Source organism: Pseudomonas sp. CIP-10 (assembly GCF_020911845.1).
In the GTDB taxonomy this organism is placed as follows: domain Bacteria; phylum Pseudomonadota; class Gammaproteobacteria; order Pseudomonadales; family Pseudomonadaceae; genus Aquipseudomonas; species Aquipseudomonas alloputida.
The window spans coordinates 2,383,853-2,441,523 of sequence record NZ_CP087160.1; the positions used below are offsets into that span (position 1 = coordinate 2,383,853).

Sequence of the window (57,671 nt, forward strand, 5' to 3'; positions counted from 1 at the left end):
CGGGGTGGATTGCTGGCGGGATTATCCTGCGCAGCAAATGGCGGCTCATGTCCCCATAACGTCCTGGGGCGTCCATTACGCGACTTGGCAAATACTTTTAGTTCTGGGGGCAGTGGCCCTTTCTGCCTCGGCTTCTGGTACCCTGATGGGCATAACCCGGGCCCGCACATACGAGCATCGTAGAAGCGCTGCTGCTTGTGGGCCTGGCCGCACCAGGAAACGGAGATTCGTCATAATGGCCACTGACCGTGTGAGCCTGATTCATTTCGATAAATTGAGCATGAGCCCTGCCGCTGCCGATCGGTTCCAGAAAGCCCTCGACGCGCTGGAAGCGCTCAAGCTGCAGGACCGTTACGTGTATCTCATCGCTCCCTATCTAGGTGATATCGCTGACGCCTCCGACGCCGAGCAACTGGCCACAGCCCTCGAGCAGGGCTTGCGCGTAGTCGAAGAGTTGCTGGCAGCCAGGTCGGTAACCAAGGTCAAGGCCGAGGAAGTGCGCCATGTGTTCCACAGCGCAGGCGAACGTGCGCGAGCAGAGCTGCCTGGCTGAGCAGTGGCATGGCCAAAGACGTCGACAACCCCTGCGTCTCGTTATGCCAGCTCAACAGCGAACTGTGCGTGAGCTGCGGCCGTACCCGTGAAGAAATCCGCAAGTGGCGGGGCATGAAGCGGCCCGAGAAAATGGCCACTGTGCAGCGGGCGGCGACGCGAATGAAGGCTATCGCCAAAAAGGCGGCCAAGCGGCAGAATGCCAGCTGAACCTGCGTGCAATTCACGCAGCCTTTCCTGATTGTCTGTCGAGCCTGAAATGGATTCTCACTCGCTGTTCGCGTTCACCCTGGTCGCCGCCATCGCGATCGCCAGCCCCGGCCCTGCCACCTTGATGGCTATCAACAACAGCCTTGCCCATGGCCAGCGCAGCGCGATCTGGTCGTCGCTGGGCAATGGCACGGGCCTGTTCTGTTTGTCGGCTGCGGCCATGCTGGGGCTAGGCGCACTGCTGGCCAGTTCTGAAGTACTGTTCAATGCCGTGAAGATACTGGGCGCGGGCTACCTGTTCTACCTGGGCGCGCGACAACTGCTGAAGAAGAGCCCGATGCTGGAGCAGGGGGCCGCAGAGCGTGCGGCCAAGGTGCGACCCACGCCGCTGAAACTGTTCAAATCGGCCTTCCTCACTGCAGTCACCAACCCCAAGGCGACCATGTTCTTTACTGCGCTGTTCCCGCAGTTCATCGACCAGGGCGCTGCGCTGTTGCCGCAGTTCCTGACCTTGACCGGGATTTTCGTGGCCTTGTCGCTCACTTCGCTGAGCGCGTATGCCGCCCTGGCTGCGCGGGCCAAAGGGGTGTTGACCCGGCCGTCGCTGTCGCGCTGGGTGAACCGGGTGGTGGGCACCACCTTCATCGGTTTCGGCGCGGCGATCCTGGCGATGCGACGGCAGGGTGCCTGAAAAACCCACGTTGTCGCCTGCCGTGCAGGCCCTTACTGTCTGTCCTTCGGCAGATTTTTCAACTGGACGATGAAAGGCTCGTCTGCGGGTTGCTGATGGTCCAGACTGTCCACAGCGCGCAGATGATAGCTGCAGGCGACCACAGTGGGTGGCAGCCTTTGGCTATCACGCCGGGTCGCCGGGTGTTTCATGTGCCGAGGGTCGTAGATGATCGAGCGTTGCTTTCGCCACGTCTTGCTCCTGGTGTGCCTGTCACTGCTGCCCCTGGCTGCGGTGGCGGATGATGCATGCTTACGGCTGACCGCCACAGGTAACCCGGAATACCCCCCCTACCTGTGGCGCGACCCGCTAAACCCTCAACGATTGATCGGTGCCAATGCCGACCTGCTCAAATACGTGGGCAAGCAGTTGGGGCTGGACATAGAGGTGGTTTACGCCGGGCCGTGGTCGCGAGCCCAGGAAGCCGTGCGCACTGGGCGGATCGACTTGATGGCCGGGTATTTCCTGACCGAGGCGCGCCGGCAGCATGTGGACTTCATCGCCCCGCCATTTTTGCGCACCCCCAGCGTCATCTGGGTGCGCCAGGACAATGCTTTTGCCTACCAGCAATGGGCCGACCTCAAAGGCCGCAAGGGTGGCACTCTGGTCAACAACAGCCACGGCCAGCAGTTCGATGAATACGCCCAGGCCAATCTCACCCTCGAAGCGGTGCCCAGTGCCAGGCAGGCGTTCGAGAAGCTGATGCACAAGCGCAGCGATTATGTGGTGTACGAGCAGTATCCTGGCATGGCGCTGGCACGCACATTGGGCATCGCAGCCACTGTGCAGGTGTTGCAGCCACCGGTGTCCAGCGAAGGGTTGTACCTGGCAATCTCACGTGAGTCGCCCTGCAACCGGCCACCGCTGCGTGAGGCGCTGGCGCGGGAGATGGCGAAGATCGTTGGCGGGGCCTTGCCCGAACAGTGGTTGAAACAGAATCTGGAGCGGTGGCAGTGACAGAGTGGCTCATGTGCTGCGCGGTCTTTGTTGGGGGCAGCCTCGCGTCGGTACATGTGCCACTCCAATTCAACGCATATGCAAGATGATAGGACTGCTGCTGGCCGGGTCGGTATGCCCACGCAGCTTGCCTACCGCCTGCGCATCCACCGCACCACCCTGGTTGCCCCAGGCCGTACGCACAAAGCTGAGCACGTCGGCAATCTCCTGATCACTCAGCTGTTCGCGCAAAGCCGGCATGCGATAGGCGTCCGGCACCCCTGCAGCCACCACCCGCTGCGAACCATTGAGCGTGATATTGATTGCCGAGGCGCTCTCCTTGGCCAGTGCCGAGGTTGCCCCTGCCAAGGGCGGCATCCATTCGGCCTGGCCCTTGCCGTCCAGACCGTGGCATGACGCACAGCGTGTCACGTAGGTGCGCGCTCCTGGGCTGTCCGGCCGTGTGGCTAGCGATTCGGCCTGGTATTGCCAGGGTGCTCCGTCACGTTGAGGGTCGCCGGGCAGCGACTTCAGGTAATGGGCGATGGCGGCCAGGTCGTCGTCACGCATGAATTGCGTGGAGTTGTTGAACGCCTCGGTCATCGAACCATATACCACTGCATGCCGGTTGCGCCCGGTCTTCAGGAACTGCGCGATCTCGGCCTCGCTCCAGCGCCCCAGCCCGGTGTTGTGGTCGGCACGCAGGCTGGGTGCATACCAGCCGTCGAGCAGTGCGCCGGACAGGAACGGCTTGCCGCTGTCATCCAGCGCCTTTTCATTGAAGGCCAGGCCGCGTGGCGTATGGCAACTGCCGCAGTGTCCGGGGCCCTGGACGATATAGGCGCCACGGTTCCACTGTGCATCCTGCCCGGCCTTGGCGGTGTATGGTGTGGTGGCGGCGAACAGGCCGTTCCATAAGGCGATGGGCCAGCGCAGGTTCAGCGGCCAGGGGATGTCGCTGGCCAGGTTGGCCTGCCGCGCCGGTTGCACGCCGTGCATGAAGAATGCATACAGCGCCTTGACATCATCATCGCTGAGCTTGGCGTAGGACGGGTAAGGCATAGCCGGGTACAGGCGTCGGCCACCCGGCGCGACACCCTGGCGCACGGCGCGGTCGAAGTCAGCCAGGGTATAGTTACCGATACCGCTGTCGCGGTCGGGGGTGATGTTGGTGGCGTGGATTGCCCCCAGCGGGGTGGCCATTTCCAGCCCGCCGGCGAACGGTTTGCCATCCGGCAGGCTATGGCAGGCCACGCAGTCACTGAGCCGGGCTACGTATTCGCCTCGGCTGACCAGCGCCGGGTCGGCAGCAGTGGCCTGTGCATCGGCAAACGGCGATGTGGGTTCACGGGTGACATACCAGGCCAGCAGGCCCACCGCGACCAGGCACGGCAGCGCCAGCCAGCCAGCGGTTCTTGCGAAACGATGGGTCATGAGGCGTCCCTTGTGCGATCAGCTGAAGGTGTGGCGGCTCAATGGCAAACTGCGCACGCGCTGGCCAGTGAGCTGCGCGACCGCATTGGCCACGGCCGGGGCCACGGCGGGCAGCGGTGGTTCGCCGATGCCGCCCATCTTCGCCCCGCTTTCGATGATGCGCACATGCACCCGGGCCATGCGCGAAGGCGGCAGGATCGGGTACAGGTCATAATTGCGTGCGCGCGGCTTGCCATCCACGTACACCGCTTCTTCCACCAGCGTCTGCGACAGGCCCAGGGCGACGGCGCCGTTGACCTGATGCTCGATGATCGCCGGGTTGACGATGCTGCCTGGGTCGATGGCTTGCCAGATGTCGTGCACCCTGACCTGGCCGTTGTCGATGGAAACCTCGGCAATGACCGCAGCCTCCGAGCCGAACGGTGAGGCCATGGCCACGCCGCGTGCGCGCTTGCTGCCGTCCTCGGCGGTGAACGGTCCGCGCTTCCAGCCGCCGGACAAGTCGGCCACTGCGTTCAGCAGGTTGGTCAGTCTCGGGTTGTCGCGCAGCAGGTGCAGGCGCAGTTCAAACGGGTCCTTGCCACCTCTGTCAGCCAGTTCGTCCAGGAATGATTCGTAGAAGAAGTCGTTCAGCGAGTTACCTACCGAGCGCCAGTAACCGAGCATGGCCGGGCCTTTGACATAGATCTGGGCAATGCGCTTGTTGGCGATGGCGTAGGACTTGCCTGACAGCCCCTCAAGCGCGGTCGGGTCGATCTTCTCCCCTTGTTTTCCAGCAAGGGCCTCGGTTGGGCCCTCGGTGGCGCTTACCGCTTCGAGCGCCACTGGCATACCGTCTGCGTCCAGCCCGGCGCGGAACTTCACCACTGCGACGGGGCGCAGTACATCGCGCAAAAACTCCTCCTCGCGGCTCCAGATAAGCTTCACCGGCCGGCCAACCGCTTTGGCCAGGGCAATGGCCTGCGGGTAGGGGTTGGCAGAGTCGTACAGGAAGTGGCGGCCAAAGAAGCCGCCCAGCAGCGGCGAGTGCAGGTTGATTTGTGCAGGCTCCAGGCCGGTGCGTCTGGCAATGTCGTCACGGAACATGTCCGGGGCCTGGTTGGGCAACCAGACGTCGAGGCTGCCGTCCGGGTTGAAGCGGGCGAGGGCGGACGGTGGCTCCAGCTGGGCATGGTTCAGGTACTGGTTGTGGTAGCTGGCCTCGACCTGGGTCTTGGCGTTGGCCAAGGCGCCGGCAATATCCCCTTCGTTCTCTTCATCACGGGACGGCCCTTGCACCGTCGCGAGGTGTTCGCGCCAGGCGTCGCTGGAAAAATCGGCCGGCATCGGGCGCACTTTGCTGTCGGCGGCCGGTTCTTTCCAGTCCACCTGCATCGCCTCCACTGCACGCTTGGCGTGCCACCAGCGCTCGGCGACCACGGCCACGGCGCCTGGCAGCTGATGCACAGAATGTACGCCTTTCATGGCCTTGACCTGGTCTTCGTTGCGCAGGCTGCCAACCGTCATGCCCAGGCGCGGCGCATGCTGCACGGCCGCGTGGAGCATGCCGTCGACTTTGATGTCGATGCAGTACTGGGCCTTTCCGGTGGACTTGTCGTAGGCATCCAGGCGGCGTACGGGCTTTCCAATCCAGCGAAACTGGCTGGGGTCGCGCAGCTTGACGCTGGCCGGGTCGGGCACCGGCAGGTCCATGGCGCGACCGGCCAGCTCACCGTAGGGTACGGAACGTCCGGTCGTGGTATGTACTACGTTACCCGGTGTGGTAGAAAGCTCATCGACCGGTACACCCAGGTGTTCGGCGCCCGCCTGCAGCAGCATGCCCCGGGCGAGCGCGCCCAGACGGCGCATGGTGGGGTAACTCATGCGCACCGACATGCTGCCACCGGTGATGCGCATGCCGTTCTCCATCACCACGTAGGCTTCGCCCGGTGGTGCGCTATCGACCACGAAATGGGCCGGGTCGACATCCAGCTCTTCACCCACAATCTGCGCCATGGCGGTGAAAGGGCCTTGCCCGCCCTCCATGAAGGGGCTCAGCAGGCGCACCGTGCCGTCCGGGCGAATCTCCAGAAATGCAGGCACCTGGGTGCCGCGTTCCGCAGTTGCCGCAGCGGCGGCTGCTGCCTGCACGCGGGCCGAGCCCATGGGCAGGCCGAAACCTAGCACCAGGGCACCGACTGCGGTGCCGGCAAGAAAGCGCCGACGTGACAGGTTGACCGTTTCGCCCCGCTGCAGCCTGAGCAGTTCGACGGGTGTATCGACTGGCGTGTTCATCAGGCTTGCTCCCCCTGGGCCAGGTCATGCACGGCGGCATGGATGGCGTTGTAGGTGCCGCAACGGCACAGGTTGACCATGGCTGCATCGATCTGCGCATCGCTGGGTTTGGGCGTGTGCTTGAGCAGCGCCGTGGCTGCCATGACCTGGCCAGACTGGCAATAGCCGCATTGAGCCACCTGGTGCTCGACCCAGGCGGCGACCACCCGTTTGCCGACGGGGTCGGCTTCGATCGCCTCGATGGTGGTGACCTCACGCCCCACCACACCGGCCACCGGGGTAACGCAGGCGCGCACCACATTGCCGTCCACCAGCACCGAACAGGCGCCGCACTGGGCCAAGCCGCAGCCATACTTGGTGCCGGTCAGCCCCAGGTCATCGCGGATTACCCACAGCAGGGGCGTGTCGGCGTCCGCCTCGACCTGATAGGTCTTCTGGTTGATGCGTAGTTCCATGGTTTCACCTGCCCGTCACGGTTGTTGTCGCTGTGTTTTATCTGCATGGGGAATACGTTGTCCCCCGGTGCAGAAACGCTAGCACAGCAGGATGACCGCTGGTCTGGTGGCGGGGTGGCTTCAGAGGATCAGGCAAGTAATCCGGCGGAATACGCAAGCCAGCTTCGAAAAATCAAGCCTGCAGTCGGCGTTGAACAGGACTTGCGCAACGAAAACCCGGATAATGCCGGCCAATTTCGTTTTGCACGCTTAAATCACGGTAATCCCGCATGGAAATCAAGGTCAATTTTCTCGACAATCTCCGTCTCGAAGCCAAATTCGATGACTTCACGGTGATCGCCGACCAACCTATCCGCTACAAAGGCGATGGTTCGGCCCCCGGCCCGTTCGACTATTTCCTGGCGTCTTCGGCCTTGTGCGCGGCTTACTTCGTCAAGCTGTACTGCCAGACCCGCGATATCCCCACCGAAAACATCCGCCTGTCGCAGAACAACATCGTCGACCCGGAAAACCGCTACAACCAGATCTTCAAGATCCAGGTCGAACTGCCCGAAGACATCTCCGACAAGGACCGTCAAGGCATCCTGCGCTCCATCGACCGCTGCACGGTAAAAAAGGTGGTGCAGACCGGCCCTGAGTTCGTGATCGAAGTGGTCGACAACCTCGATGCCGATGCCCAGGGGTTGCTGATGCCGGTGTCGGACACCAGCACCTATATCCCCGGCAAGGACCTGCCGCTGGAGCAGACCATTGCCAACATGTCGGGCATCCTCGCCGGGTTGGGGATGAAGATCGAGATCGCCTCGTGGCGCAACATTGTGCCCAACGTCTGGTCGCTGCACGTACGCGATGCGCAGTCACCCATGTGCTTTACCAACGGTAAAGGCGCCACCAAGGAGGCTGCGCTGGCCTCGGCGCTGGGCGAGTTCATCGAGCGCCTCAACTGCAACTTCTTCTACAACGACCAGTTCTGGGGCGAAGACCTGGCCAACGCCCCGTTCGTGCACTACCCGAACGAGCAGTGGTTCAAGCCGGGCCCGCGCGACGCGTTGCCGGCCGAGATCCTCGATGAGCACTGCCTGGCGATCTACAACCCTGACGGGGAGCTGCGTGGTTCGCACCTGTATGACACCAACTCGGGTAACACGGCGCGGGGCATCTGTTCGCTGCCGTTCGTGCGCCAGTCCGACCAGCAGGTGGTGTACTTCCCGTCCAACCTGATCGAAAACCTGTTCCTCAGCAATGGCATGAGCGCGGGCAACACCTTGGCCGAGGCGCAGGTGCAGTGCCTGTCGGAAATCTTCGAGCGCGCGGTGAAGCGCGAAATCCTCGAGGGCGAGTTGTGCCTGCCGGACGTGCCGCAAGAGGTGCTGGCCAAATACCCGGCGATCCTCGCTGGCATCCAGGGCCTGGAAGAGCAAGGCTTCCCGGTGCTGGTCAAGGATGCGTCGCTGGGGGGCGAGTTCCCGGTCATGTGCGTGACCTTGATGAACCCGCGCACGGGTGGCGTGTTTGCCTCGTTCGGTGCCCACCCGAGCCTGGAAGTGGCGCTGGAGCGCAGCCTCACCGAGCTGCTGCAGGGCCGCAGCTTCGAAGGCCTGAACGACCTGCCGCAACCCACCTTCGAAAGCCACGCGCTGACCGAGCCGAACAACTTCGTCGAGCATTTCATCGACTCCAGCGGCGTGGTGTCGTGGCGCTTCTTCAGCGCCAAGGCCGACTTCGAATTCGTCGAGTGGGACTTCTCCGGGCACGGCGAGGACTCCAACCAGCAGGAGGCCGCGACCCTGTTCGGCATCCTCGAAGACCTGGGCAAGGAAGTGTACATGGCGGTGTACGACAACCTTGGCGCCACCGCGTGCCGCATCCTGGTGCCGGGCTATTCGGAAATCTACCCGGTCGAGGACCTGATCTGGGACAACACCAACCGCGCCTTGTCGTTCCGTGCCGACATCCTCAACCTGCACAGCCTCGACAGCCGCTCGCTGAAGCTGCTGCTCAAGCGCCTGGACAATTGCGATGTGGATGACTACACCACCATCACCACGCTGATCGGCGTGGAGTTCGATGAAAACACAGTGTGGGGCCAACTGACCATTCTGGAGCTGAAGCTGCTGATTTGCCTGGCGGTACAGCGTTTTGAGGACGCCAAGGAACTGGTCGAGGCATTCTTGCAGTTCAACGACAACACCGTAGACCGCGGCCTGTTCTACCAGGCGCTGAACGTGGTGCTGGAAGTGCAGTTGGATGACGAACTGGAGATGGATGACTACGAAGCCAACTTCCGCCGTATGTTCGGCAATGCGCGCATGGACGCGGTATTGGGTTCGGTGGACGGCAGTGTGCGCTTCCATGGCCTGACCCCGACCAGCATGAAGCTCGAAGGCCTTGATCGCCACCTGCGCCTGATCGACAGCTACAAGAAACTGCACGCGGCCCGGGCCAAGTTCGCCTGACAGGCGCTGCGCCCAATCATCGCCGGCAAGCCAACGCCACAGGTATTGCACCGCTCTTGAGATTTGTGCCGAACCTGTGGACGCTGGGTTGCCTGCGATAAGTCAGGCGCCGTCCTACGGCCCTTTGATCTGGGCGCCATCCTCATTCTGTCTTGCCGCGTTGCCATCCAGGCGCTTAGCGTTCTCTACCTATCCACTTCAGGTCGTGACTATTCAGGCTTAGCAGCCCCCCCTTCGAAAGCCTCCGCCGGTGGTGGCGCTGCACGGACATTGAAAAGCTTGCAGACACAGTACCAACAGAGGGCGACGGTCAGGTTGTAGGGAAACAGCACGGCCCAGAACGGCAATTGCCAGTTCTTTTTGCCCTGCATTTCACCGGGCTCACCGGTTCGCCAAGGGGCGTAGTGGCGCCAGGCTTCTGCCGGGGTCAGGCAGATGGCGTGCAGTGGCTTGTGCCACCAGTTGGGTTCACCGGGCGGGGGGAGTTTGTCCGGGCCGTGATCCATGAAGTGGCGCAGGTATTCCCACACTTCGGCGACATGTTTGACGCCGGGTTCGGTGGGTTCGTTGCTGTCGACCCAGAGGCAGTCTTTTTGATGCAGGCTGCCGTCTTCGCGGCGGGGGGCGAAGGCGAGGGCATAGCTGGTGCTGAAGGATGAACCGCCGTATTCGGTGCGTTTGAAGATGCCACCTCCGGTGTTACTCCATTCAAACACAAATACCTTGCTCAAACGTTGGTAGTAGATTTTTTGGGTTGATCGGTTGAGGCAGATGGTTGATAAGCCCTTTATAAAGAAAATTCGATAAGCTAGGAAAGGAGTGAAAACGAAGGGGGTTATTAATAATAAAAGCATCAATAAAATGTCTTCGTTGTAAAGTTTCGAGATGTTAGGGGGTAGATAAGGGTAAGTGCCTATCAGCAGTGTGATCGTCATTGCGCAGTATAGTTTCCCCATAAACACGGAATCTGTTATCCATGGGTTTCTCAGGCACAAGGTATTCTTGGATACGTTTGCCAACTGCCCTCCAATTGCAGGGGCGTGTCCGGAGTATGACGTTGAATTGAATATCCAGATGGTTGCCATGATCAGTGCTCCAGACGAAAAAATGACAGGGTCTCAGCCATGGCCGGGAAGTCGCCGGTGCCTGGCACGTTGGTGTAGTGCACCGTCAGGATGGGGACGCGTGAACTGCAGACAGGGCCTGGAGGTAGCGCTGCTGACGGAGGTGTCGCTCATGTACGCTTCCCTTTTTTGGTTGAATGCGCTGGGGCCTCCTCAAATGCTTCGGGAGGCGGTGGCGCTGCTCGGACGTTGAACAGGCGGCAGATGCCATACCAGCAGAGGGCGACGGAGAGGTTGTAGGGAAACAGCACGGCCCAGAACGGCAATTGCCAGTTCTTTTTGCCCTGCATTTCACCGGGCTCGCCGGTTCGCCAGGGGGCATAGTGGCGCCAGGCTTCTGCCGGGGTCAGGCAGATGGCGTGCAGTGGCTTGTGCCACCAGTTGGGTTCACCGGGCGGGGGGAGTTTGTCCGGGCCGTGGTCCATGAAGTGGCGGAGGTATTCCCACACTTCGGCCACATGCTTGACGCCGGGTTCGGTGGGTTCGTTGCTGTCGACCCACAGGCAGTCTTTTTGGTGAAGGCTGCCGTCTTCCCGGCGGGGGGCGAAGGCGAGGGCATAGCTGGTGGTGAAGGAGGAACCACTGAATTCTGTGCGACTGAAAAGACCGCCTGCGACTTGGCTCCAGTCAAATATTATGAGTTTTTTGAATCGCTTATAGTAGATTTTCTTTGTGTGTCGATTTAAATATATGTTCGATAAGTTTTTTATGAGAAGTATTCTGTAGGCTAAGAATGGGGTAAAAATAAAGGGGAGTGAGATCAGGATGGCAATGAAAATGTCGCCGCCGTTGATTGAGTAATCTATATTTTCGTTAATGAGATTGTAGCATGAGAATATCCAGGTAAATAGAAACATGGCTGTGTAGATTTTTCCCATGAATACAGAGTCGGACACCCAAGGGTTTCGCAGGCATAAGTGTGAACTGGTTGTTTGAATAAGTTGTCCGGAAATTTTTGGCTTGAGTCCTGAATTGTGGGCTTGATTAAAAAACCAGATAGTCGCCATAGGTTTAGCGTTCCAGATGAATAGTGGTAGTAGAAGGGGTGTCGTCATCCAGTCCTTGGTTGGCATAGTAATTAATCGTTAGCGTGGCAGACCTGATTTGTCTAGCATCAGTTTTGTAATGAAGTAATAAGCCTGCTGGGGTGATATGGCAGTCAGGGGTTATTTGGAGTGGGGTTGTCTGCCTGTCGAGATTCTGGCTCACTAAGCTCCCTGACCATTCGCTTTGACCTAATACGAATTCTGGTAAAAGTATAGTTAGCTCGAGTGTTGCGTTTTGTTTAATGACCTGTGTATGGATAATTGTTGCCCAGTCAGGTGTTGGCCATTTGTTATTTATATCCAAATGTGTCGTTAGGGCGCCTAAGCCGAGCTGCTCAGAATACGGTGCCAACAATGCTTTCGGTGAGAGAAACTCAATCTGCCATGACTTGATTTCTTCGTGGATGTGGCGAAAGGGTGGCAATTTTTTATCAAAGTCTAACTCTATATTCTCCCGTATTTCTCCATCATTTTCCCTTGTCCCGAATATGCTTCTGCTGGCCCATAATTCTAAAGGGCTGTGAAGGCGGGAGTGTGCTTTTGAGTAGAGGAATAGTCCTCCACCGATCAAAGTTGCTCCGATCAAGGCGATTCCAGCTGCTGTCCAGCCTGCAAAAGGAATGAGGACTGTCGTGCCCGCGATGGCAAGGCTTCCTTCTAGAACAAGAATCGAACCTAAAGCAGTAGTCGCGCTGGCGGCCGCTGTATATAAGCCTGAAATAAGATTGCCGTTCTGCCATTGACGTACTGCCTTAAAAATATCTGAGGAAAACCCAATTATTATCGCCGGGTAGCCTGATGCCCGCGCGAAAAGATTACTCGTCAGAAAGTTGATGATGCCGTTACCAAAGGCCATGCCTGGCGCCGTTGAGATCCACTTCAACATCATGGCCTTTTGCGTCGCCCGCACGCTGACCAATGTCGCCGCCGCTGCACCGATCACCCCGAAAACAGATGAAGCGAACCCCATGGTGTATTCCGGTGCGTCGCTCTTTTGCAGGCTGTTGTAAGCCGTCTTGAGCGATAAGATGTTGAACCACAGCATCCCCGCGTTTAAACCGCCACCACCGCCGGAGGTGAGCAACCCCAGAAAGTAGGGTTTCACCCGCGCAGTGGTGGTCAGCTCGATGGACACCGTGCGGCTACCCGAAATGCGCAACGCTTTCATCTCTTCAACCTGCGCCATGCCGCTCTTCAAATACCGCTGCACCTCCTGGCTAAAGGGATTTTCCGTAATGGCCTGTTCGGTGATTCGATAGCGCGCCGCCAACAACCCCAGCGCTTTCTCGGCATTGGCCTCGCGCGCTGCCAGCAACACTTGCTGGCGCAGGCCATGGCTGGCATCCCAACGGGTCTGGCCACGCAGGCGCTTGAGCACCACGGTATTGACCGACTGGGCGGTGAGGTCGGTGATGTCCGCCATGGCCGGGAAGCGACCGGCCAGTCCTTCGATCACGTTGTCGCTGGCGCCGAACATGGCGCCGATCGAATCGGCTTTGTCCTTGAACGGGTTGAACGGCGCCAAGGCGGTGTAAAGCGGGCTGTCGTGCTGGTCCAGCCATTGCTCCAGGCGTTTGAAGCGTCGGTCATGATCTTCGGTGCCAGGTGTCGGCTGGCCCATCGGGTGGATCAGCAAGGCCAGTGAGATTTCCAGACCGCGGGCGGAGGTGCGTTCGTCGCGGTCGTAACAGGCCAGTGCCGCAGCCAGGCTGTAGGGGTTATCAATGTGTTGGGGTTCGGCCGTCGCCAGCCAGGCGTCATGATCGTTGCTGGCTTGCAAGGCCAGGGTGCGCAGGGCGGCAATCCGCCGTTCCAGCGCGTCGCGTTCGGCGAGGAAGCGCCGGTATTTGTCGACATCGAGGCGCTGTGCCAGGCGCGCGCCATTGGGGGAGTAATCTTCATGGGTGAGGGCCTGGAAATGGGACTCGGCCGGCGACAGGGCAGGCCCCCGGCGTGACGTGCCCAGCCTGAACGCGGCCAGTTCCGGTGAAGGTGCATCCGCCGGGTACAGGCTTTCCAGCGTCTTGTTCAGCAGCATGGCGACCAGGTTGCGATGGTGAAAGTCGCGGCTCTGTGGGCTGAGCTGTTCGGCATCCAGCCGGTAGCATGCCGGCACGCGCTCCTGCTCGGGAGGTTGGGCGGGTCTTGTGTGCTCCAGTTGCTCGGCCGGCATCAGGTCACGCAGTTGATGCTGGTAGGCCGAGACCGACAGGCTCAGGTCCAGGGCCATGCCTTCGGCGTCGGCGAGCGCCACCACCACTGGCACTTTCGGCTGGGTCCAGGGGTAGTGGCGGGCGATGGCATTGAGGTTGCCGATGGGCAAGGTTTCGGTGACCGGGTCGCTGCTCCAGGTCAGCGGCATGCGCCGCTCGGTTGGCTTGAAGTCTTCGACCCAGGTTTGCAGGGCACTGACCGGCAACACATGGGGCTGGGTGGACGGCGCCGGGTTGCCGCTGACCAGCTCGGCCATGTCCAGCTGGCGCATGTGCCGTTTGCGCAGGGCTGCCGAACCGGTGATACGGGCGGTGATGGCGTTGGTCCACAGGTGCGGGCTGTAGCCGATCCACACTTCCTTGGCCGTGTCCTGGCAGGTGTCGGCCCACACCCAGCCCGTGCTCTGGCCGGACAGGTAGCGCTCACGGCGGTGGTAGTCCTCCAGCCCTTGGTAGCGCATCTCCTTGTAGAGGCCCGCGCCGACGTGCTCATGAATGACCAGCTTTTCGCCCAGAGGGCCTTTCATGAACACGTAGACATAGCCTGGGCGCACAGCGCGGAGGGTGTAGGCCGAGTGCTGCAGCGGGGCAAAGCCTTGTTCCAGGTTGAAGCCTGCATCGGCATAGCGGCAGGCGGGGGCGTCGCCGGTGCGGGGTACGATGGCGTAGCGCACTGGCAGGATGGGCACGCGTGCGCTGCAGGCAGGGCCGGAGGTGGCGCGGCTGACGGAGGCGTTAGTCATGGGCAGGCGCCTTGCTTTCGACCAGTGCCTGGAGCTCGCGAAGGCGGGCCTGGGGCGACTCTTCGAGGTTGGTGTAGATTTTTCCCGCCTTGTCATTGCTCATCAGCCACATGTGCCCGGCTATCAGCCGAATGAATTGGCCCGCAACTTCCTCGCTCCGGAAATTGAGGGCTGTCAGTTGCGGCAGGAGTGTTTCTATCCATAGGCGTATGTCCGCCAAGGTATGGTTGGCATGGGGCGGCATGGCCAAGACCTCATGCGCCAATGAGAGGACGAAGTGCTCGTGCATGCCTGCTTGCAGCTGATCAAGTTCAAGCGGGTGGAGGGTCAAAGGCAGTTCTGATCTTGAGCGGGCAGCAATCGGCTTGTTTTCGTGTGTTTTCCACTCATGAGCCGGCCCCCAGTTGACTCGCCATGCCAACCGAGACACTGGGCCAAGCCAGACCTTGCGATGGTTGTCGTCCAGCGCATTCAGCCAGGCTGCAAGATGGTCCGGTGTGACATGGTGAGTGGCAACGCTCTGATCAGGGAGTACGACCTGCACCAGGCTGGTGAAGTGGTCTGCCAGCGCTGCCAGGCCAACCTCGGCATCCAGCGCGATAGCTCCACCGATAGGCATCCAGGTCGTGATTGCATGGGCAAGCAGCTCGTGAGCGTCTGCAACGTCCACCAGCAAAGGCCCAAACTCATGACGGTCATCCAGGGCGCTGTTCTTCCATAACCATGCCTTTTGAGTATTCCGGCTGACAGCGTTGATAAGCTCGAGTACCGATGGGGCATAAGCAGGAACCAGTTCACCTTCCTGCGGGATGGGCCGATAGGCCCAGTACTCGATTGCCCTGGTCATGAGCAGCAGAAAGCGGCAGTTGTGAGCAAAGTCTTCGCTGCGCGGAGCAGGTGATGGCGTTGTAGTCATTGGCCTGGCCCTCGGATACAGCGGCAATCGGGCAGGGGGCAGGTACCATCAGGGCGGCGCCCACACAAGCGCTCCAGAGGCTTGCCGGTGTTCGGTGCACTGCTGATGGAAAAGGGGCTTGTCGTCCCATTTGCCGACTTGAGCATCTGGCCGGTGATGCGAATCGTCGGGCTGTCCAGGGTGATGCCCGTTTCGTCGATTCGAATGGAGCCACCAGGGCCTTGGATGACCACGGCTTCCGAGGCTCGAAGTTCATAACGGCGTGTACGTCTGCGGATATCCCCACGGGCTTCCAGCTCGGCATGCCCTTCGACCCGTTGCTCGAAGTTGCCACCGATACGGGTGTGGTGATTGGCGGCGATCTGGTCGTGACGGTGATTGCCGATGTTTTCGACACGGTCCTTGGCGATCCTGATCGTGTGGTTTCTGCCGATGTCGAGCGCGGCGTCCTGCCCGATGGTGATGTGCTCGTCATTGCCAACCGTTTCCGTACGGTCGTGGCCGATCAGGATCGATTCGTCGTGATCGACCTGCTCTTTGCGGTCATTGCCGACCTGCGTAGTCTCATCGTGCTTGACCACATTGTTCTGGTCCCTCTGGGCATGAATGAACACTTCCTCCTGGCCCAGTTCGTCCTCGAAGCGCAGCTCGTTGAAGCCATCGCCCTTGTGGGTCTGGCTCTTGATGGTCATGCGGGTCTTGTGACGGGGAAGGTCGTACGGTGGCAGCTGGTTACCGCAGTAAGTACGGCCGGTGATCATCGGCTGGTCGGGGTCGCCGTTGACGTAGTGGATGATCACGTCCTGGCCAATCCGTGGGATGGCCATCGAGCCCCAGCTGCCGCCGGCCCAGCCTTGGGATACGCGTACCCAGCAGGAACTGAACGCGTTGTCCTGGCTTTCTCTGTCCCAGGGGAAGCTGACCTTGACCCGGCCCCATTCGTCGCAGTAGATCTCTTCACCGGGCGGCCCCACCACGGTGGCCATGTGCGGGCCGTCAACGCGTGGTTTGGGCAACGGGGCTGGGCGCCACTCGGCTCTGCCTGGCACCAGTACCGCCTTTTGCTCGTAACGTGTGCCCTGGTCGGCCCCGGCAGCTTCTTCCTGCAGGCTGGTGAACTGGCTGCCTTCGTGGCGAACCGTGCTGACCCGCCAATGCACATTCAGGTCTTCGCGCGGGTGGCCTGTCAGGGTGAAGCTCAGGCCTGGTTGCAAGCGCACATCGTCGCCTTGCACTTGGGCAATACGCACGTCATGGCGCAAGCCGGTGATGCGGTTTTCGGTGAACGGCTTGCCAACGGCATCGCGTTTGTAACGGCCGGGGTAGTCGAAGCACTCATAGTCCGTGGACTGGTGCTCAAGATACGGGCCCGAGGCCCTGTGTTCCTGACGATAGGCCGGGTGGGTGAAGGTGTAGTCGCGTTGAACCTGCCGTGCAGTACGCACCTGTTCGCTGTAGCGCAAGCGCCGTAGGCACGGTTGAGGCTGGTCGCCGCCGTGGTTGGAATGGTACAGCACGGTGTCTGGGGCTGACGGTTCACGCTCACGGTAGAAGCCTTCGGCGTCGTCCTCGTGTTTGATGACACCGTGACTTATCAGACCGAGTGACTGCAGTCTGTCGGTGATGATCAGCTTATGGCGTTTTTCATTGTGCTCGAAGCGGTAGACAAAGCCTTCTTCGGCCGCCAGGCGGGCGATGAAGTCGAGGTCGGTTTCGCCGGCCTGAACGCAGAATTCGCGCACCTGGTGGTCCAGGCTGGCGCGTAGTGCGTACTGGTCGATGCCCTGGCGCTTGAGCATCAGTTCAAGAATTTGCGGCACGGTCTTCTGCTGGAAGATGCGCCAGTTCGAACGCAGGCTGGCACGGGCCAGCTGTGGCTCGATCAGCGCGTCATAGTAGGTGCGGTAGAAGCCACTTTCCGCTTGGCTGAAACGACTGACCAGACCGTGCACGTAGCGTACTGGGCGTCCGCCTTCCCAGATGGTGAAGAGCACCGGTTTGTCGAGCAGGTGGCCGAAGTCGATATCGTTCTCGAAGCTGATCAATTTCAGCTCCAGTTCGAAGGGTGTGCTGATCCCTTCTCGTAGTTCGAACGACACCACTTCGAACTCAGCGTTGCCAACGAGTGCCTCAAAGCTGTAGCGCAAATCAGATTGGCTAGGCATAAAAGATCCTTGTCCGCCGTCTGAATCAACACAAAGCCCGGGCGGGCATGGCCTGCCCGGGGCATTTGCACAGGTCAGGCGGCGGGTGCGCGCCAGTCGTCAGAGCCTTCGGTATTGGCTACATCGTGAGCCCACGTGATCTTTCGATACGCCAGCGATACTTCAACCAGCTGGGTGTAGTTTTCATTGTCTTTGTCGAGTGCGTGGGGAAGCACGGTATTGATGCTGACGATGGTGGCGTCTTCGAGCGTGGTGGTGAAAAAATGCTCTTGTTTGCCTTCCGACGAGGTGCGATACCAGCTGACCTCGACCGTTGGCAGCATTTCGCCGGTGGCAAGTGCCTGATACATCAGGGGGGTAGCTTTGTTCAGTGAACTGGTGAATATGAAAGGCTTATGCACGCGCTGGCCACTCGGTTGACCGCTCTGGGGGTCAGTGGGCGTAGTCACCTCATGCTTGATTTCCTGAACCAGAATTTGATCTTCATGGCCTTGTTGGAACACGTTGCCGACGGAGTCAGCGGTGAAGGCGCCCGCGGTGATGTTGCCTTGGGTCTGGCCTACGATCTTGATGTAAGCGGGTGTTGGCATGGCAGTTACTCCTGCGTCCATGTGGGTAAAGCACGCGCACCACGGTGGCGTGGCCATCGGAAACGATGGGCTTGTCAGCGAGGCGAAAGCCTCGCGTATTCGTTGCATTCAGTGGTGCTGTGTCACGGTTGGCTATTGCTGCAAGATGCCGTTGAGCGACTCCAGTACCTCGGTGGTGATCAGGTGCAGGCGGTAGCTGTAGATCCCGTAGGCCACCGCCATGGCGATGGCGGAAATCACCAAGGGGCTCCACCAGGGCCATTGCCGGTTCATGCGGAAGTTGCGTGGGGCCACATTGGCGTAGGGGTCGCAGACTTCTTCGGGGGTGGGGCCGCGCAGTTCGCGGATGATCCCGTGCAGTTGGTGAATCAGTGCGTTGAGTGTTTCTTCGCCTTTCGGCGCGAGCGCGTACTTGCCCTTCAGCCCAAGGCACAGGGCGTAGTACATGAACTCCAGTACGTCCTGGTAACGCTTGGGCTCCTGCATCAGGCGGGTAATCACCGTGAAGATTTTTTCCCCACCCCAGGTCTCGTCGTGGAAGATGCTGAGCAGCGGCTCCTGGCTCCAGCAGCTGCTCTTGCCCCAGGGGCGCTCCATAACGGCTTCGTCTATGAACAGGCACAGACCGTAGGAGTACGCCAGCAACTGAGCCGGCTCGTAACCGTGCTGGCGCATTTCTTCCTGGATGTTGTCGATCTGGCTGCGCACTTGCTGGTGCACGTCCTGGATGTTTGGCAGCTCGTCCAGCGTACGCAGGCGTATGACCAAGCCGAACAATGGCGATGCGGCATCCAGCATCAGGTTGGCGAAGCCGCCCCGCAGCTGAAATTCCGGGTCAGCGGGGTAGCCTTCGGAAAAGGGCTCAGGCTCAGGTTTGTCCGTGGATACTTGCGCATTGGTTGCCGCAGCCCGGGGGGCGAGTACTGGCTTTTCAAGGGTTGAATCAAGCGCGTTGACTGCAGCGTTGTTTTCATCGGTGGGCGTATTGTTGTCTTTTCCCATGTCACTCACTCCTGATCGCCCAGAACTGCAGTTCAAGCCCTGGGAAGTCGCCCGCAATGTGGATGCCGAAGCCATTCGCCTTGCTCATGCACGCCCAGGCCGGGTCTCGTCGGTCCAGCTCGAAGTAGCTGAAGCCCGCATGGAAGGGCAGGTCGCGGGGCGCCACGGGTAATGGCAACAAAGGGATGCCCGGCAATTGCAGCGGCACCAGGTCATTCAGTGACTCAAGCGAGGTGATCTTGGCTTTCTGGATGAACATCTGGCGCAACGCCTGTGGTGGCATGCTGGCGCGCACGGCGAGGATGAAGTCGGCTTCGTCGATCAGCCGGCGGTCTTCCAGCGTGGTCGTCATCACGCCGAATTGTTCGCTCTCCAGCGGTAGTGAAACAGCGCGTGGCCGCAAGACGGTGCTCAGAGACCGACGCAAGGTGTCTTCCAGTGGTTTGAAAGAGGTGCGCAGCGCGGTGTGGTGATAGGCGGGGTACTCCTGCGGCAGCCTGTTCTGGTCGGTGAAGGTGACGAATTCGCCGCAGGCCTGGCTCATGCACAGGTACAGCTGCTCGGGGTGCGTTTGCGCTTGCCTGGCCAGATGCTGGAAGCATGGCCACCAACGGTTCATGGCCTGCAGCAGGTTGAAGTCGCGAATGTCGGCGATCCCGGACTGGCCCGAGGCACCAATCCGCGTGGCGAGGCCGCGCGCCCGCTCGCGCAAGGTATGGGTGATTTCTTCAAGAAACCGCTGCAGCGCTGGCACCGCCCGCACCGAAACGCTGGTGGGGTAGAACGCTTCGTCCAGTTGCAGGCTGCCGTCGGGGCGCCGTTCCAGAATACGTGCCAGGGCCAGGCGGGTGTAGGCGCTGCTGTCTTCGGTCTTGCGTTTGAGCTGCAGGTTGGGCACCGCAAGGTCTACCTGCACCAGGTCACCGTCAGCGGTGTGGGTATCCTTGATTTCCTGTGCCTGGGCGGTATAGCGGAAATTGGCTGCATTGTCGGGCCAGCTCACTTCGCGGCCGCCATCGGTACGCAGCGGCAGGCACAGATACACCTCACTGTCTTTGCACGCGTCGTCGCCGATTTCCAGCGGCGGCGGTGGCGGCAGGTCGGCGGGAATGTCGAACACCGTGCCGTCCGGCATCACACCGCGCGCCCGGGTGATGGCGACTTTGCCCAGGCTCAGGTATTCGTCGCTCAACTGAAGTTCGCTGAAGCCGTAGAAGGCTGCGTTGAGGCTGGCGAGGCGCTGGTGCAGGGCTGCTTCGCTGGCCCTGGTCGCCTGCTGGAAATGCTGTGGTTTGACGAACAGGCCTTCGGGCCAGAGAACGGGATTGCGTGAACTCATGGGCGCTCCGTGTCAGCGTGAGTAAGCAGGAAGGGCAAAGGGTGTTGAGGCGCCATCAGTCTTCTTCCTTGAGCACGATGTGCGTGTCGTTGACCAGCACCGACAGCATGATCTGGCGGCCACGCGGTGGAATGCGCAGAACTTGCCGCCAACTGGCGTTTTCATGCCCTCGGTAATCGGCAATCACCGCGACGAAGCGGGTTTCGGCGTGGATAGGCTCGAACGGGATGTACTTGAACTGGCCAGGGCGCAGCAGGTAATCGTCACTGCGGATGTAGGTACTGCGCAGCGCTTTGGCCGGGTCCTGCTCCAGTAGCTGGTACACGGTGTTGCGCAGCAGTGAGTCGTCGCGCAGTTGCAGGATCGTGATGGCAATGGGCGTAGCGACCAGCGCTGAGGCAACGCTTGTGGTGCGCGGCAAGGTCAACGCCACTTGAGGGTCGTCGTAGCTGCCGGGGCCGCTTTCTTCCAGGGGCGAGCGCGCCGGGTCGCTTTCGTCTCCTTCGTCCAGCTCGACGGGAGACATGGCCGGGAATTGCGCTTGCAGGTATTCGAACAGAACCCCGATTTTTTCGGTCAACGCATAGGGGTCGCCAGCACTCAGGGTTACAGCGTAGGGGCTGGGCTCCAGGGCGCTATCCTGTTCGGCTGCGACGTCAAGGCTGTTCGGATTGCCGTTGAGGGTAGGGCTGGCATTGATGCTGAATGCGACCTCGGTCGGGTGATCCTTGGGCGGCCCGATGGGCAACGAGTGGTCCATGGCCACCTGGCTCATTCTGCTCAAAGAGGTACAGCCGGTGGGCACGACCAGCGCAAGCAGCAGGCTGGCGAGCAGAAGTGGATGAGGCTTCATGGGTATGCTCCGGCAATCAGGCGCTGCAGCGGGCTTTCTCGGAGTGCCCCTTCACCGTCTGCTGCGTCCAGCGCTGCCAGAGGGTCATTCCCCATGGCTGCTTTGAAGACCGAGGAGATCTCGACGGCTGGTTGGGGGGCAGAAGGCTGTGCCGGCCAAGCGGGTGCAGGCGCTTCCGCTATCAGGCGGTCGAGCACCCTCGGGTCCGGGTTGAACAGGTCCTCCAGCGAGCGCGTGCAGGCCTGATCCTGGGTGTACTGAACCTGTAGCCGATAGGTACCAATGAGAAGCTGGTCACCCTCAACCAGGCGTCTGGGTGGAAGCGGCCCCAGGCTGTTGGCACTGCCATTGAGGTAGGTGCGGTGGCAGTGGTCGATCACGCAGAAGCTGCCTTCGATCCAGCGGATTTCGCAGTGGATGGGCGCAACGGTCTGATCGCGGTCATTGATCTGCCAGTTTGCTCGCCCGCTGCCGATGGTGCCGCCCTTGCAATCGAACAGGTGCCGAGCAGTAACGCCGTGCTGCAGTTGGTCGAGGTTGGTGATGCTCAAGGTGACTGTGTTCATGAGCGCCCCCGGATGCGTACAACCGGGCTGATCTGGCCATGCCGGTCGTCGACGAAGCTGGTCCAGCCCAGGTATGCGCCCTGGCTGCGGTGCAAGCAGAAGGGGGACAACGCGCTCTGCTTAAGGCGCAGTTCCAGGTCGTAGGCCAGCCCGTCACGCAGCAGAAAGTCGATCAGTGCACGCAAACGGCCGAAGTTGATGCCGCTGGGCAGCAAGTCCCGCAGCTGTGTCTGGTCGAGTTCGCTGATCACGATGGTGAACTTGCTGCTGCGAGTGCGCGTGCGGCTGCCGATCATGAACGTGCTGCCCAGCTGGCCGTTGGTCCGCCCCAGCCTTGCAAGCTGCCTGGACGGCGTGACGACTGATCGCGTCTCGAACTCGCGGATGTGCACCTGCTTGAGGTCGAAGCAGTGCGCAATGATGCCGGCCACAGTGCCCGGCGCACGGCTGCGGCTGGCGATCACGCCGGCAAAACTGAGCAGGCGGCTCCAGGGCAGCGCCGTGTCCCCTCGCAACTGCTTGTCGTTAAGCCCAAGCAGGGCAAACACGTACTGCGAGAACCCGTCACTGGCACCTGGCTGGAAGCGGATGTAATAGCGGTACTTGCGCCAGATACGGTGCAACAGGCTGAGCAGGTAATGGTTGAAAAAGTCGAAGAAGGCCGGCCGTACACCGATGCCATGCGCATGTTCATACGCCACCTGTTCCAGGTAATAGGTGGGCAATGGCGAATCGGTGCCGTGCAACCCCAGGAATGTGGCAATGATGCGGTAGCGCGCTTCCTCAGCGGGCATCCGCTGGGCTTTGTACACGTCCGAAGCAGGGAAGGTCAGCCGTGGGTCGCAGGCCAGGCGCACGCGCCGCCGGGTGGCCTTGTCCGGCCAACGGGGTTCCAGGTCATCGCCATGCAGCCCGTGCAACCGCTCCAGCAACTGGAAGAAGTTGTACTGGTGCGCTTCGCAAAGCAGCTTGTCGGCTAGATCAGCGGTTGCTTGCCGGTCTGTATTGGCCATGTGTAGTGCTCGTTATTGGTGGTGTTGATCACTTCCAGCTGGTGGAAGGAATTGATGCTGGCGTACAGGGCGAAGAAATGAGCGAGCACACAGCTGAACAGGTACAAGTCGCCTTCGCAGAGGAAGGCGGTCTGGTCCAGTTTCAGCCGGGTGTGCAGGCCGCGAATGGGTTGCCCCTTGATCAGCCAATCCATGGGCTGCGTATGAATGTCGCGCATACCTTCCAGGCGTTTACGGGTGGTGCGGGCCTGCTGGATGTCGTGCAGGGCCATGAAGTCGTAGGCGCGGATCACCGCTTTCAGCGGCTCTACCGAGAGCAAGGACAGGTAGTTGAGCGACATGTTGGAGATCAATGCCCACTGCAACTGGCCGTCCAGCACTGGGCGACAGGGGCGGGTGGGTGTACAGAGATTGGTGTAGGTGGCCAGAGGCGGCGTAAGTTCGGTCAGAACGTTGATGTCATCGATGCCCAGCGCCAGCGGGAGGTCCCGATTAGTGCAAGTGAGGTCGATGGACGCGGTTTCCAGCTCGCCTATGTAGCTGTTGGCGTCGGCGCGGACGAAGGCGATTCGATGCATGACGCCATTGCCGTGCAGGCACTCTTCCAGCTGGCAGCGGTAATACAGCGCCGTGCGCCCCTGGACGTGCTCGATTTCATGGGCGAATGACTCGAAGGGACGGAAGGTCCGAAGGTGCTCACCGGTGTTCCCGTCAGTCGTCGTTCGGGTGCTGATCACCTGGTCGACACTGAAGATTTCGTAGCCGTACGGCGCTGTGCCCTTGGGCTTCAGTGGAACCATGGCGTCCTTGCCGGACAGGTCGATGGGCTCGGCGCTGTGCTGGAACAGGTTGACCGCAGGTGCGCAGAACAGGTTGAAATCTGCTTTGTCGACACGCAGCGAGTCGGGTAGCTGGCGCGTGAAGTGAAATTCGAGGTTTACCTGCTGGCTGTCATGAGCTGGCCAGATCTTTTCAAGCCCAGTAACGCTGAAAAAGTGGAAGCGTTGGGGGAATGCGAAGTATTCCTGCAGGATCCGGTAGCCATCAAAGACGTTCTGTGGGTAAGGCAGCAAGGCGTCGTTGGGGCTGAACCCTGGGAATGCGATGCTGTTTGCCGGCAGCCGACGAACCACGTCATTGATGGTCACGCTGACATGCTTGAGGTATTGGGAAACCCACAGGTAAAGCGTGCGGGCGGTACGAGTATCGCCGCTGAGGTAAAAGTCGAGGCTGGTACAGCCCAGGCTGTTCAACGGCCGCTCGGCCAGTGATTGAAGGCCGATGCAGATCACAGAACTGTCGGATGTCTGGGTGGCTGCCACCGTGTCGATCTCGAACGGATGAATGTTGACCGCTGTGCAGGTGCGGAACTCGCAGGCCACGCCGTCTACCGGTTTCGAGAACAGCCGCGACCCCTTTGGGATGCGCTGTGACTGGCTGAGGGATTGCCTCACCGGGCTGAACTTGATGATCGTCGCGCTGGGCAGCGGCCGCAGGTAGTTCGGCCAGAGCAACTGCAGCATGGGATGGGTCAGCTCTGGCAAGTCGTCTTCCAGCTTCAGCCGTAGCTTGGCGGTCAGGAACGCAAAGGCTTCCATCAGGCGTTCGACATCGGGGTCGCTGGCACCTTTGCCAAGCAACCGCGCGAGTTGTGGGTTGTCCTTGGCAAAGTCGTTCCCCAGTTCGTGCAGGTAACGCAGTTCTTCGCTGAAACGGTCTCTCAGTGACATGGGTCACCTCACGCGCGTGTAGCGGTTGTGCCCATCGACCAGCAGCTCGAGTTGCAGCTGCTCTGCGTGGTTGTTGACCTGTACCAGGCAATCCAGCCTGAAATGCAGCTCCAGCGGGGCATGGGTATCGGGCACTGCGTTGAGCGTGCGTACCTGTATGCGCGGCTCGAAGCGCTGGAGTGTGCGGCGGATATCCGCGCTCACCTGCACAAGCAAGTCGCCGTTGCTCACGTCATGCCCGTTGAAGTCGCGCAGGCCCAACTCAGGGCTGCTCTGGGAGCACCCCTGGCGGGTATTCAGTAGCGTTTCGAGGTGGCGCTTGATGGCGGCGAACTTGTGGGAAGCGCTCTCGCGTCGGGAGGCCTCTCGGCGGGTGCTCTGGTCCACCATCAGGCGATCAAAAAGACCACTCATTGCGTATCGAGCCGCCCGACCAGGGAAATCTCGAAGTTCGCGCCCATGTACTTGAAGTGCGGACGTACGGCGAGCGAAACCTGGTACCAACCCGGGTCACCCGCAACATCCGAGACCTCAATACGGGCGGCACGCAGCGGCCGGCGGCTGCGAACGTCGGCAGACGGGTTCTCCTGGTCGGCGACGTACTGCTTGATCCATTTGTTCAGCTCGGACTCAAGGTCACGGCGCTCTTTCCAACTGCCGATCTGCTCGCGCTGCAGCACCTTGATGTAGTGGGCGAGCCGGTTGACGATGAACAGGTAGGGCAACTGGGTACCCAGCTTGTAGTTGGTCTGTGCCTGAAGCCCCTCAGGGGTTTTCGGGAAGTGCTTGGGCTTTTGTACCGAGTTGGCGGAGAAGAACGCGGCGTTGTCGCTGTCTTTGCGCATGGTCAGGGCGATGAAGCCCTCTTCGGCCAGTTCGAATTCCTTGCGGTCGGATATCAGCACCTCGGTAGGAATCTTGGCCTGCAACTGGCCCAGGGATTCGTACAGGTGGACCGGCAAGTCTTCGACAGCACCGCCGGATTGGGGGCCGATGATATTCGGGCACCAGCGGTAGCGGGCGAAGCTGTCGTTGATGCAACTGGCTAACAGAAAAGCAGAATTGCCCCACAGGTAGTTGTCGTGCTGCCCGGCGATGCCTTCGTTGTAGTTGAAGCTCTCGATCGGTTGTTCCTGCGGGTGGTAAGCGGAGCGAAGCATGAAGCGCGGCCCGGTCAGGGCGACGTGGCGGGCGTCTTCGCTTTCACGAAAAGCGCGCCACTTGGCATGCCGAGGGCCGGCGAAGAGGTCTTTTATTTCCTTGAGGTTAGGCAGCTCCTCGAAGCTGTTCAAATTGAAGAATTCGGGGGCAGGTGCAGCAAGAAAAGGGGCATGGGACATGGCGCCAACGGAGGCCATGTAACTTAGCAACTTGATGTCAGGGGAAGAGGGGCCGAAGTTGTAGTTGCCTACCATGGCCGCAACCGGCTCTCCCCCGAATTGGCCATAACCCGCGGTGTAAACATGCTTGTAGATACCGCTGCAGGTAATGTCAGCAGCATTTTCGAAGTCGTCGAGCAGGTCCTCTTTCGTGACATGCAAGACTTCAAGCTTGATGTTCTCCCTGAAGTCCGTGCGGTCGACCAGAAGTTTAAGGCTGCGCCATGATGATTCAAGCTGTTGGAACTCAGGCTGATGCAGAATGGCATCCATCTGATTGCCGAGCATTCGGTCGATCTCGGCAATCATCTGGTCGGCTCGGTGCTTGTTGATCAGTTGATCTGGGTCATTGCTTTTGAGTATTTCGGTGATGAAGGCAGGTACGCCCTGCCTGGCAATCTGGTAGCCCTCCTGGGCAGGTACCAGTTTGGTTTCTGCCATGATCTGGTCGAGCAGGGTGGCATTGCTCAATGTGTCGGCCGTTGCGTCTGTGGTGATGGCGGTGCTGCTTGGCTTGGGCATGGGGACGCTCCGTTGTCTCAATCTTGTTCTGGCGCCTCGAGCACCAGGTCCAGTTCTTGGGCGAGCTGCTTACGCGCCTGCTCGTTGTTAAGCAGGTGCTGCAATTGCTTGCGGAAGGCCGGGACGTTACCCAGCGGGCCTTTCAGGGCGACCAGTGCTTCGCGCAGCGCCAGCAGCTTGTTCAGCTCGGGCACCTGGCGCGCGATCCGGTCCGGCCCGAAATCGTTGATGGACCTGAACTGCAGGTGGACGGCCAGCTCGGTATCCGGGGCGGTGCCAAGCCTGGACGGTACCGTTACGTCCAGGCTCACGTTGGCGTCGTTCAACACGCTGTTGAATGTATGTTTATCGATGCGCATGACCTGACGGTCGTCAAGCCCACGGTTGTCATCCAGGCCGAAGTCGCCCAGCACCAGCATCTTGTGCGGCAGCTCCACCTCAGCCTGCTCATCGCTGGTAGCGGGGACATACTTGATATTGACGCGTTCTTTCGGCGCAACGGATCCCGTATTTTTAGACATCGGTACGCAACTCCCTGTTGGGCTGTAGGATGTTCAGGTGCTAGTTGTGTTTATTGTTGTCTCGGTCTTGTAGGAAGATTCCTACATATGATTAATGGGTTGGGTTGTTTGTCCGTTCCCTATGAAAACGATGCACGGAAGCGTGCTCTTTGGTCGAGCTTTAAGATGTAAAGAAATATTTGTTTGTGTGCATTCGGTACTGTGTAATAGGCTTCTGCTGGATTTGTTTTAATTGGTCGCGCGGGTGCATGGGCATTGCTATCTATTTGTAGGAAAGTTCTTTGCGTCATATAGGCCATTTGTACTATTCAGAGAGTAAATTCAGGATGATTAACCGCTGTGCATATGGCGCTGGTCTCTCGTTGCTGTTTTGTCTGCAGCCGGTGCTGGCAGGCTCCACGCGGGACTGTCCCCGGATCGTGTCCAACGTCGAGCGACTGGCCTGTTTCGATCAGGCTGCTGGCACCCCGGCGTACACGCCAAAACGGCAGTGGTCTGCACCGGAGCAGCAGGCCCCCACGGTGTTGCGTGTGATGGCAAATGAAGCTGAACGGGCACCGGATGACCTGACGTTTCGCATCGGGAGCCAGCCTCAGGACGGGGCAGGCGCACCAGCGCTTGTGATTTCGGCGCCCGCCATCGCATCGAGTGATGAACGTGCCTACATGGCAATCAGTTGCATACAGGCCATCTCCCGGCTGCAACTGATTGCCAGGCGTCCGATCGAAGCAAGCTGGGTCAAGGTACGCCTGAGCGGGGAGGGCTGGTCTACCCGTGAGACGCCCTGGCAAGTGATGGAGAACGGCCAAGTGCTCGATGCCGGGCGGGGCCTGCCCGCCATCGAGCAGATCAGGAAGCTGATCGGTGCTCAGCGTATCGAGGTTGAGAGTGATCACGGCGAGGTCGACGGGCTGACCTTCGATGCGCAAGGCCTGGACCCCTTGATCAGCCGGGCGCGAAGCACATGTCGGTGGTAGCGCAGGTATCCAGGGAAGAGGTCACTCGGTTGCTCGCGCCGATTGATCCGGCAGTTCCGGCTGGCCTGTTCGATGTCGAGGACGAAACCTATCAGGCCATAGATCAGGAGATGGTCAAGCTGGGTGGGCTGCAGGAAGCCTCGATCGACTGGGTCTACATCGAAGACGCGTCCCGTCAGTACCTGAGCCAGCAATGCAAGCACTTGCGAATCGTTGCGCACCTGAGTGCCGCATGGTTGCGTAGCGGCTGCTGGGAGCAGTGGGGATGCACCTTGGCGTTGCTGGCCGGCATGCTCGAGTGCTATTGGGAAGCCGCTCATCCCAAGCCGGGACCGAAAGGCTTCCTGGGCAAACGCAAGCTGGTTGCCCTGGTGATCGATCGCTTGGCCGAGGCGCTACCGCGTCTTGATCGTTTTACCTACACCCCGACCCACGCAGCGGCAGCGCAGGCTGCCTTGAAACGCCTGCAACAACAGGAAACGGTGCAGCTGGACACGGCAGCACTGGGCGAACTTGAGCGCCTGCTAGGCAAGTACTCGGAACTTGCCAACGGTGTTGGCGAGGCTGCTGTGCCCAAAGCGCCGGCTGCAACCGAGAAGCCTGCGCCGTTGGCCGATGTCATCGCCACACCCGTGTCACGCATGTCGATGGGCAATGAGCGTGAGACACGGCGGGCCGTGCTGTCCATGGCCGAGCTCATCAACCAGCAGGACCCTTACGACGCTACCGGCTATCAGTTACGGCGTTTCGGTTTGTGGGCGCACATTCAGATTGCTCCCCAGGTCAGGCAGGGCAACCGTACGGAATTGATGGCGGTGCCGCTGGACATCACGCGGGTCTATGAAGAGGCCATTGCCAGTAAGGCGGTTGACCCCGCCTTGCTGCAGCGTATTGAAAAGAGCCTGACGGCTTGCCCCTTCTGGATTCGTGGCAGCTTTCTGGCTGCGACCGTCGCCACACAGCTGGCGATGTGCGAGGTGGCCGAAGCCATCCGTTGTGCCACCGCCCGGTTTGTACAGCGCATGCCGTCGCTGCAGCAGTTGTGCTTCAGCGACGGGCTGGTATTTGTCGACGACCAGTGCCTGGCCTGGCTCAAGGGCACGCAAGGGCCGTCTGGCCAAGGTGCAACCCCCCAGGAGTTCAGCGGCCTGCGCGAGGAGTTGGTCAGCCAGCTGGAAACCGGTGGCGTAGAACCGCTGCTCCTTCGGCTGCAAGGGCTGCAAGCGGGCTTTCGTGCTCCCCGTGAGCGCTGCCACACCACCGTGATTGCAGCTGATCTGCTGGCCGCGCGGGGTGTGTCCTGGCTGGCCCAGGACCTGTGCGCCAACGTTGCCCGAACCATGCAGCAAACCACCGCCAGTGCGTGGGAGCCCGAGGTGTTTCAGCGGCTTCAGCAGTATGCGGCATCCCCAGTGCTGGCAGTTCAAGACAAGGATCAGGAGCCTCGATGAATCAAATATGGACGCAACTCAAACGTTGGGGCTGGCCGTGGGTAACGCGCATTGGCCTGGCGCTGCCGCTGCTGCTAGGGCTTGGCGCCTTGCTGATGCTGGTCGCTATCTGGTGGCTTGGCCCGCAATGGACGTGGCGGGAGCAGCAGCCGCTGGCAAGTGTGGCTCATCGCAGCGTGGCAAGCCTGGTGCTCGTGCTGGTGCCGCTTCTGTGCTGGCTTGGGGTGCTGCGCACGCGCTTTCGCCGCCTGCAAGCGGAGCGCCGGCAGGCACTGGCCGCCGAACAGGATGTCGCGCTACCGTTCGTGCAGGCGCAAGAGCGGGCCTTGAGCCAGGGGCTTGAGCGGTATCTCGACAATGCCGGTGGGCGACGCGCGTTGTACCGGCTGCCTTGGTACCTGGTGTTGGGCGACGAACAGTCCGGTAAAAGCAGCTTCATCGACCGCACCGATCAGCGCTTTACCCTGACGCGTATCGACCAGGCCCAGGCACGGGGCCGACAGGCTGAAGCACTGGCCTATCCGGTAGGCTGGTGGGTCAGCGACGATGCCGTGATCATCGACCCGCCCGGCGTTTTCATCAGTCAAAAACCACCGGTGGGCTCGGCGGCCAACGACCCCACCAATGCCTCCGCGCCGCCCGGCATCCAGGCCCGGTTATGGGAGCACCTGTTGGGCTGGCTGCAGCGTAAGCGAAGCCAGCGGGCGCTCAATGGTGTGTTGCTGGTGGTCGACCTGCCGGCGCTGCTGCATGGCAAGCCCGAGCAGCGGGTCGCGCTGGCCCATGGGTTGCGCACACGCCTGTACGAAGTGAGCAGTCAATTGGGCGCGCGCCTGCCGCTGTACGTGGTACTGACCAAATTCGATCTGCTGGACGGCTTCGACCAGTTCTACAGCCAGCTTCCGGCCGCCAAGCGTGAAAGCCTGTTGGGGTTCACCTTCAAGCTGGATGCGGTTGACGCGTTCGACGCTTGGCTGGATGAGTATGACGAGCACTACGGGCGGCTTCTCACCCAATTGCATGAGCAGGTCATCGATCGGCTGGATGTACTGGGCAAGACAGCACCGTGCGGACGCCTGTTCTCACTGCATGCACAGCTGATCGGGTTGCGCCCCATACTGCAGGCATTCTTGCGCGAAACCCTGGCGAGTGACCGGTTCACCACGCCACCCTTGGTGCGTGGTGTGTACTGGTCGTCAGTGGTACAGCAAGGCGACATGCGCAATGCCTTTGTCCGTGAAGCGGCTCAGCCCTACACGACGAAGCTACCCCTGCGTGAAGGTAAAGCACAGGGGAAGGCGTTGGTCTATTTCATCCAGCAAGCATTCAGGCGGGTTATTTACCAGGAAGCCGGGCTGGCGGGCGACAATGTTCGGGTAGCGCGCAGCAAGCGCCACTTGTTGTGGGTGGGCTCTGGTGTGGGCATCCTGGCGTTCAGTATCGCCATTGCCAGCTGGCAGCGTTACGCCGAGATCAATGGCGCCAAGGCTGCCAGTGTGCTCGCCAAAAGCCAGGAGTACGGCGGTCACGAAGTCGATATGCGTCTTGATCCGACCGGGCGCAACCTGCTGGCGCCACTGGACCAGATTCGCGATGCGGTGGCGGTGTTTGGCGACTATCGTGCGGCCTGGCCGGTGGTTGCTGATTTTGGCTTGTATCAAGGGCGCAACATTGGTCCCTTGGTTGATGAGGCGTACCTCAGCTTGTTGTCGAAACGTTTCTTGCCGGCCTTGGCCAGTGGTGTGATCGATGCCATGAACGCTGCACCCCCTGGCAGTGAGCAACAAATGGCCGCGCTCAGGGTTTACCGGATGATCGAGGACCGCAATAGCCGCCGGCCAGAATGGGTCGAGGACTGGATGGCCCGTCAGTGGCAACGGGCCTTTCCTGGCCAGGGTCAGTTGCAGCGTGACCTCATGCAGCATCTGAAGTACGCCTTGGCCTATGCCGATACCGATTTGCCGCAGTACCGCCAGCGGGTCAGCGAAGTGCAGCAGGCGTTGCGCAAATTGCCGTTGCCACAGCGGGTCTACGCTGGGCTGAAACAACAATCGTACGAGCAGGTGCACGCCGGGCTGGACCTGCGCCACCAGATAGGGCCTGCGTTCGATGTGGTGTACCAGCCGTCTTCCGGGTCAAGGCAAGGGGGGGAGGATGTAAGGCTGGCCGGCATGCTCACCGCCAAGGGCTTCAGGGATTACTTCGAGCCGCACAGCCAACGCTTCGCTGAAATGGCGATGGTTGATCAATGGGCATTGGGGGAGCGCAGTCAACTCGACTATTCGGACGTCGACCGCGATGCATTGACCGAGCGGCTGTATAACCTCTACAGCGCCGATTACATTGACAGCTGGCGGCGCGCCCTGAACGCGTTTACGGTGGCTGACTTCCGTGATCTGGACCATGGTGTCGCGATCCTGGAGCAGTTGACCGGCCCCGCAGCACCGTTGCAACGGCTGCTGGATACGGTCAGGGATAACACCTCGCTTGCGTCTCCAGCAGTTGTTGAATCACCGGGTGAGCTGAGTACGCTGCGGGTAGCAACCGGAAAACCCGAGCAACAGCAAGCGTTGGCTATCCAGCGGGCGTTTGCAGGCCTGGGCGCCATGCTGCAGGCGACAGGAGAAAAGCCGAGCTACTACGATGAAACCCTCGGCGCTGTTGCGGCCGTGCTGGACTACGCCAAGGCCGTACAGGACAGCCCGGACCGCGGCAAGGCCGCGTTGCAAGCCGTGCATCAGCGCTTTGCGATGACAGGGCAGGACCCGATCGGCACCCTGCAACGTGTTGCCACAGGTTTACCGGAGCCTATCAGCCACCAGGTCAGAAAGCTCGCCGACCAGACTGCCCAGGTGCTGAACGTCGAAGCACTGCGCGAACTGGAGCGACGTTGGGATGCTGACGTGTACAGTTTTTTCCAGCAACGCCTGGCAGGCCGCTACCCCTTTGTGGTGAAGGCACCCGATGCTTCTTTGGATGACTTCGAGGCGTTCTTCGGGCCGAAAGGGCGCCTGCAGCAGTTTAATGATCGGTATCTCAAGGTTTTCCTGAAGGACAACCTTGAGGCTTTGCAGTCCGCTCAGCACGGGCAATCCCTGATTCGTGCCGACGTGATCGAGCAGCTCGAGCTGGCGGAGCGCATCCGCGAAACCTTCTTCGATCAGCGTGGCCAGCTGAGTGTGCAGTTCAGCATCGAGCCCTTGGGGCTCAGTGCGAACCAGCGTACCAGCCTGCTGGACCTGGATGGCCAGTTGATTGCCTACACCCATGGCCCAAGCCATATCACGGGTATTGTCTGGCCCAATACCCTGGGGCAGCAGGTCCGTAGCAATCTCACCTTGCTAAGGCAAAATGGCAACAGCAGCAGCCTGGAGTACCGTGGCCCGTGGTCGATGTTCCGCTTGCTCAGCCGCGGCGCGCTCAATGGCCGGACGGCGACCAGCGTGGACCTGAGCTTCCGGACCGGAGATGGCGTGATGCGCTATCGGCTTAACGCTGAAAAAGCCTTCAATCCTATTACCCAGCAACCGTTCAAAGGCTTCCGCTTGCCCCGAGGCTTATTGCAACAGCCAGCCAATGGGGTGCAGGCGGCGCTATCGGATGAGCAGCGACTATGAACATCGTCAGGGGCGCAATGCATTGACTGGGCAGGCTTTCGAAGCCTGGGTATGCGCTGGCTGCCCCCGGCCTCTGATTACTCCACAGCCTCGGCCACGCCCCGATCCTCACCCAGGAACCCGCCACTCTGGTGCTGCCACAACCGCGCATAGGTACCCTGTTTTGCCAACAGTTCGGCATGGGTGCCTTGCTCGATGATGCGCCCTTCATCCATCACGATCAGCCGGTCCATGGCGGCGATCGTCGACAACCGGTGGGCGATGGCGATAACGGTCTTGCCCTGCATCATCTCATCCAGGCTCTCCTGAATGGCCACTTCCACCTCCGAGTCCAGCGCGCTGGTGGCTTCGTCAAGCAGCAGGATCGGTGCGTTCTTCAGCATCACCCGGGCAATTGCAATGCGCTGGCGTTGGCCGCCAGACAGCTTGATACCGCGTTCACCCACCAGGGTGTCATAACCGCTGTTGCCCTGGCGGTCGCTGAGCTGGCTGATGAAACCGTCGGCCTGGGCATTGGCCGCAGCAGCACGGATCTGTGCTTCGGTAGCATCGGGGCGGCCATAGGCAATGTTGTCGCGAATCGAACGGTGCAACAGCGAGGTGTCCTGAGTGACCATGCCGATGGCGCTGCGCAGGCTGTCTTGCGTGACCTTGGCGACGTTCTGCCCGTCGATGCGTATTTCCCCCTTATCCACGTCGTAGAAGCGCAGCAGCAGGTTGATCAAGGTGGATTTACCGGCGCCGGAGCGGCCGACCAAGCCGACTTTTTCGCCTGGACGAATGTGCAGCGTCAGCTCATTGAGCACCTGGCGCTCGCCGTTGTAGTTGAAGCTGACCTTGTCGAAACTCACCGCGCCACCCGTGGTTACCAGCTCTGCAGCACCCGGCACATCCTGCACCTTGGGGCCGCGGGTGAGGGTGGCCATACCGTCCTGCACGGTGCCGATGTTTTCGAACAGCGAGGTAATTTCCCACATGATCCAGTGCGACATACCGTTGACGCGCAAGGCCATGGCGGTAATCGCCGCCACGGCCCCGGTGCCAACCTGGCCTTGGTGCCAAAGCCACAGTGCGTAGCCACCGGCACCAAAGATCAAGCCCACCACCAACGCCTGGTTGACGATTTCGAACTGGCTCACCAGGCGCATCTGGCGAAAACCGGTCTGCTTGAAATCTTCCATGGCTGCGCGCGCAAAGTGCGCTTCGCGGTTGGAGTGCGAAAACAATTTTACCGTGGTGATGTTGGTGTAAGCGTCAGAAACCCGCCCGGTCATCGACGACCGGGCATTGGCCTGCTCTTGCCCGACCTTGCCCAGCCGGGGGACGAAATACAGCATGGCCAAGCCGAATAGCACGACCCAGGCAATGAAGGGCAGCATCAGTTTCAGGGCAAAGCCGCCGGCCAGGGCAATGATCGCGATGAAATACACGCCAATCCCGGGCAGGATTTCGATGAGGGTAAACAGCACATCGCGTACTGCCAGCGCCGTCTGCATCACCTTGGTAGTGACCCGGCCAGAAAACTCGTCAGAAAAGAACGACAAGCTCTGGCGCAACATCAGGCGGTGAAAATCCCAACGCAGCCGCAGCGGCAGGTTGATCGCCAGCACCTGGTGCTGAACCATGGTGCGCAGCGCCACCAGCCCGATGCTGACCACTAGGACGATGCCGATCCCCCACAGCACACGGCTTTCCTCGGGGCCAACAGTACCGCCTGCCTGCCAGGACGCGAGCAGGTCGACCACCTGGCCGAGGAACGCGAACAGCCAGGCTTCGTATATCGACACCCCGGCACTGAGCAGTGCCAGCGCCAGAATGTAGCCACGGGCGCCGCGGGTACAAGCCCACATGAAGCGCAACAGGCCAATGGGCGGCGGTGGTACCTCGTCGGGTGGGAAGGGGTCGAGCCGACGTTCAAAGATACGCAGCATGCTTGTCTCCGGAAAACGGTTTTTGCCTGGCCAATGCCCTGCCGGCTTGCCTTTGCCGACTCTTGTTTTTAACCCGGAAAAGGTCGGCCTTGGGGTGTTTGTTAACAAACCTTTGCAACTCATTACATTTCAGATTGATTTCATTCTGCCCTGATGCTGTATAATTGACGCGATTTTGTGCTTGGTATCCTTTTCGTCGTTTTTTTGACATTAGTCATAAGGCGTCAGCAGAGGATGTGACACATTCCGCCTTCAAACCGTTTCAATTTACCTTTTGTAGAGCCAGTGTTTTGACTAATGGAATGCAGTTGTTGGCGATTTCCGGCCTGAGCGTCGAGAGCAGCCAGCTTCATCAATAAGGACTGTACTGGTTAGCCTGTGACGCCGCCGAAGACGCCTCCTTGCTATGCCGCCAGGTGGTCGAAGGCATGCCCGATAATGCCAGGGCAGCCCTGATCGCCGATGCGCAAGCCATGGATGACGTGCTGGGTGCGCTCGACGCAACGCGCGGCCCGGTCGAGCTCGCGTTGTATGAGGCCAACTCGCAAGCCACCCGTTATCTGGTTGAAGACCTGCCTCGTCTTGATGCCCGTGGGCGTGTGCTGGTGCTGCTGGCACCGGCACACGCCTGGGCGGATACCGAAGTCGAGCACTGGTGCAATGCGCTGCGCCCGGCGTTGTTGGCTGAAGCGGCGTTGCTGCTGGTCGTCAGTGGGGGACAGAGCACCGCCTTGGTCGAGCGCCTGCGCGTTTTCAACCAGTGCCTCGACGGCCTGGGGCAGGTGTACCGCGGCAAAGGTGGGGTGCGCTACCTGCAGCATTTCTGGAGCAACCCGCTTGGCAAAGCAGCCACCCGGGACATGGAGCTGACTCGGCTGAGCGCGGGGTTTGCCGTTGCTGCCACGCCTCAGGCACCCAGCGACACCGGTGGCGACGAGTTGCTGTGCCTGGCCCAGCGCCCAGTACTGGAAGGCGCGCCAGCCTTCTCTGAACACTGGCAGGTCTGCGAAAGCTTTGAGGAACTGGGGGGCAAAGCCAGCCGGGCGGTGTCTGCCACGGTGATCTTTGCTATGGACGGTGGGCAGCGTCTGGATAGCCTGGCGCGCCAACTGCACCACCTGCGGCAGTCGCGTGGCAACGCCTTGAAGCTGGTGGTGCGCGAAATGGCGCCGACCCTGCGTTATCAAGACGAACAGTTGCTGCTGGCTTGTGGTGCCAGCCAGATCGTGCCGTTCGGTGCCAGCTTGTCACGCTTCCTGACCATGGTCGAGAGCATCCAGGGTTACGTCTGGCGTCGACACCTGCCAACCGACTTCGATGCCTTGCTGGCACGCCTGCGGCCGCTGGCCATCTGTGGGTTGGTAGCGCCACGGGCGTTCGCCGAGGCTGTGCAAAGCATGTGGCACGGGGTGCGCAACGGCGAAATCGTCCACCAGTTGCTGGTGTTGCGTCCGGCGCCCGGCCTGACCCCGCTGCAGGCTTGCTCGCGTACGGTATTCCGCCGTGATGGCGACATTGCCTGCGTGGTTGGCGAGGTGCTGTTCCTGTTCCTGTTCGCTTGCCGCTCGGAAGGGGTCGAGCAGGCGCTTGACCACATCTTCCAGCTGTCATGGAAAGAGCTGTTCATCAGCCAGGAGGTGCTTGCCGGTGTCGACAGCCTGGCCACTCCGGCTTTCCTCGACCGCAACCTACCGCAGCCACCCCGCAGCGACATGGCGGCGCAGTTGCCTGCACAGGCATGGTCGGCACTGGCACCGCGCAAGGTTGGCCTGGCCAAGCGGGGTGGCGCATGAACTTCGTGCAACTGCTGCAGGTGGTCGGCATTACCGCACTCGTCACGCTGGGCCTGGCCTTGTTGCTCGTGCGCCTGTGTTCGGCATTACGTGGCGTGTTGCGCCGTCGCCTTCCCCCCGTTACCTGAAACCGCTGGGCGTACGCCGCCGCGCTGCACGCCAGGAACCCCAGAATGACTAATACCACCATCACCCTCCCGGTACTGGCCCGCTGGCCTGGACTGGGAGGGTGGAACCTCTATTTTTTTGCAAAGTTTCTGCTGGTCGCACTTGGCATGCTCGACTTCCAGGCGCTGCCGAACCTGTTGTTCGCTGCGTTTCTGCTTGTCCCTTTGCCGGGCAAGTGGCTGCGTATTGCCCGGCAACTGCTGGCGGTGCCAATCGCTATCGCGCTTTTCTACCAGGACACCTGGCTGCCACCCTTCAGCCGCCTGCTGGCGCAGCCGGGGGTGCTGGACTTCTCGTGGGACTATCTGCTCGAGCTGCTGGGCCGCTTCATCAACTGGAACCTGCTGGGGGCGCTGGCAATGTTGCTGGTGGGTTACCTGTACCTACGCCATTGGCTGCGCCTGAGCACCCTGAGCCTGCTGGGGTTGGCATGGCTGTCGGTCGGCGGCTTGCCGTTGCTGGGTGCAAGCCAGGCGCCCGGCGTGGCGGCGCGCACCGCAGCCGAACCCGCGCCAGCCACTGCAGTAGCCGACAATGCCACGCTCGACAGCTGGCTTGAGCGCTTCTTCGCCAGTGAGCGCGAGCGGGTGACGGCGTTCCCTGCCGTGAATGCCGATGAGCAACCGTTCGACCTGCTGGTAATCAACATCTGCTCGCTGGCCTGGGAGGATCTGTCTGCCGTGGGGCTGCGGGACAACCCGCTGTTGTCGCGCATGGACGTGATCTTCGACCAGTTCAACTCGGCGACCTCCTACAGCGGCCCGGCCGCCATCCGTGTGCTGCGTGCCAGCTGCGGACAGTCGTCGCACACTGGCCTGTACCAACCGGCTCCGGAGCAGTGCCTGTTGTTCCAGAACCTGGCCCGGCTGGGTTTCCAGAGCAACACCTTGCTCAACCACAGCGGCCGGTTCGACAACTTCATCGGCGACATTACCCAACAGCACATGCCGCAACCCGGCATGCGCAATACCGACTTCCCACGGGCGCTGGTGGGCTTCGACGGCTCGCCGATTGCCAGTGACCTGGATGTCCTGCGCCGTTGGTGGGGGCAACGCAAAGGTACCCCGGACGAGCATGTGTCACTGTTCTACAACAGCATCAGCCTGCATGACGGCAACCGTATCGTCACTGCCGACGGCGGTACCCGCGTGGCCGACTATGCCACCCGCGCCAATCGCCTGTTTGGCGAGCTTGGCACCTTCCTTGACGAACTGGAGCGCAGTGGCCGCCGGGTAGTGGTGGCCATTGTCCCTGAGCATGGGGCCGCGTTGCATGGTGACCGCATGCAGTTGTCTGGCATGCGCGAAATTCCCACGCCGTCGATTACCCATGTGCCGGTCGGCCTGAAGTTCATCGGCATGGGCCAGCCTGCCCGCAACGAGCCGCTGCGGGTCACAGCTGCCACCAGCTACCTGGCGCTGTCCGAGCTGATCTCGCGTGTGTATGCGGGCCTCGGCCAGCAGCAGGTGCTGGATGTGCCCGGCCTGCTGACCGACCTGCCAACCACCGAGCAGGTTGCCGAAACCTCTGGCGCACAGGTGCTGAATTACCAGGGCCGTGCCTACATGCGCCTGCAAGGCCAGCCTGACTGGCAGCCCATTCCGAAGGAGCGCCCATGATCACTGGCAAGTCAGACCCGTCCGACCGCAGCGACGATATTGCCCAGTTGCGTCAGCACCTGGACATGCCAGAGCTGAACTACCAGGACATCTCGATGCTGGTGGGCGTTCAGCAGGCCCTGCAGCGCTGGCCATTGCTGGGTGAAAGCTGCAGGGCCAGCAGCGACGATGCGCTGTACGCGGCTGTCACCCAGCGCGAGAGGGTCGCGCCATGACCAGCCTGGCATTGCATGGGGTACGCGGAGGCCTGGGGCGCAGCGCCTTGCTGGCTGCATTGGGCTACGCGCTGCAGGGCGTGGGCGAGCGGGTGCTGCTGATTGACCTGTGCCCAAGCAACTTGCTCGGGCTGCACTTCAACCTGCCGCTGGATACGTCCGAGGGCTGGGCGCTGGCCGAGCGGGAAGGGCGACCGTTCAGTGATGCCGTGTACGAGGTGCTCGATGGCCTGTGCCTGCTGCCGTACGGCAACCTGCCTGGCGGTGCGCAGCACCGTGTGCCCGATGCACAGTCATGGCGCGCTCGCCAGGTCGAGCTGGCCGAGCATTTCGACTGGCTGTTGTACGACCTGCCGCAATTGCCGGGCGATACCGCCGGCAATGGCATCGAGACTGATGTACGGATACTGGTGGCAGAAGCCGAAATGGCTAGCCACCTGCTGCTCGGGCGACGCCCGCTCGAGCACTTCGACATGCTGCTGGTCAACCGCTACGACCCGGCCAGCCGCTTGCAGAGCGACCTGTTGATGGTGTGGCGTGACCTGTTTCGTGATCGCTTGCCGATCCAGGTGGTCCATCGCGACGAAGCCTTCCTCGAAGCGCTGGCGTACAAGGCTCCCCTGGGTCTTTACGCACCGCAGAGCCTGGCCTGCCGGGATGTGCAAAGCCTGGCGGTGCGCTGTCTGACGAGGCGCCAGCCGTGACCCTGACCCCTCTGTCGGCCTATACCTGGTTCACTGTCCGTGGCGCGCGTCTGCCGGTCGCGTGGCTGTTCACCCTCGGCGTGTGGTTGGCCTTCCTGTTTCTGCGCCTGGAGTCACCCGCCTGGCAGGCGCTGCTGGCCGAGCGCCAACGCCTGTACCCGCAGCTGGCGGGCAAGCGCCCAACCCTGGGTGACCCGCTGCGTCTGTTGATCCAGAGCCTGTGGTTGTTGCTGCGGCGCCAACCGCAGGCACGTACAGCAGGGCCTGGCCGCCGCGCGTTGGGCGCGGTGCGCATGCACCTGCGGGCGGCAGGCGGGGTGGCGCGCCACTACCGCGGCCTGCTGATCGATGCATTGCAACAGGTACCCGCGCGCTACCGCGCCAGTGCTTTCAAGCACCAGGCCTCGGCACGCCTGCGCGGCCTGAGCGTGTTTGCCCGGCGGGCGTTCTACAGCGTGCTGACGGTATTCGCCCTCAGCCTCGCCCTGCTGTGCGTGACCGAACCGTTCGGCTACCTGGCGCAACTGATGTTCATCTGCCTGCTGCTGGTCATCGCCCTGCTGGTGCGACACATGCCAGGGCGTTTCCCGACCCTGATGCTGATCGTGCTGTCGACCATCATCTCGTGCCGCTATCTGTGGTGGCGCTACACCTCGACCCTGAACTGGAACGACACCACCGACTTGATATTCGGGGTGATCCTGTTGGCGGCAGAAACCTATTCGTGGTTCGTGCTGATCCTGGGTTACATCCAGACCAGCTGGCCATTGCAGCGCAAGCCGGCAAACCTCCCGGCCAACGTCAGGCACTGGCCAACCGTCGATTTGCTGATCCCTACCTACAACGAAGACCTGTCAGTGGTGCGCACCACGGTAATGGCCGCGCTGGGCCTGGACTGGCCACGCGAGTGCCTGCGCATCTATATCCTCGATGATGGCCGCCGCGACGCGTTTCGTGCCTTTGCCGACGAAGTCGGGGTAGGGTATATCGTGCGGCCCGACAGCAAGCATGCCAAGGCCGGCAACCTCAACCATGCGCTGGGTGTCACCGACAGCGAGTTGATCGCCATCTTCGATTGCGACCATGTGCCGGTGCGCTCCTTCCTGCAACTGACCGTGGGCTGGTTCCTCAAGGACGCTAAACTGGCGCTGGTGCAGACACCGCACCATTTCTTCTCGCCTGACCCGTTCGAGCGCAATCTCGGCTCGTTCCGCCGCCGCCCCAACGAAGGGGAGCTGTTCTACGGCCTGATCCAGGACGGCAACGATATGTGGAACGCGGCGTTTTTCTGCGGCTCGTGTGCCGTGCTGCGCCGCACTGCGCTGGAAAGCATCGGTGGTTTTGCCGTCCAGACCGTGACCGAAGATGCCCACACCGCCCTGCGCCTGCATCGCCAAGGGTGGACGTCAGCCTATCTGAGTATTCCGCAGGCAGCGGGCCTGGCCACCGAAAGCCTGTCGGCGCACATCGGCCAGCGCATTCGCTGGGCCCGTGGCATGGTGCAGATCTTCCGCACCGACAACCCGCTGTTCGGGCGTGGCCTTAGCCTGTTCCAGCGGGTGTGCTACGCCAACGCGATGCTGCACTTCCTGGCCGGCCTGCCGCGGCTGGTGTTCCTGACGGCGCCATTGGCGTTCCTGTTGCTGCATGCCTACATCATCTACGCACCGGCATTGATGATTCTGCTGTACGTGCTGCCACACATGATCCACGCCAGCCTGACCAACTCGCGGATGCAGGGCAAGTACCGACAAACCTTCTGGGGTGAGGTCTACGAGACCGTACTGGCCTGGTACATCGCCCGCCCGACCACGGTGGCGCTGTTCGCGCCGAAAAAAGGCACGTTCAACGTCACCGCCAAGGGCGGCCTGATGGAGCAGGAACAGTTCGACTGGCGCATCGCCCAACCTTACCTGTGGCTGGCGGCGCTCAACGTGGTGGGCCTGGGCTTTGCGGTGTGGCGCCTGGTCACTGGCCCAACGGCAGAAATCGGCACGGTGATCGTCAGCTCGCTGTGGGTGATCTACAACCTGCTGATCATCGGTGCCGCAGTTGCGGTGGCCGCCGAAGTGCGCCAGGTGCGCCGCGCCCATCGGGTGCAGATGCGCTTGCCGGCGGGGCTGATGCTGGCCAGCGGTCATGCCTACCCCTGCACCCTGGTCGACTACTCCGACGGCGGTATCGGCCTGCAGGTACAGCCCGGTCTGGAGTTGAAACCGGGGGAGCAGGTACGCCTGCTGCTCAACCGCGGCCAGCGCGAGTTCGCCTTCCAGGCGTGCGTCACCCGTACCGTCGGGCAACACGTGGGCCTGGTGTTCCGCGACCTCGCCCTGCAGCAGCGTATCGACCTGGTCCACTGCACCTTTGCCCGCGCCGATGCCTGGCTTGGCTGGAACGAGCAGCACGAGGTCGAGCGCCCGCTGCGCAGCCTGATCGATGTGTTGAAGCTGGGCGGCGTCGGTTACGTGCGCCTGGTCGAGCACATGCCGCCATGGCTGCGGGCGTGGTTGCGCCCGTTGCGTTCGCTGGCGCTGTGGCTGGCCAGCTACTGGCCCCGCACACCGCGGGCAATCCCTTCCATGAACCCTGTTGATCGAGACGCATGATGACTGGTTATCCCGCGCGTACCTGGGGCCTGGCGATGGCGCTGTTTACCGCCTTGTCGCAGAGCGCCGCTGCTGCTTCTGTAGCTCCGCTTGCCGAGCCTGCGGTACCCACACCCACGGTACCAAACTGGCAGGTTGCGAAAACCTTCGAGCAGCTTGGGCATGCGTCCGACAGCCTGCTGCTGGGGGTACGCAACAGCGAGCATATTGAGTTCGGCCTGCGTCGCGATCGCCTGGCCACCGATGCCAGCTTGCAACTGGACTACACGCCTTCGCCAGCCTTGCTGCCGAACCTGTCGCACCTGCGCGTCTACCTCAACGACGAGCTGATGGGCGTAGTTCCGGTGGAAAAAGAGCAGTTGGGCCAGCGTGTGCGTCGCCAGCTGCCGTTGGACCCGAAACTGCTCGGCGACTTCAACCGGGTACGTCTGGAGTTTGTCGGGCACTATACCGATGTCTGCGAAGACCCGGCCCACAGCGGCCTGTGGCTTAACCTTAACCGCAAGAGCCAGGTACAGTTGCACGAGCAGGCGCTGGTGCTGGAAAACGACCTGGCGTATTTCCCGTTGCCGTTCTTCGATACCCGCGACACCGGCAAGGTAGTGCTGCCGGTGGTGTTCAGCGGCGTGCCGAGCCTGGGCGAGCAGCGTGCGGCGGCAATCCTGGCATCCTACTTCGGTAGCCAGGCCGGTTGGCGCAAGGCCAGCTTCCCTGTGCTGTACAACCACCTGCCGGCCCGTGGCGAAAAACCTGCACCGAGCATCGTGTTTGCCAGCAACGACCGTCGCCCGGCGTTCCTCGCCGATCTGCAGCAGTTCCCGCCAGTCGACGGCCCCGTGCTGCAGGTGATCGATCACCCGGACGACCGCTTCAGCAAAGTGCTGCTGGTGCTGGGCCGTAACGACGACGACCTGATCAAGGCCGCCTCGGCGCTGGCGGTCGGCAACAATCTGTTCCGCGGCGCGCGCGTCAAAGTGGAGCAGATGACCGCGCTGCAACCGCGTCAGCCCTACGATGCGCCGAACTGGACGCGCACCGACCGGCCGGTTCGATTTGCCGAGCTGCTGGATTACCCCGAGCAACTGCAAGTCAGCGGCCTGCAACCGCGGCCGGTGACACTGGAACTGAACCTGCCGCCCGACTTGTTCGTCTGGCGCAACCAGGGTATTCCGCTGCGCACCCTGTACCGCTATACGGCGCCAGCGGTGACCGACGAATCGCGCCTGAGCATCAGCGTCAACGATCAGTACATCACCAGCATGCCGCTGGTGGGCAATGACCGGCGCGGCGGTACCCTTGAGGAAATGCGCCTGGCAGTGCTGTCCGGTGACAACACTGCATTGACCGAGAACTCGCTGGTGCCGGCGCTGAAGATTGGCGACCGTAACCGCCTGCGCTTCGACTTCAGCTTTGCCAGTACCCTGGGCAGCGCCCAGCGCGATCGCTGCCAGACCTCGCTGCCGGTGGACGTGCGTGCAGCAATCGACGACAACTCCACCATCGACCTTTCCGGTTACCACCATTACATCGCCATGCCCGACCTGCGTGCATTCGCCCGCAGTGGCTTCCCGTTCAGCCGCATGGCCGACCTGTCCGAGACGCTGGTCATCATGCCGGCCAAACCTACGGCGATGCAGGTCGGCACTTTGCTCGACACGGTTGGCGGATTGGCCGGACAGATCGGTTACCCGGCGCTTGGCCTGCAATTGATCGACGACTGGCAACAGGTCGCAGCGGCAGACGCCGACTTGCTGCTGATCGGCAGCCTGCCCGAGGCCCTGCGCGATGCGCCCAACCTTGGCCTGTTGCTCAGCGCCCAGCGTGACTGGTTGCTGCAGGGCCGCGGCGCATCGCTGCCCGGTGGCCAGCGTTTCGATACTGAGCCGGTGGCTGCAAGCAGCCGCGTGGCGGTCAGCGCCCAGGCGCCGATTGCGGCCATCACCGGGCTGAAGTCGCCGTTCCACGAGCAGCGCAGTGTTGTGGCCTTGCTGGCCAACAGCGACAGCGATTACGCATTGCTGCGCGACGTGCTTGGCGATGTAGGCAAGCTCGATGCGGTGGCGGGTTCGGTAACGCTGGTACGCAGCAGTGGCGTGAGCAGCCAGTTCGTCGGCGAGCACTACTTCGTGGGCGCGCTGCCGTGGTGGCTGCTGCTGTGGTTCCACTTGTCCGAGCACCCTGTGTTGCTGGCGGTGATCGCGGCTGTTTGCGTGGTGCTGTTCGCCTTCTTGTTGTGGCGGGCACTGCGCTGGGCAGGCAAGCGCCGCTTGGGTGAGGCGGGGTGATGATGCGCCAGATGCTGGTAGGGTTGGTCGCCTTAGGCCTGCCCGTTTTCGCCAATGCCGGGTCGGTTTGCCCATGGCCTGCCTGGGAGCGGTTCAAGGCCGAGCTGGTGAGTGTGGATGGCCGGGTCATCGACCCGAGTGACGAGCGCCTGATCACCACCTCGGAAGGGCAGAGTTACGCGCTGTTCTTCGCCCTGGTAGGCAACGACCGGCAAACCTTCGCGCAGTTGCTGCGTTGGACCAGCAACAACCTCGCCGAGGGTGACCTGGCCCGGCATCTGCCTGCCTGGCTGTGGGGCCGTGACGGGCAGCAGCAGTGGCAGGTGCTGGACGCCAACAACGCCAGCGATGCCGATCTGTGGATCGCCTACAGCCTGCTGGAAGCAGGGCGGTTGTGGGACCAGCCGGCCTACACGCAGCTGGGCCAGCACCTGCTGTGGCGTATCGCCGCGCAGACCGTGCGCAAGCTTCCAGGCCTTGGCGTGATGTTGCTGCCAGGTGACTACGGCTTCGAAGACGCCCAGGGTACCCGCCTGAACCCCAGCTACCTGCCGCTGCAGTTGCTCGACCGCTTCAGCGAGGTGGACCCCTTGTGGGGGGAGCTGGCGGCCAACACGCGGCGTTTGTGGTTGGCATCGTCGCCAAAGGGCTTTGCCCCGGACTGGTTGCTGTGGACGCCGGCCGGAAAGCCAGCGGCAGACACGAAACATGGCAATGCCGGTGATTATGACGCCATTCGTGTGTACCTGTGGGTCGGCATGTTGGCCGAGGGGGCGGCGCAACGCCGCGAACTGGTGGCCCATTATGCGCCGATGGCGGCATTGACCCAGCGCCAGGGGCTACCTCCTGAGCACCTGGATGCACGCAGCGGTGAAGCCCGCGGCCATGGCCCGGCAGGTTTCTCTGCGGCCTTGCTGCCATTGCTTGCTGCCTCGCCAGAGCACGTGGCCGGCCTGGCGGCCCAGCGCCAGCGCTTGCGCGAACAACCGGTCGAGGCCAAGGCGTACTACAGCCAGGTGCTGGCGCTGTTCGGCCAGGGCTTCGACGAGGCCCGTTACCGTTTTGACCCGCACGGCCGCCTGTTGCCGGCCTGGAGTGCGCCATGCAGCGAATGATCGGCGTGTTGATGCTGGCGGCAATAACCTGCCAGGCAGATGCACAACCCAAGGATATCGATGAACAGCGCCAATGGCTGCTGGACCAGGTACGCCGTGGCGAAGCGCTGCACCGTGACGACCTGGTGCGCGATGCGCTGGGCCGTTTGCAGTTGCTTGAGCCGCGCAACCCGGAGGTATTGCTGGCGGCCTTGAGCCTTGCATTGCGCGAGAAGAACAGCAGTGAAGCCGAGCAGTTGAGTGCGCGGATCAGTGCCGTGGCGCCTGGCAGCCTGCAAGCACGTCAGGCCGCACGCCTGCTTGAACTTCAACAACCGGCGCCTGCGCGGCGCTTGCAGCAGGCGCGTCTGCTGGCGGTTACCGGCCGTAACGAAGAGGCGCTGGCGGTGTACGAACAGTTGTTTGCCGGCGAACCACCCAGCCTTGAATTGGCCCTGGACTACTGGCGCGTGCGCGGCAACCTGGCAGGCCAACGCCCTGAGGCGATCCGCCAGTTGCAGCGGTTGGATCAGCAGTACCCAGGCAGCGCCGGGCTGCGCCAGACCCTGGCCGGTTGGCTGTTCGCCGAAAAGCGTGACCGTGAGGCCTTGGCCCTGCTCGATCAGCTGGCGCGAGACCCCGGTGCACGGGATGCCGCTGCCCAGCGCGAGTTCGACTACCTGTCCGGGCAAGCCGTGAGTGCCACCAGCGCGGCAGCCTGGCAAGCCTTTCTTCAGCGTTACCCGGCTTCGCCGTTGTTGGCACAGGCCAGCGAGACCTTGCAACAGCAGCGCAAGCTGCTGGCCGACCCGGCATGGCAGGCCGGTCAACGGGGTAAGGCATTGCTCGACAAGGGCCGTAATGCCGAAGCGGAAACGCAGCTGCGCCGCGCCCTGCGCCAGTACCCGGGCGATGCCAGCCTGCATGGGGCCCTGGGTTACGCGTTGATGCGCCAGGGCCGCCATGAAGACGCCCATGCGGCGTTCCGCGCGGCGAGCGCCAAGGAGCAGGACACCTACTGGATCAGCCAATGGAAGGACCTGGAGTCGTCCAGCCAGTATTGGGCCCTGCTGAAGAAAGCCGAGCGGGCCCTGGAGGTAAAAGACGTGCGCGGTGCGCGCGCACTTTACCAGCAGGCTCGCCAGCAACGGCCAAAGGATGAATACGCGTTGTTGGGCTTGGCAGATGTCTCGCTGGCCGAGGGCGATGTGGCGGCTGCCGAGCGGCAGTACCTGCAGGTACTGCGTATGGCGCCGGATAACGAAAGTGCCGTGCGTGGCTTGATGCGCGTTTACCAGGCGCAGTCGCCAGGCAAGGCGCAGGCATACCTGGACAGCCTGCCACCACGGCAGCAGGCGCAGTTCGCCAGCCTGCGACGCAGCCTGGAACTTGCGCGGCTGCGCCAGCAAGGGGACGAAGCCCTGCAGCGCGAGGACTGGTCGACGGCCAGCCACGTGCTGGGCCAGGCTTCGGCCCTGGCTCCCGATGAGCCTTGGCTGGTGTATCAGCTGGCCAACAGTTTGCGTCACCAAGGGCGCACTGGCGAGGCCGACGCGGCATTTGCCAGGCTGGTGCAGCACCAGCCACGTGATCCGGCAACGCGCTATGCCCACGGCCTGTTCCTGGAGTCCAGCGACCGTGATGCCTTGGCTCTGGACAGTCTGAGGGCGGTACCTCAGGCGACCTGGAGCGCGGACATGCACGCGCTGGAGCAGCGTGTTCAGCGGCGTATGACCCTGGCCTCTGCGCAGCAGTTGCAGGCACAAGGCCGCAGTGCCGAGGCGACAGCCTTGCTTGAAGCCGGCCTGGCGCGTGGTGAAGGTAGCCCGGACGACTTGATGCTGTTGGCTGACTGGGCAGCCGCGCGTGGTGAACATGGCAAGGCGCGCAGCTATTACCAGCGTGTGCTGGTCGCGCAGCCTGGGCGTCCTGATGCACGCCTTGGGGTGATGGAAAGCGCCGTGGCCGAAGGCAACCTGCAGCAGGCCCGGCACATGCTGGGCGTGAAGGTGCCACAATTTGCCGCTGATGACGGCAACGCCCAGCGGCGCCTGGCGGCGGTGTGGACCGCGCTGGGTGAACACGATCAGGCGGCCAGGCTGCTTGACCGGATTGCCGCGCAGCAGACGCGACCCGATCCGTTGTTGCGGCGCGACGCAGCCCGCCTGGTGGCGCAGGATGATCCTCAACGAGCACTGGACCTTTACGCGGCAGCGATGGCTGATGCGCAGTTGCTGGACCGTGCTGCCGTAGCGCCACGGGATGACCGTGCATTGACCCTGGCCAGCCGCGAGCGGGATGGCGACGACTGGCTGGTCCGCAGCCTGCGCAGTGATGTGGACGCCCTGTATCGCCAGCGCAATACCCATGTGACGCTGATGCATGACTACGGCTGGCGCGAGGATGACGGTACGCCCGGCACGTCGGAGCTGAGTACCCAGTCGACCTTGTTGCATGTCGACACTCCTTGGCAGGAGGGCACCGCGTTTGCGCGAGTAGAGCGCATTGGCATGGATGCGGGGTCGTTCGAGCCGAACGATCAGGGAAGCTACACCCCCGACTTCGGCAGCTGCCAGTTTGTTGGCCAGACCGCTGACGGCAAAACACTGCCCGCGTGCACGGGGGGATCGCAGACTGCAAACGGCAGCCTGTTGGCGTTGGGTTGGCAGGGCAGCCGCTGGGCGTTCGACCTGGGCACCACCCAGGGCTATGCAATCAACAACTGGCTGGGCGGCGCAACGGTCAACGGTGACCTCGGGCAGGTTGGCTGGTCGCTGACCGCCTCGCGCCGGCCGATGAGCAATTCATTGCTGTCGTTCGCCGGCGCACGTGACCGCCCGACGGGCGTGCGCTGGGGCGGGGTCACTGCCAATGGCGCCACGCTCGGCCTGAGCTGGGACCAAGGTGGCGACAACGGGGTGTGGGCCAGCCTGGGGCACCATTGGCTGTACGGCGAAAACGTAGCCGACAACCAGCGGACCCGGGCCATGGCCGGCTTTTACCACCGCGTGGTGGAAAAGGCCGACGAGCGTGTCCGTGTTGGCGTGACGCTGATGCACTGGCGCCATGACAAGGACCTGGGCGGCTACAGCCTGGGGCAGGGCGGTTACTACAGCCCGCAGCGCTACAGTTCGGTGGGCGTGCCGGTCAGTTATGCCTGGCGCAACTACGACTGGTCGCTGCTGCTGGAAGGTTCCGTCAGTTGGTCTCAGGCTCATAGTGGCAGTAGCCGCTTGTACCCGGACGCGCACATCAACCGCAAGGTACTGGCGAATTATGGCGTCGACTCCAACATCGATGCGATGACCGAAGCCAGCGACAGCAGCGGGTTGGGCTACCGCCTGCGCGGTCTGTTCGAACGGCGCCTGAGTGACCAGTGGGTACTGGGCGGCGGCTTCGACTGGCAGCACAGCGATGACTATGCGCCTAGCCATGGCATGCTTTACCTGCGCTACCTGTTCGAACCGTGGCGAGGCAACCTGGCCCTGCCGGTGACACCGCTGGAGCCTTACAGCGAGTGGCGGTGACGGCAATCGCTGCGTTGCAAGGGGCGCGCCTGCACGGGGGGATGCGGGCCAAGGGTTGACACCAGGCACGCCGCCCCACCATTATCCAGCCATACCTACGCAACGGGCTTGCCAGCATGTCCACATCCAACCACGCCATTTCCGCTTCGGGCTTCATCGCTCAGGCAGACGCGTGCGTTGCCGTTGCCAAGAAATCCAAGAAACAGCCGCTCATCTGACCGAGGCGCGCTGTCTCGTCAGGTGGGCTGACGAGACAGAAGGCGCCAGGTATCCCTGCCACCACTTCCACTCTTCGCCCTGCTGACGCTGACTTTCGGTCAACATCAGGAGTTTTTGCATGTCGAATTTCCGTGGTATCTGGATCGCCCTCGTCACGCCAATGCGCGCCAATGAAATCGACTTCCCAGGCCTGGAAAAGCTGGTGAAGAAGCTGCTCGAAGACGGTGTGGCCGGTTTTGTGGTGTGCGGTACCACGGGTGAGGCAGCGGCGTTGTCCAAGGCCGAGCAACTGGCAGTGCTGGATGCCGTGCTGGCCTGGGTGGAGCCTGGCAGGGTGGTGATGGGCCTGTCAGGTTACAACCTGCGTGAGTTGCTGGCCTTCCAGGCTGAAATCCAGCAACGTGACATTGGCGGACTGCTGGTTCCCGCACCTTGCTACATCCGCCCTTCGCAGGCTGGCATCGAAGCCTTCTTCGCCACCGTGGCCGATGCCGCCAGCGTGCCAGTGATCGTCTACGACATTCCCTACCGCACTGGCGTACGCATCGAACGTGAAACCCTGCGCCGTATCGTGCGCCATCCACGCATTGCAGCGGTGAAAGACTGTGGTGGTGACAGCGAGACGACCATGGCCCTGATCGAGGACGGCCACGCCCAGGTGCTGGCCGGTGAAGACCTGCAGATCTTCAATAACCTGTGCCTGGGTGGGGCAGGGGCCATTTCAGCCTCCGCACATGTGCGCGCCGACCTTTACGTACGCATGGTGCAGCAGATTGACAGCGGTGATTGGGCCGCCGCGCGTGGTACGTTCTACCAGTTGCTGCCCTGGATCAAAGTGGCCTTTGCCGAGCCCAACCCGGCCGTGGTCAAGGCGGCGTTGCAGCTGCAAAGCCTGATTGCAGACGAGCTGCGCGAGCCCATGCAGGCGTGCACGAATACCACCCGAGACAAGCTGCAAAGCGTGCTGTGTTCGCTCGGCGCCTGAAGCGGCAACGGTTGATGGCGGGTTGACAAGCCGCCACACCCTTGGTCGGTTCGGGGTCGGCGGGTGCCTCGCGAGCGGATTTCTGCCAGCTACGCGCTGAGACAGAGTATTGCCAGGGCCGCTTTGCGGCCCTGTCGCGACTCCAGGTTGCTCCTACGCTGGCTGGGTCGGCAGGCGCTTTTCCATCGGCTGATACACCAGCCCGGCAAACTCACCCACGTCGCCTGCCAGGGTGAAGCCGTAGCGTTGGTAGGCGGGTACAGAAGACAGTGATGCCTTTACCGTCACCACCTCAGCGCTGGCATGCTCCAGTGCTGCGTTCATCAACCGCTTGCCTATGCCCTGGCGTTGCAGGCCTGGTGCAATGAACAGCATCGCAATGTGACGGCCTTCCTTGAGCTCGATCAGCCCCGCGATAGCACCTTCGACAAAACAGGCCAGCATGAGGTTGTCACCTTGCATGCGCTCGGCAAACGCCTGGGGTGCCGACACCTGGGTAAAGGTCTCGATACCTTGCGCCGACAGCGTGGGCGCGACTGCCTGCATGAAGGCATCCATGCACAAGGCGCAGGCTTGGGGGAGGTCGTCAGGGGTGAGCGTGCGTACTGGCATGGTAATCGTCCTTGTCGGGTGTCCTTCTGTTGCCCACTTTAACCTGTTACGGGTTCAGAGGCCGATGCGGCATCAAGCTGCCTTGGCAGCGCCCGGCTTGCGTTCGCCAATCAGGATGTCTTCGAAGAATGCCCCGACAGGTTCGGTAGGGTGGCACAGTTGTATCTCCAGCACCCACACCACCTCGCTCGGGACAATCTCCACCTCGGCCAGCTTGTCCTGGCTATACAACACATGCGGGAAGTCGGCGATGCGATGCCCGGCCAAGTTGCGCTCCAGCTGCCAACCTTTGGCCTGGGCACTGCGCTCGGCGAAGTCATACAGTTCACGTCCGGTCAACCCGCGGCCCCAGGCCTGGCGGGTCTCGTCGAACACTTCATGCAGTGCCTTCACGCAGGCGTGGTGCAGGGCGTGCTGGCCAAACACGAAGGTATCGCCATAGTCACCTTCATAGCCATCCCAAACCGGGCCAACGTCGACAACGACGATGTCCGTGGTACGTAACACGCGTTGAAGGTCAATGCCTTGCCGTGGCGTACGCACGGTATCGTCACCAAAACGGATGTAGGTGGGGTGCCAGGTGTGTGAGGCGCCCATCGCCTGCAGGGTATGCGCGGCCATCTCCAGTGCCTGGGCGGTGGTCATGCCGACCTGCAGTTGGCTGGCAATGGCGGCCACGGCCCGTACCGACTGCTCGCGGGCAGCGAGCATGCCGTCCAGCGAATAACGCGGGCCGACCTTTTCCAGCTCAGGGTGCAGCGGGTTGGCAGAGGAAGCCTGCGTTGTCAGTGCGCCGCTGGCGACAAAGGCCTCGGCGACAAAGCGATGGGGCTTTACCCCTGCTGCAAGGCATTGTTCGCGGGCCTGGGTGATCATCGTGGCATTGCCACAGGCATAGACTTGGGCTTCGTGCCAGCGATGTGTCTGGCTGAGCGCCACCTGCTGTATACGTGCCTGGGCCGAGAGCACCGGTTGCCAGCGAAAGTGCGGGTGCACACGGCTGGACACGTCGAGAAATTCGCGGTCATAGAAATCCGCCGGCGAAGAGCCGCCCCAATACAGCGTGACGTCGGCATCGCCGGCCAAGGCTGTCAGCAACAGCGGCTTGATGCCGGCGTAACCTGTGCCGGTGGCGAAAAGGATCAGCGGGCGTTGATCATCGTGCTGCCAGGTACAGGCGCCCAGCGGGCCCTCGAGCTTTACCGTTGCACCTGCTTGCAGGGTGGGCAGCAAACCTTCAGTGAACAGGCCGCCGCTGACCTTGCGGATGTGAAACACCAGTTGCCCTTGTGCCTGGGCAGGCAGGTTGGCAATGGAGAAACAGCGGCTGTCGCCGTTGTCCAACTGAAACCGCATGTACTGGCCCGCCCGCACCTCCAGCGGCTGAGCAGGTTGCAACACCAGCTCGACGATATCTGCGCTCAGCGCGCGCTTGCCAACCACCTGTGCCTGGGTTTCCAGTGCGGGTGCGTCCAGTGACCAGCCGGGTATTTCCAGGCGCATGTCGCTGCAGGCGTGGCTCTGGCACAGCAACATCTCGTCGGCGGCCAAGGGGTAGGAAGGCGGCGGCGTGTCCGCATCCCGCTGCTTGTCCTGATGCTGCCCCGACACCACCTTGACCTTGCACGAGCCGCAGGCGCCGCGGCGGCAGGAGAAGGGTACCGGCAGGCCGCTGGCGAGCATGGCGTCGAGCAGCAGCTCCTGGCTGGCTTCGAAGGTTTTGCCCGAGGGCGAAATTTCAATGACGTGGCGGCTTTGCATGAGCACCTCGGGGCATATGGAGGTTCGATTGTTGCTATAGTCCAGGACCAGCAGAACCTCCAGTTTTGGATATTTCATATGGTCCAGCTTCGTAAATGGCAGCCACTGCTCAAACTCGATGGGGCACAAGCTTCGTACCGGCAGATCGTCGAAGGGTTGGTGGCCGCAATCAGCGAGGGTCGCCTGCGCCCTGGCACGCCGTTGCCGGGCACGCGGGAGATGGCGCAACTGCTGAACGTCAATCGCAAGACCGTGATCCTTGCTTATGAGGAAGCCGAAACCAAAGGCTGGCTGCAAAGCGTGCAACGCCGGGGCACCTTTGTCAGCCAGCAGCTGGCGCCTGGCACAGCGGCCGTTTGCGGTGCCGTGCGGCCTTTTGCCCTGGCGCTGCCAGAGGAACCTGCCGTTGCCTACTTCAAGGCGAACGAACAGGCTGTAGCCCAACAAGGCCGGCCAGGGGCCTTGTTCTTCGACAACGGCGCCTGTGACCACCGCCTGCTACCGCAGGCTGTACTGCACCGCTATTACCGCAATGCCTTGCGCAGCAGCTTCAGCAGCAATAGCGTGCGCCACGGCAGCGAGTGCAGCAGCCGCTACCTGCGCAGCGCCCTGGCCGACATGCTGCGGCACAATCGCAGCCTGAACGTTGGCGCCGAGCATATCTGCCTGACCCAGGGGGTGCAGATGTCGCTGTCCCTGGTGGCCAGTGTGTTGCTCAAGCCGGGTGACGTTGTGCTGGTCGAGCGCCTGAGTTACCCCCCTGCCTGGGAGATCTTCCGTCAGCTGGGTGCCCGCCTGGTGACCGTGGAGCTGGACCATGAGGGCTGCCGGGTCGATCAGCTAGATGCCCTGTGCCGGCAGCACAAGGTGCGGATGATGTACATAACACCCCATCACCAGTTCCCGACCACGGTCAGCCTGCCAGCCGGGCGCAGGCAACAGTTGCTGGAGCTGGCGCGCCAGCATGCCTTTTGCGTGGTCGAAGAAGATTACGACTACGAATACCACTTTGCCGGGCGGCCTTATCTGCCGTTGGCCAGCGACCGCCAGCAGCGGCACGTGATTTACATTGGCTCACTGTCCAAGCCTTTGGGCAGCACGTTCCGTTGCAGCTATATCGTGGCACCGGAGGAAGTGACAACCGTGCTGGAACGCAGGGCGATGCTGACCCTGGGGCAGGGCGATGCAGTCATGCAGCAGATGTTGGCGGACCTGATCAATGATGGCGAACTGAAGAAGCACCTGCGCCGGGTCAACCGCGAGTACCGGCGCCGGCGCGAGACCCTGTTGGGGTGTTTGCGCGATGCGTTCGGCGAACAGATCAGCGTGCAGGCGCCAGAAGGTGGCCTGGCGCTGTGGGTGAGGTTTGCCGATGAGATCAACGTGGATCAGTTGGTCGACAAAGCGCTGGAACGGGACCTGGTGGTGCGCAGTGGGCGACAGTTTTCACCGTTTGGCCATGCCGAGAATGCCTTGCGCCTGGGGTTTGCTTCGCTGGATGCGGATGAGATCCGGCAGGCGACCCAACGCCTGGCAGACGCCGCGAAAGCGATTGGCAAGGCGCGGTGGCTGTAGGCACGGCCTTCTGTCGCGACAGGGGATGGCACGGGCTTCGCCCGTGTTCGCGGGCAAGCCCGCTCCCACAGTGATCGCGCTGGCCTCAGGACTTGTGCAAGAGGGTTCCGCCCCCAAGGGTCGCGAAGCCTCTGGGTCTCAACGCATTCCGTTCGGTTACCGCACATAACCGCATCACGGCGCCTCAAGCCTGCGCCAGCACCTCCGATAGCAGCACACCCACCCTCGAATCTTCGATCAGAAGTGGTGCCAACAAGGAGTACTGCCCGCATGCTTGCCAACCTGAAAATTCGCACCGGAATGTTCTGGGTGTTGTCGCTGTTCAGCCTGACCCTGCTGTTTTCGACGGCCAGTGCCTGGTGGGCTGCCGTGGGTAGCGACCAGCAGATCACTGAACTGGACCAGACTGCGCACCAGTCGGACCGGTTGAACAATGCGTTGCTGATGGCGATTCGCTCCAGCGCCAACGTGTCTTCGGGCTTTATCGAGCAGTTGGGTGGCCATGACGAGAGTGCAGGCAAGCGCATGGCGCTGTCGGTGGAGCTGAACAACAAGAGCCAGACGCTGGTCGACGAATTTGTCGAAAACGCCCGTGAACCCGCTCTTCGCGTGCTGGCAACCGAGCTGCAGGCTACCTTTGCCGAATACGCCAAGGCGGTGGCGGGGCAGCGTGAAGCGACCCGCCAGCGTTCGCTGGAGCAGTACTTCAAGGTCAACAGCGATGCCGGTAATGCCATGGGGCGTTTGCAAACCCTGCGCCAGCAGCTGGTGACCACACTGAGCGAACGTGGCCAGCAAATCATGCTCGAGTCCGACCGGCGTCTGGCCCGGGCGCAATTGCTGAGCCTGTGCCTGCTGGGCATGACCGTGGTGCTGGCGGTGCTGTGCTGGGCGTTCATTGCCCAGCGTGTGTTGCACCCCCTGCGTGAAGCCGGTGGGCATTTCCGGCGCATTGCCAGTGGCGACCTGAGTGTGCCGGTGCAAGGGCAGGGTAACAACGAAATCGGCCAACTGTTCCATGAGCTCCAGCGCATGCAGCAGAGCCAGCGCGACACCCTTGGGCAGATCAACAACTGTGCCCGGCAGCTGGACGCCGCCGCCACGGCGTTGAACGCGGTCACCGAGGAAAGCGCCAACAACCTGCGTCAGCAGGGGCAGGAGCTGGAGCAGGCCGCCACCGCCGTGACCGAAATGACCACGGCAGTGGAGGAGGTGGCGCGCAACGCGATCACCACCTCGCAAACCACCAGTGAATCCAACCAGCTGGCCGCGCAAAGCCGCCGGCAAGTCAGCGAAAATATCGACGGCACCGAAGCCATGACCCGCGAAATCCAGACCAGCAGTGCGCACCTGCAGCAGTTGGTGGGGCAGGTGCGGGACATCGGCAAGGTGCTGGAAGTGATCCGCTCGGTGTCCGAGCAGACCAACCTGCTGGCGCTCAATGCTGCCATCGAGGCGGCCCGTGCCGGTGAGGCCGGGCGCGGCTTTGCGGTGGTGGCGGATGAGGTGCGCACACTGGCCTACCGCACGCAACAATCGACCCAGGAAATCGAGCAGATGATCGGCAGCGTGCAGGCGGGGACCGAAGCTGCGGTGGCATCCATGCAGGCCAGCACCAACCGCGCCCAGTCGACACTGGACGTGACCCTGGCCTCGGGGCAAGTGCTGGAGGGCATCTACAGTGCGATCGGCGAAATCAACGAGCGCAATCTGGTCATTGCCAGTGCGGCCGAAGAGCAGGCTCAGGTGGCGCGGGAAGTAGACCGCAACTTGCTGAACATCCGCGAACTGTCCAACCATTCCGCGGCGGGTGCGCAGCAGACCAGCGAGGCGAGCAAGGCGTTGTCGGGGCTGGTGGGGGAGATGACGGCGTTGGTGGGGCGGTTCAAGGTTTGAGGCGCTGCGCCTGCGTGGAACATTAAGATAAGGTTAAACTTATTTAAAGTTCCCCTTGCGGGTTGACTTCGATACTACGCTTGAATAAAGTTCGACCGCCCCGAGCGCGGGGCCTTTTTTCCCTTCACTGAAGAATTCAATGGACACAGTATCTCGTCGCTGCCTGACCTTTGCCAAATGGCCGGGTCAGGCACTTGAACCGGAACACCGGTCCCGACACCCTGGTCGGGCAAGCCGCGCCAGAGCCTGATGCTCCGCCGTGACTTGCCGCCGCCGGTGTTGGCCGGTTGGAGGCAAGCTCATGAACCTCACGTCATTCGTTTCACATCGCCAGCCTGCGTGCCTTGCACCGCGGCAGGCCCGCGCCTGGCCGCGGCGTCTGCACGGCTACCTTGACCACCACCAGCACCCCCCAAGTAGTTGCGGGGTGCTGGTGCGTGTTCATGCACGCTTGAGCCCCCGCACTTCTCACTGAATAAAAGATATTGAACGGTATCTTTGTGCTCGAACTTTTTACCTTAAAAGTTCGCGGGATAACTATTGCCCTGTGTTTATGAAAAGGAATCAAACCATGGATTGCGCGAGTAGAAAGTTCGCTGCCGATACAACTTCCGACTCTCGGCAGCGGACAGACAACTGTCGGAAAGAACCAGCATTATTCAGCGACCCGACATGCCTTCGTTCACCGCCTGAGTGAAACGTCTGTGTGTCGTGCCGCCGCAGCGGCAGGAGCACAGCAACATGACTGTCAAACACCGTAACACCTCATCGGCCAAGGCCGAACGCGAAACCCGCCTGTCCACCCGCGCCGCCCGTGAAGCGCGCAATGGACTGGCGGTCACCCTCGCCAACCTCGATGCCAGCGAACAGGGCCTGACCGAGCACGAAGCCGCCAAGCGCCTGGCGCGCGATGGGGCCAACCAGGTTGCCCACGACCCGCAACCCCACGCCCTGGTGCAGCTGCTCAAGGCCCTGAACAACCCGTTCATCTATGTACTGCTGACCCTGGCCGGGATCAGCTTCGTCACCGACTACTGGCTGCCGGTCAGTGCAGGCGAAGCAGACGATGCCGACCTGACCAAGGTCATCATCATCATGACCATGGTCAGCCTCAGCAGCCTGCTGCGCTTCTGGCAGGAGTACCGCTCGAACAAGGCTGCCGACGCGCTCAAGGCAATGGTGCGCAGTACTGCCACGGTGTTGCGCCGCGAGCAGATCGGGCAAGCCCCGCGCCTGCGCGAAGTGCCCATGGACGAACTGGTGGCCGGCGACATCGTGCAGCTTTCTGCAGGTGACATGATTCCCGCCGATATCCGCCTGCTCGAAGCGCGTGACCTGTTTATCAGCCAGGCCGTGCTCACCGGCGAGGCGTTGCCGGTCGAAAAGTACGACACCTTGGGTAATGTCGCGCAGAAGTCCGCCGCCGAGCATGGCGTACATCAGGACAACCTGCTCGAGTTGCCGAACATCTGCTTCATGGGGACCAATGTGGTCAGTGGCCGCGCCCGCGCCGTGGTGGTCGCCACCGGCCGACGCACCTATTTTGGCTCGCTGGCCAAGGCCATTGCCGGTTCGCGCAGCCAGACCGCTTTTGACCGCGGCGTGAACAGCGTCAGCAGCCTGCTGATCCGCTTCATGCTGGTGATGGTGCCGGTGGTGTTCATGATCAACGGTGTGGTGAAAGGCGACTGGGGTGATGCCTTCCTCTTCGCGCTTGCCGTGGCAGTGGGCCTGACCCCGGAAATGCTGCCGATGATCGTCAGCGCCAACCTGGCCAAGGGCGCCGTGGCCATGGCCCGGCGCAAGGTGGTGGTCAAACGCCTGAACGCCATCCAGAACCTGGGCTCCATGGACGTGCTGTGCACCG

Annotated in this window: 43 protein-coding genes (1 of these 43 cut by a window edge); 22 read left to right on the top strand and 21 right to left on the bottom strand. The window is 61.9% G+C overall.

Annotation, left to right across the window (positions count from 1 at the left end):
- Positions 1-235 precede the first annotated feature (235 nt).
- From LMH93_RS10825 to LMH93_RS10840, 4 genes are all read left to right on the top strand, one after another.
- On the top strand, positions 236-553 hold the full coding sequence (locus LMH93_RS10825; RefSeq protein ID WP_019751103.1) for a hypothetical protein: 318 nt from the start codon (positions 236-238) through the stop codon (positions 551-553).
- A gap of 8 nt (positions 554-561) precedes the next feature.
- The gene (locus LMH93_RS10830) at positions 562-762 is read left to right on the top strand and encodes a DUF1289 domain-containing protein (protein ID WP_185279478.1); all 201 of its coding nucleotides are present in this window, start codon (positions 562-564) and stop codon (positions 760-762) included.
- Between the two features lie 49 nt (positions 763-811).
- Positions 812-1,453, top strand: a complete 642-nt coding sequence (locus tag LMH93_RS10835) for a LysE family translocator (protein ID WP_019751104.1) — start codon at positions 812-814, stop codon at positions 1,451-1,453.
- Between the two features lie 207 nt (positions 1,454-1,660).
- Positions 1,661-2,449, top strand: a complete 789-nt coding sequence (locus LMH93_RS10840; protein ID WP_003256028.1) for a substrate-binding periplasmic protein — start codon at positions 1,661-1,663, stop codon at positions 2,447-2,449.
- Between the two features lie 69 nt (positions 2,450-2,518).
- Here LMH93_RS10840 and LMH93_RS10845 read toward each other — a convergent pair whose 3' ends face one another.
- From LMH93_RS10845 to LMH93_RS10855, 3 genes are read right to left on the bottom strand one after another with little or no spacing between them, the layout of a single operon-like run.
- Entirely contained in the window at positions 2,519-3,862 is a 1,344-nt protein-coding gene (locus tag LMH93_RS10845; RefSeq protein ID WP_185279476.1) for a c-type cytochrome, read from the bottom strand.
- Between the two features lie 18 nt (positions 3,863-3,880).
- Entirely contained in the window at positions 3,881-6,136 is a 2,256-nt protein-coding gene (locus LMH93_RS10850; RefSeq protein ID WP_230065143.1) for a xanthine dehydrogenase family protein molybdopterin-binding subunit, read from the bottom strand.
- The gene (locus LMH93_RS10855) at positions 6,136-6,591 is read right to left on the bottom strand and encodes a (2Fe-2S)-binding protein (RefSeq protein ID WP_003256023.1); all 456 of its coding nucleotides are present in this window, start codon (positions 6,589-6,591) and stop codon (positions 6,136-6,138) included. The genes LMH93_RS10850 and LMH93_RS10855 overlap by 1 nt, the downstream gene beginning before the upstream one ends.
- A gap of 269 nt (positions 6,592-6,860) precedes the next feature.
- On the opposite strand from LMH93_RS10855, the gene LMH93_RS10860 reads away from it, so the two are divergent.
- The gene (locus tag LMH93_RS10860; RefSeq protein ID WP_003256021.1) at positions 6,861-9,047 is read left to right on the top strand and encodes an OsmC domain/YcaO domain-containing protein; all 2,187 of its coding nucleotides are present in this window, start codon (positions 6,861-6,863) and stop codon (positions 9,045-9,047) included.
- 209 nt (positions 9,048-9,256) lie between these two features.
- Here the strand turns inward: LMH93_RS10860 and LMH93_RS10865 are convergent, their stop codons facing one another.
- From LMH93_RS10865 to tssB, 15 genes are all read right to left on the bottom strand, one after another.
- A complete protein-coding gene (locus LMH93_RS10865; RefSeq protein ID WP_230065144.1) occupies positions 9,257-10,132 on the bottom strand; it encodes a DUF6708 domain-containing protein in 876 nt (291 codons plus the stop codon).
- Between the two features lie 149 nt (positions 10,133-10,281).
- Positions 10,282-11,178: a DUF6708 domain-containing protein gene (locus LMH93_RS10870; RefSeq protein ID WP_230065145.1), complete on the bottom strand. Its 897-nt coding sequence runs from the start codon at positions 11,176-11,178 to the stop codon at positions 10,282-10,284.
- A gap of 4 nt (positions 11,179-11,182) precedes the next feature.
- Complete coding sequence (locus LMH93_RS10875) at positions 11,183-14,173, bottom strand: T6SS effector BTH_I2691 family protein (protein ID WP_185279474.1); 2,991 nt, start codon at positions 14,171-14,173, stop codon at positions 11,183-11,185.
- Positions 14,166-15,089, bottom strand: a complete 924-nt coding sequence (locus LMH93_RS10880) for a DUF4123 domain-containing protein (protein ID WP_012052027.1) — start codon at positions 15,087-15,089, stop codon at positions 14,166-14,168. Before LMH93_RS10880 ends, LMH93_RS10875 begins: the two co-directional genes overlap by 8 nt.
- Entirely contained in the window at positions 15,086-17,254 is a 2,169-nt protein-coding gene (locus LMH93_RS10885) for a type VI secretion system Vgr family protein (RefSeq protein ID WP_230065146.1), read from the bottom strand. The genes LMH93_RS10880 and LMH93_RS10885 overlap by 4 nt, the downstream gene beginning before the upstream one ends.
- A gap of 74 nt (positions 17,255-17,328) precedes the next feature.
- The gene (locus LMH93_RS10890) at positions 17,329-17,844 is read right to left on the bottom strand and encodes an Hcp family type VI secretion system effector (protein WP_010954872.1); all 516 of its coding nucleotides are present in this window, start codon (positions 17,842-17,844) and stop codon (positions 17,329-17,331) included.
- 132 nt (positions 17,845-17,976) lie between these two features.
- Entirely contained in the window at positions 17,977-18,846 is an 870-nt protein-coding gene (gene icmH, locus LMH93_RS10895; RefSeq protein WP_230065147.1) for a type IVB secretion system protein IcmH/DotU, read from the bottom strand.
- A 1-nt stretch (position 18,847) separates the two neighbouring features.
- Positions 18,848-20,185 (bottom strand): type VI secretion system baseplate subunit TssK, encoded by a 1,338-nt coding sequence (gene tssK, locus LMH93_RS10900; protein WP_014859257.1) that lies wholly within the window; start codon positions 20,183-20,185, stop codon positions 18,848-18,850.
- Positions 20,186-20,240: 55 nt separating this feature from the next.
- Complete coding sequence (tssJ, locus tag LMH93_RS10905; RefSeq protein WP_004574570.1) at positions 20,241-21,038, bottom strand: type VI secretion system lipoprotein TssJ; 798 nt, start codon at positions 21,036-21,038, stop codon at positions 20,241-20,243.
- Positions 21,035-21,604 (bottom strand): FHA domain-containing protein, encoded by a 570-nt coding sequence (locus LMH93_RS10910; RefSeq protein WP_003254171.1) that lies wholly within the window; start codon positions 21,602-21,604, stop codon positions 21,035-21,037. Before LMH93_RS10910 ends, tssJ begins: the two co-directional genes overlap by 4 nt.
- Positions 21,601-22,617, bottom strand: coding sequence for a type VI secretion system baseplate subunit TssG (gene tssG, locus LMH93_RS10915; protein WP_019751116.1), 1,017 nt, complete (start codon positions 22,615-22,617; stop codon positions 21,601-21,603). Before tssG ends, LMH93_RS10910 begins: the two co-directional genes overlap by 4 nt.
- Positions 22,581-24,347, bottom strand: coding sequence for a type VI secretion system baseplate subunit TssF (gene tssF, locus LMH93_RS10920; RefSeq protein ID WP_014859254.1), 1,767 nt, complete (start codon positions 24,345-24,347; stop codon positions 22,581-22,583). Before tssF ends, tssG begins: the two co-directional genes overlap by 37 nt.
- A gap of 3 nt (positions 24,348-24,350) precedes the next feature.
- Entirely contained in the window at positions 24,351-24,761 is a 411-nt protein-coding gene (gene tssE / locus LMH93_RS10925; RefSeq protein ID WP_185279470.1) for a type VI secretion system baseplate subunit TssE, read from the bottom strand.
- The gene (tssC, locus tag LMH93_RS10930; protein ID WP_230065148.1) at positions 24,758-26,248 is read right to left on the bottom strand and encodes a type VI secretion system contractile sheath large subunit; all 1,491 of its coding nucleotides are present in this window, start codon (positions 26,246-26,248) and stop codon (positions 24,758-24,760) included. Before tssC ends, tssE begins: the two co-directional genes overlap by 4 nt.
- A 17-nt stretch (positions 26,249-26,265) precedes the next feature.
- A complete protein-coding gene (gene tssB, locus LMH93_RS10935) occupies positions 26,266-26,769 on the bottom strand; it encodes a type VI secretion system contractile sheath small subunit (RefSeq protein WP_230065149.1) in 504 nt (167 codons plus the stop codon).
- Between the two features lie 326 nt (positions 26,770-27,095).
- Here tssB and vasI point away from each other — a divergent pair, with 326 nt between their 5' ends.
- The 3 genes from vasI to tssM are packed head-to-tail and all read left to right on the top strand — an operon-like array spanning position 27,096 to position 32,814.
- Positions 27,096-27,746 carry a type VI secretion system-associated protein VasI gene (vasI, locus tag LMH93_RS10940; protein ID WP_185280386.1) on the top strand — a complete coding sequence of 217 codons (651 nt, stop codon included), beginning with the start codon at positions 27,096-27,098 and terminating at the stop codon, positions 27,744-27,746.
- Positions 27,734-29,197: a type VI secretion system protein TssA gene (gene tssA, locus LMH93_RS10945; RefSeq protein ID WP_014859253.1), complete on the top strand. Its 1,464-nt coding sequence runs from the start codon at positions 27,734-27,736 to the stop codon at positions 29,195-29,197. Before vasI ends, tssA begins: the two co-directional genes overlap by 13 nt.
- Positions 29,194-32,814, top strand: a complete 3,621-nt coding sequence (gene tssM, locus LMH93_RS10950) for a type VI secretion system membrane subunit TssM (protein ID WP_230065151.1) — start codon at positions 29,194-29,196, stop codon at positions 32,812-32,814. Before tssA ends, tssM begins: the two co-directional genes overlap by 4 nt.
- A gap of 77 nt (positions 32,815-32,891) precedes the next feature.
- Here tssM and LMH93_RS10955 read toward each other — a convergent pair whose 3' ends face one another.
- Positions 32,892-34,745, bottom strand: coding sequence for an ABC transporter ATP-binding protein (locus tag LMH93_RS10955; protein WP_108191323.1), 1,854 nt, complete (start codon positions 34,743-34,745; stop codon positions 32,892-32,894).
- Here LMH93_RS10955 and LMH93_RS10960 point away from each other — a divergent pair.
- The 11 genes from LMH93_RS10960 to dapA all read left to right on the top strand — a co-directional run bounded on the left by LMH93_RS10960 (position 34,744) and on the right by dapA (position 49,960).
- Positions 34,744-34,899 carry a hypothetical protein gene (locus tag LMH93_RS10960; protein ID WP_181318777.1) on the top strand — a complete coding sequence of 52 codons (156 nt, stop codon included), beginning with the start codon at positions 34,744-34,746 and terminating at the stop codon, positions 34,897-34,899. The two genes, LMH93_RS10955 and LMH93_RS10960, sit on opposite strands and share 2 nt — an antisense overlap.
- Before the next feature lie 208 nt (positions 34,900-35,107).
- Positions 35,108-36,538, top strand: coding sequence for a BcsE family c-di-GMP-binding protein (locus LMH93_RS10965; RefSeq protein ID WP_268256907.1), 1,431 nt, complete (start codon positions 35,108-35,110; stop codon positions 36,536-36,538).
- A complete protein-coding gene (bcsF, locus tag LMH93_RS10970; protein ID WP_230065152.1) occupies positions 36,535-36,666 on the top strand; it encodes a cellulose biosynthesis protein BcsF in 132 nt (43 codons plus the stop codon). The genes LMH93_RS10965 and bcsF overlap by 4 nt, the downstream gene beginning before the upstream one ends.
- 45 nt (positions 36,667-36,711) lie before the next feature.
- A complete protein-coding gene (gene bcsG / locus LMH93_RS10975) occupies positions 36,712-38,325 on the top strand; it encodes a cellulose biosynthesis protein BcsG (protein WP_230065153.1) in 1,614 nt (537 codons plus the stop codon).
- A complete protein-coding gene (gene bcsR / locus LMH93_RS10980) occupies positions 38,322-38,540 on the top strand; it encodes a cellulose biosynthesis protein BcsR (RefSeq protein WP_012052045.1) in 219 nt (72 codons plus the stop codon). The genes bcsG and bcsR overlap by 4 nt, the downstream gene beginning before the upstream one ends.
- Positions 38,537-39,244, top strand: a complete 708-nt coding sequence (bcsQ, locus tag LMH93_RS10985) for a cellulose biosynthesis protein BcsQ (protein ID WP_185279465.1) — start codon at positions 38,537-38,539, stop codon at positions 39,242-39,244. Before bcsR ends, bcsQ begins: the two co-directional genes overlap by 4 nt.
- Entirely contained in the window at positions 39,241-41,850 is a 2,610-nt protein-coding gene (gene bcsA / locus LMH93_RS10990) for a UDP-forming cellulose synthase catalytic subunit (protein ID WP_047603020.1), read from the top strand. Before bcsQ ends, bcsA begins: the two co-directional genes overlap by 4 nt.
- Positions 41,847-44,135 (top strand): cellulose biosynthesis cyclic di-GMP-binding regulatory protein BcsB, encoded by a 2,289-nt coding sequence (gene bcsB / locus LMH93_RS10995; RefSeq protein WP_230065154.1) that lies wholly within the window; start codon positions 41,847-41,849, stop codon positions 44,133-44,135. The genes bcsA and bcsB overlap by 4 nt, the downstream gene beginning before the upstream one ends.
- Positions 44,135-45,250 carry a cellulose synthase complex periplasmic endoglucanase BcsZ gene (gene bcsZ / locus LMH93_RS11000; RefSeq protein ID WP_014859243.1) on the top strand — a complete coding sequence of 372 codons (1,116 nt, stop codon included), beginning with the start codon at positions 44,135-44,137 and terminating at the stop codon, positions 45,248-45,250. The genes bcsB and bcsZ overlap by 1 nt, the downstream gene beginning before the upstream one ends.
- Entirely contained in the window at positions 45,238-48,756 is a 3,519-nt protein-coding gene (gene bcsC, locus LMH93_RS11005; protein WP_230065155.1) for a cellulose synthase complex outer membrane protein BcsC, read from the top strand. The genes bcsZ and bcsC overlap by 13 nt, the downstream gene beginning before the upstream one ends.
- Positions 48,757-49,093: 337 nt before the next feature.
- Positions 49,094-49,960, top strand: a complete 867-nt coding sequence (gene dapA / locus LMH93_RS11010; RefSeq protein ID WP_230065156.1) for a 4-hydroxy-tetrahydrodipicolinate synthase — start codon at positions 49,094-49,096, stop codon at positions 49,958-49,960.
- Between the two features lie 153 nt (positions 49,961-50,113).
- Here the strand turns inward: dapA and LMH93_RS11015 are convergent, their stop codons facing one another.
- Together LMH93_RS11015 and LMH93_RS11020 are read right to left on the bottom strand one after the other, a co-directional pair.
- Positions 50,114-50,572 (bottom strand): GNAT family N-acetyltransferase, encoded by a 459-nt coding sequence (locus LMH93_RS11015; protein WP_230065157.1) that lies wholly within the window; start codon positions 50,570-50,572, stop codon positions 50,114-50,116.
- A 72-nt stretch (positions 50,573-50,644) separates the two neighbouring features.
- A complete protein-coding gene (locus tag LMH93_RS11020) occupies positions 50,645-52,411 on the bottom strand; it encodes an NAD(P)H dependent flavin oxidoreductase family protein (protein WP_230065158.1) in 1,767 nt (588 codons plus the stop codon).
- On the opposite strand from LMH93_RS11020, the gene pdxR reads away from it, so the two are divergent.
- The 3 genes from pdxR to mgtA all read left to right on the top strand — a co-directional run.
- Positions 52,412-53,908 carry a MocR-like pyridoxine biosynthesis transcription factor PdxR gene (gene pdxR, locus LMH93_RS11025; RefSeq protein ID WP_230065159.1) on the top strand — a complete coding sequence of 499 codons (1,497 nt, stop codon included), beginning with the start codon at positions 52,412-52,414 and terminating at the stop codon, positions 53,906-53,908.
- Positions 53,909-54,178: 270 nt separating this feature from the next.
- Positions 54,179-55,804, top strand: a complete 1,626-nt coding sequence (locus tag LMH93_RS11030; protein ID WP_003254150.1) for a methyl-accepting chemotaxis protein — start codon at positions 54,179-54,181, stop codon at positions 55,802-55,804.
- 741 nt (positions 55,805-56,545) lie between these two features.
- A protein-coding gene (mgtA, locus tag LMH93_RS11035) for a magnesium-translocating P-type ATPase (protein ID WP_230065160.1) crosses the window boundary here: on the top strand, positions 56,546-57,671 show its start. Its footprint extends 1,589 nt past the window's final position; only the first 1,126 of its 2,715 coding nucleotides appear in the window; its start codon is at positions 56,546-56,548; its stop codon lies off the right edge, out of view.

Excerpts from the sequence above, each read along its gene's own strand:
- LMH93_RS10825 (WP_019751103.1), top strand. The coding sequence starts at position 236 with ATGGCCACTGACCGTGTGAGCCTGATTCATTTCGATAAATTGAGCATG.
- LMH93_RS10830 (WP_185279478.1), top strand. The coding sequence starts at position 562 with ATGGCCAAAGACGTCGACAACCCCTGCGTCTCGTTATGCCAGCTCAAC.
- LMH93_RS10835 (WP_019751104.1), top strand. The coding sequence starts at position 812 with ATGGATTCTCACTCGCTGTTCGCGTTCACCCTGGTCGCCGCCATCGCG.
- LMH93_RS10840 (WP_003256028.1), top strand. The coding sequence starts at position 1,661 with ATGATCGAGCGTTGCTTTCGCCACGTCTTGCTCCTGGTGTGCCTGTCA.
- LMH93_RS10845 (WP_185279476.1), bottom strand. The coding sequence starts at position 3,862 with ATGACCCATCGTTTCGCAAGAACCGCTGGCTGGCTGGCGCTGCCGTGC.
- LMH93_RS10850 (WP_230065143.1), bottom strand. The coding sequence starts at position 6,136 with ATGAACACGCCAGTCGATACACCCGTCGAACTGCTCAGGCTGCAGCGG.
- LMH93_RS10855 (WP_003256023.1), bottom strand. The coding sequence starts at position 6,591 with ATGGAACTACGCATCAACCAGAAGACCTATCAGGTCGAGGCGGACGCC.
- LMH93_RS10860 (WP_003256021.1), top strand. The coding sequence starts at position 6,861 with ATGGAAATCAAGGTCAATTTTCTCGACAATCTCCGTCTCGAAGCCAAA.
- LMH93_RS10865 (WP_230065144.1), bottom strand. The coding sequence starts at position 10,132 with ATGGCAACCATCTGGATATTCAATTCAACGTCATACTCCGGACACGCC.
- LMH93_RS10870 (WP_230065145.1), bottom strand. The coding sequence starts at position 11,178 with ATGGCGACTATCTGGTTTTTTAATCAAGCCCACAATTCAGGACTCAAG.
- LMH93_RS10875 (WP_185279474.1), bottom strand. The coding sequence starts at position 14,173 with ATGACTAACGCCTCCGTCAGCCGCGCCACCTCCGGCCCTGCCTGCAGC.
- LMH93_RS10880 (WP_012052027.1), bottom strand. The coding sequence starts at position 15,089 with ATGACTACAACGCCATCACCTGCTCCGCGCAGCGAAGACTTTGCTCAC.
- LMH93_RS10885 (WP_230065146.1), bottom strand. The coding sequence starts at position 17,254 with ATGCCTAGCCAATCTGATTTGCGCTACAGCTTTGAGGCACTCGTTGGC.
- LMH93_RS10890 (WP_010954872.1), bottom strand. The coding sequence starts at position 17,844 with ATGCCAACACCCGCTTACATCAAGATCGTAGGCCAGACCCAAGGCAAC.
- icmH (WP_230065147.1), bottom strand. The coding sequence starts at position 18,846 with ATGGGAAAAGACAACAATACGCCCACCGATGAAAACAACGCTGCAGTC.
- tssK (WP_014859257.1), bottom strand. The coding sequence starts at position 20,185 with ATGAGTTCACGCAATCCCGTTCTCTGGCCCGAAGGCCTGTTCGTCAAA.
- tssJ (WP_004574570.1), bottom strand. The coding sequence starts at position 21,038 with ATGAAGCCTCATCCACTTCTGCTCGCCAGCCTGCTGCTTGCGCTGGTC.
- LMH93_RS10910 (WP_003254171.1), bottom strand. The coding sequence starts at position 21,604 with ATGAACACAGTCACCTTGAGCATCACCAACCTCGACCAACTGCAGCAC.
- tssG (WP_019751116.1), bottom strand. The coding sequence starts at position 22,617 with ATGGCCAATACAGACCGGCAAGCAACCGCTGATCTAGCCGACAAGCTG.
- tssF (WP_014859254.1), bottom strand. The coding sequence starts at position 24,347 with ATGTCACTGAGAGACCGTTTCAGCGAAGAACTGCGTTACCTGCACGAA.
- tssE (WP_185279470.1), bottom strand. The coding sequence starts at position 24,761 with ATGAGTGGTCTTTTTGATCGCCTGATGGTGGACCAGAGCACCCGCCGA.
- tssC (WP_230065148.1), bottom strand. The coding sequence starts at position 26,248 with ATGCCCAAGCCAAGCAGCACCGCCATCACCACAGACGCAACGGCCGAC.
- tssB (WP_230065149.1), bottom strand. The coding sequence starts at position 26,769 with ATGTCTAAAAATACGGGATCCGTTGCGCCGAAAGAACGCGTCAATATC.
- vasI (WP_185280386.1), top strand. The coding sequence starts at position 27,096 with ATGATTAACCGCTGTGCATATGGCGCTGGTCTCTCGTTGCTGTTTTGT.
- tssA (WP_014859253.1), top strand. The coding sequence starts at position 27,734 with ATGTCGGTGGTAGCGCAGGTATCCAGGGAAGAGGTCACTCGGTTGCTC.
- tssM (WP_230065151.1), top strand. The coding sequence starts at position 29,194 with ATGAATCAAATATGGACGCAACTCAAACGTTGGGGCTGGCCGTGGGTA.
- LMH93_RS10960 (WP_181318777.1), top strand. The coding sequence starts at position 34,744 with ATGCTTGTCTCCGGAAAACGGTTTTTGCCTGGCCAATGCCCTGCCGGC.
- LMH93_RS10955 (WP_108191323.1), bottom strand. The coding sequence starts at position 34,745 with ATGCTGCGTATCTTTGAACGTCGGCTCGACCCCTTCCCACCCGACGAG.
- bcsF (WP_230065152.1), top strand. The coding sequence starts at position 36,535 with ATGAACTTCGTGCAACTGCTGCAGGTGGTCGGCATTACCGCACTCGTC.
- bcsG (WP_230065153.1), top strand. The coding sequence starts at position 36,712 with ATGACTAATACCACCATCACCCTCCCGGTACTGGCCCGCTGGCCTGGA.
- bcsR (WP_012052045.1), top strand. The coding sequence starts at position 38,322 with ATGATCACTGGCAAGTCAGACCCGTCCGACCGCAGCGACGATATTGCC.
- bcsQ (WP_185279465.1), top strand. The coding sequence starts at position 38,537 with ATGACCAGCCTGGCATTGCATGGGGTACGCGGAGGCCTGGGGCGCAGC.
- bcsB (WP_230065154.1), top strand. The coding sequence starts at position 41,847 with ATGATGACTGGTTATCCCGCGCGTACCTGGGGCCTGGCGATGGCGCTG.
- bcsZ (WP_014859243.1), top strand. The coding sequence starts at position 44,135 with ATGATGCGCCAGATGCTGGTAGGGTTGGTCGCCTTAGGCCTGCCCGTT.
- bcsC (WP_230065155.1), top strand. The coding sequence starts at position 45,238 with ATGCAGCGAATGATCGGCGTGTTGATGCTGGCGGCAATAACCTGCCAG.
- dapA (WP_230065156.1), top strand. The coding sequence starts at position 49,094 with ATGTCGAATTTCCGTGGTATCTGGATCGCCCTCGTCACGCCAATGCGC.
- LMH93_RS11015 (WP_230065157.1), bottom strand. The coding sequence starts at position 50,572 with ATGCCAGTACGCACGCTCACCCCTGACGACCTCCCCCAAGCCTGCGCC.
- LMH93_RS11020 (WP_230065158.1), bottom strand. The coding sequence starts at position 52,411 with ATGAAATATCCAAAACTGGAGGTTCTGCTGGTCCTGGACTATAGCAAC.
- pdxR (WP_230065159.1), top strand. The coding sequence starts at position 52,412 with ATGGTCCAGCTTCGTAAATGGCAGCCACTGCTCAAACTCGATGGGGCA.
- LMH93_RS11030 (WP_003254150.1), top strand. The coding sequence starts at position 54,179 with ATGCTTGCCAACCTGAAAATTCGCACCGGAATGTTCTGGGTGTTGTCG.